55 protein-coding genes and 1 pseudogene (1 of these 56 running past the window's edge) are annotated in these 57,083 nt (G+C 43.7%); 17 read left to right on the forward strand and 39 right to left on the reverse strand.

Translation table 11 applies throughout. The features are described 5' to 3' along the window. Positions 1-321 (forward strand): annotated as a pseudogene (locus tag Q0L00_RS11020) (hypothetical protein); the annotation flags it as partial. A 60-nt stretch (positions 322-381) separates the two neighbouring features. On the opposite strand, the gene Q0L00_RS11025 reads toward Q0L00_RS11020, so the two are convergent. Next, positions 382-1,113 carry a response regulator gene (locus Q0L00_RS11025; protein ID WP_297336930.1) on the reverse strand — a complete coding sequence of 244 codons (732 nt, stop codon included), beginning with the start codon at positions 1,111-1,113 and terminating at the stop codon, positions 382-384. 367 nt (positions 1,114-1,480) lie between these two features. Then, positions 1,481-4,426 (reverse strand): FAD-binding and (Fe-S)-binding domain-containing protein, encoded by a 2,946-nt coding sequence (locus Q0L00_RS11030; RefSeq protein ID WP_297336931.1) that lies wholly within the window; start codon positions 4,424-4,426, stop codon positions 1,481-1,483. A gap of 126 nt (positions 4,427-4,552) precedes the next feature. Here Q0L00_RS11030 and Q0L00_RS11035 point away from each other — a divergent pair, with 126 nt between their 5' ends. Continuing rightward, entirely contained in the window at positions 4,553-4,810 is a 258-nt protein-coding gene (locus Q0L00_RS11035) for a DUF3784 domain-containing protein (RefSeq protein ID WP_297336932.1), read from the forward strand. A 348-nt stretch (positions 4,811-5,158) separates the two neighbouring features. Continuing rightward, positions 5,159-5,929, forward strand: a complete 771-nt coding sequence (locus Q0L00_RS11040) for a YdcF family protein (RefSeq protein WP_297336933.1) — start codon at positions 5,159-5,161, stop codon at positions 5,927-5,929. A gap of 55 nt (positions 5,930-5,984) precedes the next feature. Here the strand turns inward: Q0L00_RS11040 and Q0L00_RS11045 are convergent, their stop codons facing one another. The 5 genes from Q0L00_RS11045 to Q0L00_RS11065 form a co-directional block, all read right to left on the reverse strand. After that, entirely contained in the window at positions 5,985-7,286 is a 1,302-nt protein-coding gene (locus tag Q0L00_RS11045) for a type II toxin-antitoxin system HipA family toxin (protein WP_297336934.1), read from the reverse strand. Further along, entirely contained in the window at positions 7,280-7,618 is a 339-nt protein-coding gene (locus tag Q0L00_RS11050) for a helix-turn-helix transcriptional regulator (protein ID WP_297336935.1), read from the reverse strand. Before Q0L00_RS11050 ends, Q0L00_RS11045 begins: the two co-directional genes overlap by 7 nt. A 230-nt stretch (positions 7,619-7,848) precedes the next feature. Continuing rightward, the gene (locus Q0L00_RS11055) at positions 7,849-11,721 is read right to left on the reverse strand and encodes an AAA domain-containing protein (RefSeq protein WP_297336936.1); all 3,873 of its coding nucleotides are present in this window, start codon (positions 11,719-11,721) and stop codon (positions 7,849-7,851) included. After that, positions 11,722-12,534 carry an SDR family oxidoreductase gene (locus tag Q0L00_RS11060; protein WP_297336937.1) on the reverse strand — a complete coding sequence of 271 codons (813 nt, stop codon included), beginning with the start codon at positions 12,532-12,534 and terminating at the stop codon, positions 11,722-11,724. 110 nt (positions 12,535-12,644) lie between these two features. Beyond that, positions 12,645-13,802 (reverse strand): DUF4221 family protein, encoded by a 1,158-nt coding sequence (locus tag Q0L00_RS11065; protein ID WP_297336938.1) that lies wholly within the window; start codon positions 13,800-13,802, stop codon positions 12,645-12,647. Between the two features lie 79 nt (positions 13,803-13,881). On the opposite strand from Q0L00_RS11065, the gene rlmD reads away from it, so the two are divergent. Together rlmD and Q0L00_RS11075 are read left to right on the forward strand one after the other, a co-directional pair. Continuing rightward, entirely contained in the window at positions 13,882-15,288 is a 1,407-nt protein-coding gene (gene rlmD, locus Q0L00_RS11070) for a 23S rRNA (uracil(1939)-C(5))-methyltransferase RlmD (protein WP_297336939.1), read from the forward strand. Further along, positions 15,285-15,662: a hypothetical protein gene (locus tag Q0L00_RS11075; protein WP_297336940.1), complete on the forward strand. Its 378-nt coding sequence runs from the start codon at positions 15,285-15,287 to the stop codon at positions 15,660-15,662. The genes rlmD and Q0L00_RS11075 overlap by 4 nt, the downstream gene beginning before the upstream one ends. Before the next feature lie 1,236 nt (positions 15,663-16,898). On the opposite strand, the gene thiL is transcribed toward Q0L00_RS11075, so the two are convergent. Both thiL and mce read right to left on the reverse strand, forming a co-directional pair. Next, on the reverse strand, positions 16,899-17,927 hold the full coding sequence (gene thiL, locus Q0L00_RS11080; RefSeq protein WP_297336941.1) for a thiamine-phosphate kinase: 1,029 nt from the start codon (positions 17,925-17,927) through the stop codon (positions 16,899-16,901). Positions 17,928-18,100: 173 nt separating this feature from the next. Further along, complete coding sequence (gene mce / locus Q0L00_RS11085) at positions 18,101-18,502, reverse strand: methylmalonyl-CoA epimerase (protein WP_297336942.1); 402 nt, start codon at positions 18,500-18,502, stop codon at positions 18,101-18,103. 91 nt (positions 18,503-18,593) lie between these two features. Here mce and Q0L00_RS11090 point away from each other — a divergent pair, with 91 nt between their 5' ends. The 4 genes from Q0L00_RS11090 to Q0L00_RS11105 all read left to right on the forward strand — a co-directional run bounded on the left by Q0L00_RS11090 (position 18,594) and on the right by Q0L00_RS11105 (position 22,462). After that, positions 18,594-18,920, forward strand: a complete 327-nt coding sequence (locus tag Q0L00_RS11090) for an iron-sulfur cluster assembly accessory protein (protein WP_297336943.1) — start codon at positions 18,594-18,596, stop codon at positions 18,918-18,920. Positions 18,921-19,047: 127 nt separating this feature from the next. Then, positions 19,048-20,142 carry a glycine cleavage system aminomethyltransferase GcvT gene (gcvT, locus tag Q0L00_RS11095; RefSeq protein ID WP_297336944.1) on the forward strand — a complete coding sequence of 365 codons (1,095 nt, stop codon included), beginning with the start codon at positions 19,048-19,050 and terminating at the stop codon, positions 20,140-20,142. Next, positions 20,139-20,843: a 2-phosphosulfolactate phosphatase gene (locus Q0L00_RS11100; protein WP_297336945.1), complete on the forward strand. Its 705-nt coding sequence runs from the start codon at positions 20,139-20,141 to the stop codon at positions 20,841-20,843. The genes gcvT and Q0L00_RS11100 overlap by 4 nt, the downstream gene beginning before the upstream one ends. 77 nt (positions 20,844-20,920) lie before the next feature. Beyond that, positions 20,921-22,462, forward strand: coding sequence for a M81 family metallopeptidase (locus Q0L00_RS11105; protein WP_297337019.1), 1,542 nt, complete (start codon positions 20,921-20,923; stop codon positions 22,460-22,462). Between the two features lie 58 nt (positions 22,463-22,520). On the opposite strand, the gene Q0L00_RS11110 is transcribed toward Q0L00_RS11105, so the two are convergent. After that, positions 22,521-22,868 (reverse strand): nucleotide pyrophosphohydrolase, encoded by a 348-nt coding sequence (locus tag Q0L00_RS11110; protein ID WP_297336946.1) that lies wholly within the window; start codon positions 22,866-22,868, stop codon positions 22,521-22,523. 77 nt (positions 22,869-22,945) lie between these two features. Here Q0L00_RS11110 and Q0L00_RS11115 point away from each other — a divergent pair, with 77 nt between their 5' ends. Further along, on the forward strand, positions 22,946-23,986 hold the full coding sequence (locus tag Q0L00_RS11115; protein WP_297336947.1) for a zinc-dependent alcohol dehydrogenase family protein: 1,041 nt from the start codon (positions 22,946-22,948) through the stop codon (positions 23,984-23,986). Positions 23,987-24,011: 25 nt separating this feature from the next. On the opposite strand, the gene Q0L00_RS11120 is transcribed toward Q0L00_RS11115, so the two are convergent. The 7 genes from Q0L00_RS11120 to Q0L00_RS11150 all read right to left on the reverse strand — a co-directional run bounded on the left by Q0L00_RS11120 (position 24,012) and on the right by Q0L00_RS11150 (position 30,668). Further along, positions 24,012-26,096: a site-specific recombinase gene (locus Q0L00_RS11120; RefSeq protein ID WP_297336948.1), complete on the reverse strand. Its 2,085-nt coding sequence runs from the start codon at positions 26,094-26,096 to the stop codon at positions 24,012-24,014. 197 nt (positions 26,097-26,293) lie between these two features. Then, positions 26,294-27,790, reverse strand: a complete 1,497-nt coding sequence (locus Q0L00_RS11125) for an ATP-binding cassette domain-containing protein (RefSeq protein ID WP_297336949.1) — start codon at positions 27,788-27,790, stop codon at positions 26,294-26,296. 97 nt (positions 27,791-27,887) lie between these two features. After that, a complete protein-coding gene (gene dtd, locus Q0L00_RS11130; protein WP_297336950.1) occupies positions 27,888-28,340 on the reverse strand; it encodes a D-aminoacyl-tRNA deacylase in 453 nt (150 codons plus the stop codon). A gap of 3 nt (positions 28,341-28,343) precedes the next feature. Continuing rightward, positions 28,344-29,066, reverse strand: a complete 723-nt coding sequence (locus tag Q0L00_RS11135; RefSeq protein WP_297336951.1) for an oxidoreductase — start codon at positions 29,064-29,066, stop codon at positions 28,344-28,346. Continuing rightward, positions 29,063-29,677, reverse strand: coding sequence for a thioredoxin family protein (locus Q0L00_RS11140; protein ID WP_297336952.1), 615 nt, complete (start codon positions 29,675-29,677; stop codon positions 29,063-29,065). Before Q0L00_RS11140 ends, Q0L00_RS11135 begins: the two co-directional genes overlap by 4 nt. 45 nt (positions 29,678-29,722) lie before the next feature. After that, positions 29,723-30,136: a DUF1232 domain-containing protein gene (locus Q0L00_RS11145; RefSeq protein ID WP_297336953.1), complete on the reverse strand. Its 414-nt coding sequence runs from the start codon at positions 30,134-30,136 to the stop codon at positions 29,723-29,725. A 10-nt stretch (positions 30,137-30,146) separates the two neighbouring features. After that, positions 30,147-30,668, reverse strand: coding sequence for a hypothetical protein (locus Q0L00_RS11150; RefSeq protein ID WP_297336954.1), 522 nt, complete (start codon positions 30,666-30,668; stop codon positions 30,147-30,149). Positions 30,669-30,781: 113 nt separating this feature from the next. Here Q0L00_RS11150 and Q0L00_RS11155 point away from each other — a divergent pair, with 113 nt between their 5' ends. The 3 genes from Q0L00_RS11155 to Q0L00_RS11165 all read left to right on the forward strand — a co-directional run bounded on the left by Q0L00_RS11155 (position 30,782) and on the right by Q0L00_RS11165 (position 32,281). Next, positions 30,782-31,096 carry an iron-sulfur cluster assembly accessory protein gene (locus tag Q0L00_RS11155; protein WP_297336955.1) on the forward strand — a complete coding sequence of 105 codons (315 nt, stop codon included), beginning with the start codon at positions 30,782-30,784 and terminating at the stop codon, positions 31,094-31,096. A gap of 31 nt (positions 31,097-31,127) precedes the next feature. Further along, a complete protein-coding gene (locus tag Q0L00_RS11160) occupies positions 31,128-31,628 on the forward strand; it encodes a DUF6265 family protein (RefSeq protein ID WP_297336956.1) in 501 nt (166 codons plus the stop codon). Between the two features lie 119 nt (positions 31,629-31,747). Then, complete coding sequence (locus Q0L00_RS11165) at positions 31,748-32,281, forward strand: DUF4136 domain-containing protein (protein ID WP_297336957.1); 534 nt, start codon at positions 31,748-31,750, stop codon at positions 32,279-32,281. Between the two features lie 44 nt (positions 32,282-32,325). Here the strand turns inward: Q0L00_RS11165 and Q0L00_RS11170 are convergent, their stop codons facing one another. The 5 genes from Q0L00_RS11170 to Q0L00_RS11190 are packed head-to-tail and all read right to left on the reverse strand — an operon-like array spanning position 32,326 to position 35,912. Beyond that, positions 32,326-32,784, reverse strand: a complete 459-nt coding sequence (locus Q0L00_RS11170; protein WP_297336958.1) for a DUF4268 domain-containing protein — start codon at positions 32,782-32,784, stop codon at positions 32,326-32,328. 3 nt (positions 32,785-32,787) lie between these two features. Next, a complete protein-coding gene (locus Q0L00_RS11175) occupies positions 32,788-33,651 on the reverse strand; it encodes a ChaN family lipoprotein (RefSeq protein WP_297336959.1) in 864 nt (287 codons plus the stop codon). Next, positions 33,644-34,009 (reverse strand): dihydroneopterin aldolase, encoded by a 366-nt coding sequence (folB, locus tag Q0L00_RS11180; protein ID WP_297336960.1) that lies wholly within the window; start codon positions 34,007-34,009, stop codon positions 33,644-33,646. The genes Q0L00_RS11175 and folB overlap by 8 nt, the downstream gene beginning before the upstream one ends. Then, a complete protein-coding gene (locus Q0L00_RS11185; protein WP_297336961.1) occupies positions 34,009-34,995 on the reverse strand; it encodes a DivIVA domain-containing protein in 987 nt (328 codons plus the stop codon). The genes folB and Q0L00_RS11185 overlap by 1 nt, the downstream gene beginning before the upstream one ends. Next, positions 34,992-35,912: a WD40 repeat domain-containing protein gene (locus Q0L00_RS11190; RefSeq protein ID WP_297336962.1), complete on the reverse strand. Its 921-nt coding sequence runs from the start codon at positions 35,910-35,912 to the stop codon at positions 34,992-34,994. Before Q0L00_RS11190 ends, Q0L00_RS11185 begins: the two co-directional genes overlap by 4 nt. Before the next feature lie 35 nt (positions 35,913-35,947). Here Q0L00_RS11190 and Q0L00_RS11195 point away from each other — a divergent pair, with 35 nt between their 5' ends. Both Q0L00_RS11195 and Q0L00_RS11200 read left to right on the forward strand, forming a co-directional pair. Beyond that, complete coding sequence (locus tag Q0L00_RS11195) at positions 35,948-36,577, forward strand: 4'-phosphopantetheinyl transferase superfamily protein (protein ID WP_297336963.1); 630 nt, start codon at positions 35,948-35,950, stop codon at positions 36,575-36,577. A 4-nt stretch (positions 36,578-36,581) separates the two neighbouring features. After that, on the forward strand, positions 36,582-37,160 hold the full coding sequence (locus tag Q0L00_RS11200) for a redoxin domain-containing protein (protein WP_297336964.1): 579 nt from the start codon (positions 36,582-36,584) through the stop codon (positions 37,158-37,160). Here the strand turns inward: Q0L00_RS11200 and Q0L00_RS11205 are convergent. The 3 genes from Q0L00_RS11205 to Q0L00_RS11215 form a co-directional block, all read right to left on the reverse strand. Then, on the reverse strand, positions 37,157-37,999 hold the full coding sequence (locus Q0L00_RS11205; RefSeq protein WP_297336965.1) for a transglutaminase-like domain-containing protein: 843 nt from the start codon (positions 37,997-37,999) through the stop codon (positions 37,157-37,159). The two genes, Q0L00_RS11200 and Q0L00_RS11205, sit on opposite strands and share 4 nt — an antisense overlap. Positions 38,000-38,039: 40 nt before the next feature. After that, complete coding sequence (locus tag Q0L00_RS11210) at positions 38,040-39,662, reverse strand: acyl-CoA carboxylase subunit beta (RefSeq protein ID WP_297336966.1); 1,623 nt, start codon at positions 39,660-39,662, stop codon at positions 38,040-38,042. Positions 39,663-39,784: 122 nt separating this feature from the next. Then, positions 39,785-40,585 (reverse strand): N-acetylmuramoyl-L-alanine amidase, encoded by an 801-nt coding sequence (locus Q0L00_RS11215; RefSeq protein ID WP_297336967.1) that lies wholly within the window; start codon positions 40,583-40,585, stop codon positions 39,785-39,787. Here Q0L00_RS11215 and Q0L00_RS11220 point away from each other — a divergent pair. Then, positions 40,584-43,373 carry a putative LPS assembly protein LptD gene (locus Q0L00_RS11220; protein WP_297336968.1) on the forward strand — a complete coding sequence of 930 codons (2,790 nt, stop codon included), beginning with the start codon at positions 40,584-40,586 and terminating at the stop codon, positions 43,371-43,373. The genes Q0L00_RS11215 and Q0L00_RS11220 overlap by 2 nt on opposite strands. A gap of 24 nt (positions 43,374-43,397) precedes the next feature. Here Q0L00_RS11220 and Q0L00_RS11225 read toward each other — a convergent pair whose 3' ends face one another. From Q0L00_RS11225 to Q0L00_RS11285, 13 genes are all read right to left on the reverse strand, one after another. Further along, positions 43,398-43,748 carry a Spx/MgsR family RNA polymerase-binding regulatory protein gene (locus tag Q0L00_RS11225; RefSeq protein WP_297336969.1) on the reverse strand — a complete coding sequence of 117 codons (351 nt, stop codon included), beginning with the start codon at positions 43,746-43,748 and terminating at the stop codon, positions 43,398-43,400. 11 nt (positions 43,749-43,759) lie between these two features. After that, on the reverse strand, positions 43,760-45,055 hold the full coding sequence (gene hemL / locus Q0L00_RS11230) for a glutamate-1-semialdehyde 2,1-aminomutase (RefSeq protein WP_297336970.1): 1,296 nt from the start codon (positions 45,053-45,055) through the stop codon (positions 43,760-43,762). A gap of 3 nt (positions 45,056-45,058) precedes the next feature. After that, the gene (locus Q0L00_RS11235; protein WP_297336971.1) at positions 45,059-46,714 is read right to left on the reverse strand and encodes an ABC transporter substrate-binding protein; all 1,656 of its coding nucleotides are present in this window, start codon (positions 46,712-46,714) and stop codon (positions 45,059-45,061) included. A 128-nt stretch (positions 46,715-46,842) separates the two neighbouring features. After that, positions 46,843-48,372 (reverse strand): glutamine-hydrolyzing GMP synthase, encoded by a 1,530-nt coding sequence (gene guaA / locus Q0L00_RS11240; RefSeq protein ID WP_297336972.1) that lies wholly within the window; start codon positions 48,370-48,372, stop codon positions 46,843-46,845. Between the two features lie 171 nt (positions 48,373-48,543). Beyond that, positions 48,544-49,548, reverse strand: a complete 1,005-nt coding sequence (locus Q0L00_RS11245; protein ID WP_297336973.1) for a phosphotriesterase — start codon at positions 49,546-49,548, stop codon at positions 48,544-48,546. A 149-nt stretch (positions 49,549-49,697) separates the two neighbouring features. Next, positions 49,698-50,693, reverse strand: a complete 996-nt coding sequence (locus tag Q0L00_RS11250) for a ligase-associated DNA damage response exonuclease (RefSeq protein WP_297336974.1) — start codon at positions 50,691-50,693, stop codon at positions 49,698-49,700. 42 nt (positions 50,694-50,735) lie between these two features. Further along, complete coding sequence (locus Q0L00_RS11255; protein ID WP_297336975.1) at positions 50,736-51,875, reverse strand: hypothetical protein; 1,140 nt, start codon at positions 51,873-51,875, stop codon at positions 50,736-50,738. 75 nt (positions 51,876-51,950) lie between these two features. Further along, positions 51,951-52,580 carry a flavin reductase family protein gene (locus tag Q0L00_RS11260; protein ID WP_297336976.1) on the reverse strand — a complete coding sequence of 210 codons (630 nt, stop codon included), beginning with the start codon at positions 52,578-52,580 and terminating at the stop codon, positions 51,951-51,953. Then, positions 52,577-53,020, reverse strand: coding sequence for a hypothetical protein (locus Q0L00_RS11265; RefSeq protein ID WP_297336977.1), 444 nt, complete (start codon positions 53,018-53,020; stop codon positions 52,577-52,579). Before Q0L00_RS11265 ends, Q0L00_RS11260 begins: the two co-directional genes overlap by 4 nt. 15 nt (positions 53,021-53,035) lie before the next feature. Next, positions 53,036-53,299, reverse strand: a complete 264-nt coding sequence (locus tag Q0L00_RS11270; RefSeq protein WP_297336978.1) for a hypothetical protein — start codon at positions 53,297-53,299, stop codon at positions 53,036-53,038. Between the two features lie 70 nt (positions 53,300-53,369). After that, on the reverse strand, positions 53,370-54,050 hold the full coding sequence (locus tag Q0L00_RS11275; protein WP_297336979.1) for an SDR family oxidoreductase: 681 nt from the start codon (positions 54,048-54,050) through the stop codon (positions 53,370-53,372). Between the two features lie 116 nt (positions 54,051-54,166). Next, on the reverse strand, positions 54,167-54,871 hold the full coding sequence (gene folE, locus Q0L00_RS11280) for a GTP cyclohydrolase I FolE (protein WP_297336980.1): 705 nt from the start codon (positions 54,869-54,871) through the stop codon (positions 54,167-54,169). Continuing rightward, complete coding sequence (locus tag Q0L00_RS11285; RefSeq protein WP_297336981.1) at positions 54,831-55,241, reverse strand: 6-carboxytetrahydropterin synthase; 411 nt, start codon at positions 55,239-55,241, stop codon at positions 54,831-54,833. Before Q0L00_RS11285 ends, folE begins: the two co-directional genes overlap by 41 nt. 230 nt (positions 55,242-55,471) lie before the next feature. Here Q0L00_RS11285 and Q0L00_RS11290 point away from each other — a divergent pair, with 230 nt between their 5' ends. Further along, positions 55,472-56,167 carry a murein L,D-transpeptidase catalytic domain family protein gene (locus Q0L00_RS11290; RefSeq protein ID WP_297336982.1) on the forward strand — a complete coding sequence of 232 codons (696 nt, stop codon included), beginning with the start codon at positions 55,472-55,474 and terminating at the stop codon, positions 56,165-56,167. Here Q0L00_RS11290 and Q0L00_RS11295 read toward each other — a convergent pair whose 3' ends face one another. Further along, on the reverse strand, positions 56,168-57,083 hold the 3' portion of the coding sequence (locus tag Q0L00_RS11295; RefSeq protein WP_297336983.1) for a L,D-transpeptidase family protein. Its footprint extends 689 nt past the window's final position; only the last 916 of its 1,605 coding nucleotides appear in the window; the start codon falls outside the window, past its right edge; it ends in the stop codon at positions 56,168-56,170.

A 57,083-nucleotide genomic window follows, 5' to 3' on the forward strand; every position in this document is an offset into this window, starting at 1 on the left:
AGAATCAAGGAACTCAAGGATGATTTTGGGCTGGAAAGTTTTTGCTTACAGGATTTCTGGGCAACAGAAGCCTCGTTCAGATTCATCATGGTAGCTTATAACCTCATGAGTCTATTCCGTCATTTTGCGCTTAACCATCATAATCGGGCAACCTTAAAAACACTGAAATCCTATTGCTTTGCATTAGGGGCATGGAAGGTAAATCATGCCAATAAGCAGGTATTGAAAATCTCATTACCTGCCAAAAAGAGGCCTTGGATGAACGGGATATTTTCCCAAATTCAAAATCTCAGTCCTCCTTTCAATTATTCTAATGCATAATTCGGGTTAAAAAAGTAAAACAACGGTATAGAAAAGGGATTTTACCAAAAACTGCTCCATCTACAGCGTTTTGATATGGTTTATCAGCCAAGAATACTGGTTTCTGCTCAGGGGAATTCGCTTACCCGAAATATGGACTTCATTGGAATCGATGGCTTCGATGTAGGTCAGGTTGATCAGGTAAGATTTATGAATTCGGGCGAATTGCTTTTGGTCGAGTTTACTTTCTAACTCCTTTAAAATGGCTCGGATTACAAATTTTTTATCCTGTGTGTACACCTTTGTATAATTCCCATCTGATTCAAAGTACAGAATATCCTTAAAAAACACCTTAACCAACAAGCCATTATTCCTCACAAAAAGGCAATCCTGTAGGATGAACTCCTCGGTAGAATTCTCCTGAGTTTTACTTTGCTCAGATTGAAAATTAGACAGAGCCATTTGAAGAGTCGCATGGATTTCCTTTTCTGAAAAAGGCTTTACTAGGTAACCGTAGGGCCGAACCTCTTTGGCCCGTTCAAGCGTAGTGGTGTCCGCATGGGAAGTCAAAAAAACAAAGGGGATTTTGAAGTTCTCATTGATATCGGCTGCTAAGTTTATTCCATCCTTCCCTCCCTTGATACGAATATCCAAAAGCACCAAATCCACGGCCTCCGAACCCAACACCTGTAAGGCTTCCCTAGCTGACATGACTAGGTCCACGACCTCATAGCCCATGGATTCCAAAATATCCCGAAGATCCTCTGCAATGATTACCTCATCCTCAACGATTAAAATTTTATGCTTTTCCAACGCTATGCTTTAATGGAACGCAATGGCGTCCAAAATAGTAAAATGAAAGACCCTGACTTTTGTTCGAACCAATTCCTTTGGGTTTGCATCAAGACTTTAGCTCCCACAAGGGTAATATTACACTGTTTTCTCAGATTTTTGTAAAGTTTAATTGTTCAACTTTTCAGAAACTGGTTCTGGAAGGGTAAAAAAGGCTTTAAGAAAATTGACTGCGGTACACTTCGATTCTCCTAGCTGCGCTCTATTTTTACTTAATTCACTAGTAGCTAATATCAACTAAGTAATCGAATTGTTTATGGAGTTAGTACCGGAAACCGGCTCAATCCAATTTCCCATCCACGAGTCCCACTGCCAAGAAAGCCTGCTGTTAGTTCGATAAAGCCTCCCAAAGAATCTCCACCGGATGTTGAGCCTTACGACCCGTTCCATCTGCAATTTGATGACGACAGGAAGTTCCCGGGGCAGCAATGAGGGTATCTGATTCTGCCTTTCGCACTGCCGGAAAGAGCACCAACTCCCCTACCTGTTGGGAAACTTCATAATGCTCCTTTTCATAGCCAAAGCTTCCTGCCATTCCACAGCAGCCACTTGGAATCGTTTCCACCGAATAGTTTGCGGGAAGAGAAAGGATCTTTTGGGTCCAAGTCAAGGAAGAAAGCGCCTTTTGATGGCAATGTCCGTGCAGCTTGATTTTTTGGGATTTAGCAGTAAAGGAGTCCGGGCTGATATTGCCGGCAACCACTTCCTGTCCGAGAAACTCGTCAATGAGCTTGACATGAAACTTGAGTTTCTTGGCCGCAGGAACCAATTCAGAGCTTACCAGTCGTGGATATTCATCCCGGAAACTCAAAATCGCCGAAGGCTCAAGCCCGATCAATGGGGTATTCCCATCGATAAGCGGTGAAAAAACCCGCACGTTGGCTTCAGCATGTTTTTTCGCTTTCAGCAAAAGGCCTTTCGATAATGCCGATCGCCCGCTTTCTTCATGATTCAAGATTTTAATTTCGTAGCCAAGTCTTTTCAAAAGCGAAATCGCCTTGATGCCGATTGCCGTATCGTTGTGATTGGTAAATTCATCCACAAAAAAGTAAATGGTCTTCATGATCTTTCCTGCACCAGGAAGTGATGCATAATTCTTTTTATACCATTTTCGAAGGCTAATGGGACTTATTTCCGGTAAATTCCTGCTTGGAGCAACGTGGAGTATGGATTTCATCACCCCGCTGGTGAAGGAGTTTTTCAGGAAGAAATTGGCTAGGAAAGGCACTTGTGAACCCCATTTATTGAGTTCATTGATGTAGGCAAAAGCTTTGGATCGAAGCGGAATGCCATGCGTTTTTTGGTATTGGTGGAGAAACTCCGCCTTCATACTCGCCATGTCCACATTTGAAGGACATTCGGCTGTACAACCCTTACAGCTGAGGCAAAGATCCAAGGCCTCCTTGATCTCAGGATGGTCAAAGGCATTCTCCTTTTTATCCATGGTTAAAAATTCCCGAAGGGTATTTGCTCTGCCTCGAACGGTATCTTTTTCATTTCGGGTGGCCATAAAGCTAGGGCACATGGTCCCTCCTGAACCGGGAAGCTTACGGCAATCTCCCGAACCATTGCATTTTTCGGCCATGCGAAGGATTCCACCGACAGGCGAAAAATCGAGCATCGTGGAATGCTCGGGAGTTTTCATCTCAGGCTCGTATCTAAGGAATTGATTCATTGGCGCAGCATCCACGATTTTACCCGGATTGAAAATGTTTCTCGGATCCCAAGTGTACTTGATCCGGCGAAAAAGCTCGTAATTGGCTTCGCCTACCATCAGGGGAATAAAAGCGGCCCGAACCCGACCATCTCCATGTTCCCCAGACAAGGAACCCTGATACTTCTTCACCAATTCAGCAGAAGCCTTGGATATGTGGTAAAAATCGGCTACCCCTTGGCATGTCTTTAGATCCAAAACCGGTCGAAGGTGAATCTCACCCGCTCCGGCATGCGCATAATGGACCGGCTTCTGATTGAAAGCCAGCATCATCTCATCAAACTCAGCAATATAGTCCGCTAAGTCATCAATATCCACAGCCGTATCCTCAATACAGGCAACCGCTTTGGGATCTCCGGGAATATTGGCCAATAAACCCAAACCCGCTGCCCGAAGAGCCCAAGCTGAGGCTACTTTTTCCGGCTCGATGATGGGATAGGCATAGCCCAGTTTGGCTTTTTTCAAGTCTTCGACTAAGGCCTCACCTTTTCCCATTGCTTCCTGGAGCGTTTTTCCCCGAAACTCAATCATTAAAATCGCCTCGGGATCCCCTTCGACGAAATAGCGATTTTTGGAATACTCGATGCTTTCTTTAGTACAGTCCAGAATAATTTTATCCATGAGTTCCACCGCAGTGGCCGGATGCTTCATGGCCACCTGGGCAGACTTCATGCTTTCGTGAATGCTTTCAAAATGTGCAGCCACTACGATTTCCACAGGATCAGGAAGCGGATCGAGACTGATTTTGATTTCAGTAGTGAAGGCCAAAGTCCCTTCCGATCCGGCTAACAACTTACAGAAATTGAATTTTTCCTTTCCTTCGAAAAGCTCCGCTTTCAGCAATTCATCCACTGCATAGCCTGTATTTCGGCGATGGATGGATTTTTTGGGAAATTGGGCATGAATTTCTTCCCGAATCTCCGGATTATTGAGTTCATCGAAGATCTGTCGGTACAATTGCCCTTCCAGATCCTTTTGCCCACATTTTCGGTCAAAATCATCTTGAGAAATCGATCCAAACACGACTTTACTCCCATCACTGAGAAAGGTAGTTAAAGAAATCACTTTGTCACGAGTTACCCCATAGACAATGGAGGTGGTTCCCGAAGAATTATTACCCACCATACCCCCAATCATCGCCCGATTGGCTGTGGAAGTGATCGGACTAAAAAAAAGACCGTGCGGTTTTAAAAAGCGGTTCAGCTCATCCCGAACTACCCCCGGCTGCACCCGAACCCAGCGCTCCTCCTTGTTGAATTCGAGAATTTGAGTGAAATGCTTCGAGACATCGACCACGATCCCATTGCCTACGCATTGACCGGCCAGGGAAGTGCCTGCCGTCCGGGGAATAAGGGAAGTTCCGTGCTCAGTGGCAAATTGAATGAGTTGTTGAATATCTGACTCTGACTGGGGAAAAGCAACAGCTAGGGGCATCTCCCGATAAACCGAAGCGTCGGTGGCATACAGCGTCCGGGTGAGTCGGTCAAATTGCAAACTACCCTCCAATTGATGGGCTAATGTTTCCAAATGAGGGACTAGATTCGAATGGTTTGAAAGCATAGAGTAAAAATACAGATCCCCCAATAAAATAATAGCGGTAAAACCGAATTAGTAGAAAACTTGTTTTCAAAACGTTTTAACTATTTTAAAAGTAGACTTTGAAATCCAATTTTAAATCAGATGATCATGGGATCCATTCTATCCGGTGTGATTTTTTTGGCTGTCGGGCAATTCATTCGAGTTTATCCGGGGATTCTTGCCGGCTACAACAATCGCTCTGAAAAAGAGCGGGAAATCGCCGAGAAGAATAGATTACCCTTTTATGGCTTTTTGTTGTTTTCCGCCATGGGGGGAATTTCCTTGCATTCTTATGTCATATCTAGGTGGCTGGAATTTCCACACCTAAGCTCCAGCATTACCCTAATTGTTACTTTGTCGGGATGAATTAGCGCAATTGTTGGTGGACATTACCTGATAAGCAATAAACTCCGATAAGCTAAGTCTAAATTTTTCACTTCACGAGCAGTTTACAATACCTTCCCCTCCCTAAGGAGTTTTTTTCGTATTCATTTTGGATATTCTTCCAAACCTAAGGATTCATGTATGAGAAGGTAACCTAGGGTACCTCAAAATCATCAAACCTCCAATACCAATTTCCAGACCTCATTTGAATGAAAAAGACAGGAACGGGAATCTGCCGTTTACTTTTATTCCCATTTGGTTCCTGTACTTGGCAGTTCGAGTTTGAAAATTGCCCGTCCCCTCCTTTCTTTGCCTTAAATCCCAATCGAGATGTTCTTCTACCTTTCCCAGTTTCTGAGTTTTTTGGCTATGCCGCTGACGATCGTCCTGTTTTTGATCGTCTCTGGCGCAGTTTATATCCGTAAATCCTGGGGAAAAAAGCTACTTTGGGTAGGCATTGGACTCTTACTTTTTTTCACCAATCCCTTTCTTTCCAATCTCGCTTTAGTGGCTTGGGAACCTGAGTTCAAGTCTTTTGAAGAAATCGAAAATCACCAAATCGGCATTGTGCTGACCGGGGTAACCAATTTGAGTAAAACGGCAACCGACCGAACCTTTTTCAATAAAGGCGCCGATCGCATTACCCACGCCCTCCAACTCTATCGGCTAGGTAAAATTAAAAAAATCCTTATTACTGGCGGTCAGGGCCTCAATCCGGTCAATTCACAATCGGAAGCTGAATTATTGCAGCGGTTCTTGGTGATGACCGGTGTCCCGGAATCGGATATTCTCATTGAAGATCAAGCAAAAAATACGGCCCAAAATGCTCAGTTCACCAAAAACTTTTTGGAGAAAAATGGCATTTCCACCGACCAGGAGTTTGTGCTTATCACTTCAGCTTTTCATATGTATCGGGCCAAAGGTTGCTTTGACAAAGTGGGACTTAAAACCGTAACTTTTCCGACCGATTATTATTCCCATGACGTGAAATATGACTTTCCCGCTCTGTTTTTTCCTGATCCTTTTTCGTTGGAGTATTGGACCAAGTTGGTCAAGGAGTGGATCGGGATAGTCGTTTACACAGTGGTGGGCTATATGTGAGGAGCTTTTCGCCGTAGAGATTCTGAGGATTTGCCAGCCCCCTTGAAATCTTCCATTAGACCAAAAGCGTTTGCTGAATCGAATCGCGTAACTTCGGTTCTACCTGGACTTGATCGGCAAATTGATTCCATTTCTTAATTGCCGTCCTCACCTGTGTTATCTTTTCATCCGGCTTTTTGATATTCATCCTTCGGGCTACCTCCAAAAAATCATCCTCCCTTATTCTTTCCCGTTTTCCATTGACTTGAAGCGACTGACTACTTACCCAAAGGCTTCCGGGCCGGTATGCATGGCAAATATCATAAGCTGGAGAAAGGCTCCACTTTCCTCGCTGATCCATCAAAAAGGCAAAGTTTTTGGTATGGTCATCGCAATTTCGGGCCAGTACATTAAAGACCATTCGAAGGAACATTTGCTCGGCTTCCGGATAAGTCAACCGCAACATTCGCATGGTCTCAAAAACCTGCTCGTAGCTATAAGCCCCCACCTGATTAAAGTCAAAATGCCGAATACCGCAAAGACTCTGCATGTGGATTTTTTCTCCTGAATCGGTTCGGTCAAAGCGCTTGGTCATAAAATGTGCTCGGCCGTTTTCTTCAAAAAGTCTACAGGGATTCATTTGTATACCTGCCTCTAAGGCCATCAGGTAATAGGCCATCTCTACTTTTCCATAACCCGCACTCGAGCCAAACTGGGAATCATGGACCCCATCAAATTTGATGATCCAATACGAAAAACCCTTTGGCGCCTTCACTTGCCCACTCTTCACCTCCCCGGTTTTGGGATTGAAAGCGATCACCGCTTTGGCCCTTGCCCCACCAGCAGAGGTGCCGATTTTCAAAATATCCGCCAAAGCCTCCTCCTCTTGCTGAGAAATATCGGTTTGAAAATTTTCTTTGGCATTCAACACTTTTTGGGCGATTGTGACCAAACTATCCATTTCCAAAGCACTTGCCCGGGTGCTTTCATTTCGCAAAGCAGGTTTGATTTCCAATGCTCCCACTCCTCTTTTGCCAATGAAACAAAGTAATTCAACCGGATTCAAACTATCGGTCGGACGACCCTGTTGAACCAGCCAGGCATTGATGAGCTGATTTCCGTATTTATCAGGAAGCATGTCTGCCAATAGTCCCGGAAGTCCTTTAAACGTATCCATGCTGTCGTCTCGGGTACTGCGGGTCTCTGGAAAAGTATACAACCGATTCCCTTGAGATAAAGGCATCATTATGGGCGAAATATCCCATCCTGATCGTAGAAAACCACGATCAAATTCGAAGCTTGCGAGTCGTTTACTTTCATCCCAAAGCACCGCTCCGGCAAGTCGATCCCAAATCCAAATTTCTGCTGCTATTACCATTCTGATTGGCGATCATCTTCAGCAGTACTATCCGCATGCCTGACCCGCTGTCGCTGATTTTTCTTTTGGAGCTTGAGATATTCTAGCGGGCTGATCTGCTGCCGGCTTTCAAAAATCTCCAAAATCTGCAACTCACCCAAGACCCGTAAAACCTGAATCAACGTGATCAGATTTACGTTCTCACCCCGCTCTAGCAAACTCAGTGTAGATCGGCTGATCCCTGCCTCGGTAGCCAACTCATCCTGAGTCTTATTCATGCTTATCCGCTTCTTTTTGATGAAGTCTCCCATCATCTGCAGAATGGCCAAGTCTGAAAGTTGTTCGATATTCATGACTGATTAATCATACGTTATATTCAAAAATACTATTTTATGAATGATTTTTCAAACTTTACAGTATAAATAGGATAAATATTTTTTATTTTTACGAATGATTTCTAATTCATAATTAAACAATTATGAATATATTAAATTAAAAATCATACTTTATCAGAAATTTTGATAGTATAGACTTGATAAAAGTAACCTCCTTTCTTGAAAGCCTATTCATCCTCGGTTTTCACTTAGGAAGTTAGTATTCCTATTCTACTCCATTTCCACTCCCACTCCCACCCTTTTTCCTCCAATAAAATCGGATGATAGGCCATAGCTGCTTTGGCTGAGGGCGCATCAAAAAACCGTTGATCATCGGTTAAAATTGCTTTTTGATTGCCTTTAGCATCGGTAAAAAGTAAATCCATCACTGCAGAAGGGATTTCTTTGGAATAAGATGGATCGGATTTGATTAGGTATTTTTTCAAACTCCAATCCGATTCGAATCCTGCCACTTTCCACTCCGGAGCTGGAATATCACGGGCATGGCTTTGCACTTTGACCCAAGTCAAAAACTCCCTCAATAAGGCTAAACCCGGATTATGAAGTTGACCGGGACGAAAATCTTCTGGTTCGATAGAAGAAATGACATGCAGCATTTTTCTAGCCCGGGTTATCGCCACATTCAATCGGTTCTCGGCTCCTGATTTTCCCAAAAGCCCAAAATTGGTTACCAGCTTCCCTTCCCGGTTTGAAGCATAGCCCAAAGATAAAATTACCTGATCAAACTCATCCCCCTGAACATTCTCGATATTTCGTACTTTGAGCGTGGAATCCTGAAAACCCGCTTTCCAAAGCGTCTCTCGAATCAGCTCCATCTGAAAATAATTACCTGTCACAATTCCGATGGAATCGGTTGGAGCCTCTTTTCGGATCATCCTGACCCGATTCAGCACCGCCTCTGATTCCAGTCGATTGATTTGATTTTCCCAGATCCCGGCTACTTTTTCCCAGCAAAAGGGAGTCTTCCCAGCCTGAACAAGAGTATAATCGGGTAAGGTCTCCAAGCGACCTCCATAAAATTGGGTGTTCGAAAAATAAATCAATCCCGGGTCGGCCGAGCGGTAATGCCCTTTAAGCTGCAAATTTTCAAAAAAATGCCCCGCCAACTCGAGCAGAGACTCCGCTTCATGTTCCATTCCTTCTTCCCCACTTTCCCACTTCACCTGATAAAAATCAGAGGGCCGAAGTTGCTTCGAATCTCCTGCCACCACCACTTGCTTCCCTCTCAGCATCGCCGGCAATCCACGCTCGACCAGACACTGAGAGGCTTCATCAAAAATCACCAAATCAAATCCCTGATTTCTTGGAAATAGTGCAGAAACCGTCTCTGGGCTCCCTAGCCAGCAGGGAAGTACCCGAAAAATCTCTTCGGGAAATTCTTGGATCAATTTTCGGATAGGCCATTTTTGGCGTCTCTTACTCACCTGATGAAGCAGATTTCGATAGGTTAGTCGATTACCCAATCGGTTAAACTCCAGCTGCTCGGACACTTGTTCTCTGAGTCGAAGCAAGGCTAGATGCCGCGCATTCTTTCGCTTTTCAAGAATTGCTTTCCTGAGCTCCTCCATTTCATGGGTTAACCTTAGGGAACCCAGTTCTGTCAGTAAGGGATATCGCCGCTCGATTTCTCCGATCCAAGCCAGTCGCCAAGCCTTCCAAAAAATTGACTTAACTTCATCTTCGGCAGCATCAGGAAAGCCTTCGCTGAGTTTCTTTCCCAGTTCCTTGAATGCCCAACGTTCCAAAAATTGATCAAAACCCTGCAACTCTGAAAAAACGGCGGGCCAATTCGAAGGGTTATCTGGGAAAACACGGTCCAATCCCTTTTCCATCAAATCCAAAAATTGTGCTTCTGTCAACCAAAGTCGATAAGATAATACCTTGCCCCCCAACTGTTCAGCATAGGTTTGAATTGCGGCCAATGAAGATTGAAATTCTGAAAAGGCCAGGTTTTTCCAATCGGTTACCTGTTGAATTTCAGCCACCTCATCCCAGTTTTTTTTCAAGGCAAACAGCCGGTGAACTACTCGCAGCTCATCGGTAACTTGTCCGGTGGATTGGAATAAAAAAGAAGGGGGCAAATCCTTTTCCAGTTCCTGAATTTGGAGTCTTTCTTGGCATTCCTGCTGAAGTTCAAGTAAATTTTTAGTCTCAAAAGCCAATTGGTTTTGGGATAATACCCGGAAGGTGAGCGGAAACTTTGAGGAAGAAAATTTTGCTTGAAGCTTTCCGAAAAAGGTTTGTGAAAGTGGAATCAACTTAGCCAGTTCTTCCTCCAGCTTTTCAACATCTTTCTCCAAATCAAACTTCCATCCCGTGGAAAGTTCATTCGCCTGAACTAGGAATTGATGGATTTTATCCATGGATTTTTGCTCCTTCGGGTCAAAAAGGTAGCGAAACTCTTTTTCGGGATTGGAAAGCTGAGCCAAGCTGAATTGAAGTTGCTTGATTTTCTTCCAAAACTCCTGATCCGACCAGATTGCCTGCAAGACTACCTTCCCTTTGGCTCCTAAAAGAGCCTTGGGAAGATGAATTCGATGGTCTTCTAACTGAAGGAGTGCCGAAGAAATCTGGCTGAAATCCGAAGGCTGAACCACTGAAAATGAGATGCGCTTTTCCCAAAAGCCCCCTTGGAACTGACGTTGGTAGGCGGAGAAAATTCGAAAATCCTGCTCAAATTGTTTGGCCTGTTCCTCATTTAGTTGAAGCAATTTGGGATCAGAAAAAGACCGTCCAGTTAAATCCGCCTGGAGATAAAGTGCCTTAATGGGGATTCCTGCAGGTTGATCGTCAAAAAGAGCGGTACGCACCTCTTCAAATTTTCCGCTCAGTCTGGATATGGTCTTGGAAAGTAGGCTGAGCTCACGTTCCAGCTGAATGGCATCCATTCCACGATTTTGAACTTGATACGCTTCAACAGCTTGAATCTGATTTTGGATTTTCTCAAAAAGTAATTTTTGGTCTGCCTTAAAATCATGAACTAATCCCAAAAACTGACCAAAACCTGCCTTTTCCAATCGTTCAAAAACCACGTCCAAGGCAGCGCGCTTATGGGAAACTACAAGTACTTTTTTGCCGCGGGCGATGTAATCAGAGACTAAATTGGCAATCAATTGAGACTTACCTGTACCCGGAGGACCTTCAATTACCAGACTTTTCCCTTGACGAACTTTAATCAAAGCACTTTCCTGAGCGGCATCCAGCGGAAAAACAGGAAATAAATTTTCCTCCCGAATCGGTGCTTCGTTTTGGGCTGAACGAAAGTACTTTTCAAATAGCTCTTCTAGGGAGGATTCGGCATGCTCCTGCATCAAACCCTCATAATCTGAAAAAAGGAAACTCCCCTTTTGAGCGAATTGACCTAACAGGGCATAAGGTTTTAACCTGACTTTTCCTTCAGAAAACCGCTCCTGATCGATTGAAATCTGAGAATGAGGAAAAGGAAGAATTTGATCTTCCAGAAGATTGGATTGGACCTGAATGGCGAAATATTCAGGGATTAGTTGAGCTAGGGCGGTCCGAAATTCAAGCGCATTTTTGGGAAGATTTTCCAGGAGTTCATCGGAAAAGGATTCAGGCAATTGCGCTCTGGTTGCCTGTCTCCAAGCCAAAAGAAAGGCTGGATTCCATTGCCAATTCCCCTCAGAACTCAACTCCCAAAAGCCATTTTCTTTTATTAGCTGAACCGGTTTTAATAGTAAAGGACTACGAATAACCTGCCCGTTGATCAGTTTTCCTTCTGCAAAAAGCCAGGCTAAATACAGGCTTTGTTCACCGGTTTCCTCCTGGGTCAACTGATCCCGAAACGCCATTCGGGAAAGTGTTTTGGAAACCTGATTGGCGGCTGCAGCGCGAGGGTCAAGATCGGGAGCAAGCTTAACTTTCTTTTGAGGTTCAATGGATTTTCGAAGGATCTCAAAGGCAGGCTCCCCAATCAAAAAATCAAAATCCCGAAGGTCCAGCATTCCATATCCCTCCAACTTCGGCAAATACAGAGACCTATTTCTGGAAGTCAGGTCGGTCAGCCGATTAAGATAGGTTTGGAATACGGATTCGGGCATTTACGTAAAGGGAGAGTCTTTTTCTTTGGCCATCTGATTATACACAATTCCATCGAGAATTCCGGGAATCCATTTATTGAGAAATACAGCCAATTTTCCTTGCCCGGTAAGCACAATAGCTCGTTTTCGTCGAATCGTTGCCTTCAAAATATGCTCAGCCACTTCTTGGGAAGTCATCATTTTCTGTTCATTTCGAGGAGATTCACCCTGAGAAGAACCATCGGCCGTTAGTGCCGTATTCCGAATATTGGAAGCGGTGAACCCGGGAGCTACAACCAAAACATGGACTCCTTTTTTCATGACCTCGGTACGTAAGGCTTCAAAAAACCCATTCATGGCATATTTACTTGCAGTGTAGGCCGTCCGGGCAGGCGTACCTCGGTAGCCATTGATCGAAGAGATCCCGATAATGGAGCCCTTAGAGGCTAAAATTGCTGGAAGACAAAATTTGGTCGCATAGACTGTTCCCCAAAAATTGGTATCCATCACCTTACGAAAGACCTCCAAATCCAAGTCCTCAAAAAGGGCCCGCATGGAAATCCCTGCATTGTTGATTAAAATATCTATTCGACCATAGTGGGATAGCGTTTCTTTGGCCATTCTTTCATTATCGCTTTCCGAACCTGCATCTGCTAAAATGGGGAGTATTGCTATGTTTTTTGATTGCAGTTTGCCAGTCGTTTGTTCCAATTTCTGCGGATTTCTGCCTGTGATCGCAATTTTGGCTCCCTGTCTACCAAATACTTCTGCACAGGCCTCTCCGATTCCTGAAGTGGCTCCGGTAATGAGGACGACTTTATCTTTGAATTTCATGCTAGAAAATTAGAAGGTAAAGATAGGAATTAGCCTTGAAAACCCATTTTCATACGAGATGATATACACTTCTTCGATCAGGTGAAGAAGAAAGGAGAAACGAAGGTGCATTAGTTTCGAATCGTGATTTTTTTGAAAATCAACCTGTCCTCCAACGAATCAAAGGAAACAAAAAACCCATCTTTTAAAACCATCAAATCATAAGGGTTGAGTTTCGAATTCAAGGGTATTTCAATTTCTTCCAATCTGGTATTATTTTCTGAAATTCGTAGTAAGGTTTTCTGATTGGGGCCACCGGATTGATTATCCAGCATCTTGGAAATTGATTCTTCGGTGTATTTTTTATAGAAAACTCTCCAAATTTCCTTTCTGATTGGATCATAGTTGACTGAAAAATAAAAATCTGTACCCAATTGAAAAGCCTTTCCCCTATCGGTTTGCCGCTCCGTAAAATCAATAAAATTAAGGTCTTCCCTTAACCTGCTTCCCATCCATTGGAAGGGTTTCATTTTCTTGGTTTGGATATCCAAAAGGAAAATAGAATCAGAAAGCGGAAAACTTACCAGGTATTGCCCGAGTGCCTTGTAGGGTGAAATACTGGGAATAATCTGTTCGGGTCCTCCAAAAAATTCACCACTTTTATAGGAATTAGGGAATCCTAACAAGCTTGAACATTCCCCTGAAATTAAATCAAGTTCAACTAAGAGGTTTTCTTTTTGATAGCCCGTTAAAAATGGATCAACATCAGGGATAACCGGGATATAAAGGGCGTTTCCCACTTTAAAAATCCGTGATTTTGAACTACTCCAAGGTAATACGGAATTCTCATCAGGCCTATTGCCTGAGCTATGCTTTATTCTGTAAGATTGAAGTACTCTTCCTGAAGAATCAGCCAAGGAAACCCGATATTGGTACCTGTCAATCAAAAAAATAGAATCGTAAGAATGGAAATAAAATTCAGTCACATTTCCCACCCCATGTGGTCCTTCATTCTCAAATTCAAGCGTTAAATCAAGCGTAGAATCATTCAATGAGTTAATGAAGAGGTAATTGGGATTGGAGGAAAAGTAATTCATTCTAATGAGATGTGCTTCGCCTGATGCGTCTTCCCAGAGTTGTGTCAAAAGCGCAAAATTGGTTGATTTGGCATGGATTGGAATTTGTCTCTCCTCATTAAATTCTAAAAATGATTCTGTCCTATCCACTCGGTTGGTCCTTGTCTCTCCACAAGCACACAAAGCTAAAAGTACAAAAACCAGCCCCTTCATCTTTTTATAATTAGTAAGAGGCCTAAGTTACTGTTTATACCGATTATTCAAATCCCCTTTTTTCCCTAATTTTGCGCCCATGTCGAGAAAAATGAAAAATAAGGTCATTACCGATCTAGTGATCGAGCGCATCGCTTCAGAGGGCAAATGTGTCGGACATCATGAGGGCAAGGTGGTTTTTGTCAATCAAGTGGCCCCAGGTGATGTGGTGGATGTTCGGATTACCCGGGGAAAAAGCTCTTTTATGGAAGGAGAGGCCGTTCATTTTCATGAATACTCCAAAGACCGAGTCGAACCGTTTTGTTCTCATTTCGGGACTTGCGGGGGGTGCAAATGGCAGCACATCAATTATGAGTTGCAAAAAAACTACAAACGGCAACAAGTCGTGGATCAATTTGAGCGAATAGCCAAAGTTCCCATTCCTGAGGTGCTTCCCATTTTAGGTTCCGAAAAGACCCAATATTACCGCAATAAACTTGACTTTACTTTTTCCAATAAAAAATGGTTGACCCTGGATCAAATTCGATCCGGAGAAGACTTTGACCGGAATGCACTGGGATTTCATATCCCAAAGATGTTTGACAAAATCATTGACATCGAGCACTGTTATCTCCAAGGCGGAATCTCCAATGATCTTAGAAATCAACTCCGAGCCTTTGCCTTAGCCAATTCGTTGAGCTTCTATGACATCCGGGAGCAAGTGGGCTTATTGAGAAACCTGATCATCCGAACCACCTCCACTGCCCAAACCATGGTGATTGTCCAATTCGGAGAAAATGATTCGCAAGGAATCGAATTGGTCATGAAATTTTTGAACGCTAAATTCCCCGAAATCACTTCCTTACTTTATGTCATTAACACCAAAGGAAACGAGACCTTCCATGATTTGGAATTGGTGACTTTTGCTGGAAAAGATTACATCGAAGAAGAAATGGAAGGCTTAACCTTCCGGATCGGTCCCAAATCTTTTTACCAAACCAATTCGGAACAAGCCTACGAATTGTACAAAGTAGCCCGTGATTTTGCACAGCTGAAGGGCGATGAAGTGGTTTATGACCTTTACACCGGCACCGGAACGATTGCCAACTTTGTGGCCAAAAAAGCCAAGCAGGTGATCGGAGTTGAATACGTGGAAGCGGCCATTGAGGACGCCAAACTCAATTCCCAAATCAACGGAATCGAAAACACTCGTTTTTATGCCGGGGATATGAAAGATGTCCTCAAGGAGGAGTTTATCCAGCAACATGCAGCTCCGGACGTGATTATCACCGATCCGCCCAGAGCCGGGATGCACGAAGACGTGGTGAATATGCTGGTTCGACTTGCCGCACCAACGATCGTTTATGTATCCTGCAATCCTGCCACGCAGGCCAGAGACATTGCCCTGTTGGGAGAAAAGTACCAAGTGGAACGAATTCAGCCCGTGGATATGTTTCCCCAGACCTATCACGTAGAAAATGTTGTACGCTTAACACTCAAATCATGATTTCAGATTTCAACGATCCCGAACTCAGCGGAAAATACTTAGGTACCATCACGAGTGATTTTGTGAAAATAGCTGAGGTGCTCAAAGAAGCCTCTTATCAGGTGCGCTCCCGTGGTTTTTCGGATTATCCGATTTTTCCGATCTCGAAAGAAATGCAACCTATCGGGAAAATTTTCTTGGGAAAGGCGGAGAAAAATCTCGACTGGAACTACTTCATTACCTACGTGGACGAGTTTGTACAGCGAAAATTGATTGCCGAAGAGTCTTTGCCTGAGTTTGAGAAAGCCTACAAAGATCCGGATGAGTTTTGTTGCTTATTCGTCATTGATGGCGCCTTTACCAGCTTTGTCTATGTCCCTTATCCGGAGGAGTAAAATCAACCTTTAACTAGTTCATTCCCCGGAGTATCTAGAATCGCTAGGAACGCTATTTTTCGTCCCATTTTTTCCTTGGAATGTATCCATCCGAGCCACCCACCTGGTTTGATCGGATGGATAGATGAAATAAATGTTTCCAAGTTGGATTTGGAGAGTGGATGGATAGGTTTTTTAGAGTAGAGCATTAAAGAAATCCAAAGCGGCGTAAGGGCTAATAATTCTCTTTAAGCAGTTTTTTTGTGGCAGTACATTGAAAGGTATTTTGTTAGGCGTTGCCACTAAAAATCCCAAGGTTTTTAATCCCTCAGCTAGTAGTCCTAAGCATAGAGAAAGTGAAAAGGGTAAGCCCTTCAATGAATGGACTTTAAGTGACTTTATAAAATTAGGGAAGTGTAATTTTTGTAAAACACTTCTAGTTTGAGCGGCTAGTTATACAAAAAGACGGATTTCGTAATTCTTCAAATATCGGCTCTGGATCAGATTTTTTAAAATATCGGCTCTAGCTCAGATAATGTTGTTTACTTGCTCTTTTCATAGGTTTGTTTTTGTGGCAAACCTACAGCTGGTAGGGGAACTATGAAAGATATACTTGGTGGGGTGGATACCTTCTTCCAGAGGTAAAATGTACCTCGGTGAATCCCCAATTCACGGTAGTGTTCATTCACATCCCTACCGGACTCATACTCCTTGACAGCCTAGATGATCTGGTTTTCGGTAAATCTTGACTTTTTCATACAGTCTAAAGTTAGTGACTTTGTCCTCTTTTAAACTGTCCTATTTTTGGGGAAGCTTACACATCCTATACAGTCCCTACTGATTCCTACTCTAAGTTTATTGTTCTTGTACTTCGGTTCGCCCGACGAATAAAAAGTAGAATTGAAAAACGGATCGAACTTCCCACTATCAAGCTGAGTGAAGCCTCCCTTGGTACTCAGTAAGGAAGAGGTCCGTAGTTGGTCTAAAGCCCCTAGCTACTTAAGTATCGAATTCGGATCGGATTGTTCTATGGGTGTAGACTTCCCTGGTATTTCAAGAACCTAAAAAATCGAGGGCTTGGATTTTGTTAAACGTCCATCGTTAAGAAAATCAATTCTCTTGTGAACATTTTTAGCGAGGAACCAGCTTGTAGGGGAGATTCATGTCAAGGATGCAAAAGGCAAAAAAGACAAGTATCTCCCGCAAGCAGACCTATCCATTCGGGGAATTAAGCCTAAAATCTGGCTTTTCAATCCGTTAAAAATGCTTCCAACCTTGGGCTTTGAGCTGAACGGCGGTTCCACTTTTAGTGACCAGAAATTTACCTTCTTCCGGTTTTGAAATATGACCGATAAAGTGGATGTCGGGATGTTTCTCCAATTTTTTGAAATCTTTTTGATCAATTGTAAACAGCAATTCGTAATCCTCCCCCCCGTTCAGCACGCAGGTGATCGGGTCTAAATTCAGCTCCACAGCCGTATCAAAAGTTTGCTTATCAATGGGGAGCTTATCCTCATAAATGGTTGCTCCCACCTGGGAGGCTTTGCAGATATGAAAAATTTCCGAGGCCAGGCCGTCTGAGATATCCATCATGGAGGTTGGTTTGACTCCCAATTCGCGAAGTTCATGAATAATATCCATTCGTGCATCCGGCTTGAGTTGTCTTCCGGTGACAATTCCATATTTTTCCAGATCCGGCTTCATGTCGGGGTTGGCTAGGTAGACTTGCTTTTCTCGCTCTAAAATTTGCAAGCCGACCAAAGCACCTCCCAAATCACCGGTTGCACAAAGAATGTCATTTTCTTTGGCCCCGTTTCGATAGACAATTTGGTCTTTTTTGGCCTCGCCTATGGCTGTAATCGAAATAACTAACCCGCCTCTTGAAGCCGTCGTATCCCCTCCAACCAAGTCCACTCCGTAATGCTCACAAGCCGCATGAATTCCTGAATAAAGGGCATCCACTGCCTCCACTGAAAAACGATTGGACAGGGCAAGGGAAACAGTGATTTGTTTGGGAATCGCATTCATGGCTGCGATGTCAGAAATATTCACCGCTACTGCCTTAAAACCTACATGAGGAAGGGGTGCGTAGGATAAATCAAAGTGGACTCCTTCGAGTAGCAAATCAGTAGTCACCACTTTTACCCCCTCCCCTGCATCAATCACAGCGGCATCATCCCCTATCCCTTTGATGGTGGATGGGTTTTTGATCAGCACTTTTTCATTCAAATGATCAATGAGTCCAAACTCACCGATTTCGCTTATTTCTGTTCTTTTTTCTGACATGCTTAAACTTATTTGTTTCAATTCCCTGGTTTTGCCTTTTCTTTTAATGAAACTCTTGATTCAAACCTCCCTTGCACGCACTCCCCATTTTTAGGGTCATTTTGCGTCAATGGGTGGCCGAAGGTTTTTCAACTCTCCGCTTTTTGACTTTCACCCTTAGTTCTATTCAGCGATTACTTTTTTTCTTGGCAAAGCTCCACCAACACCCCATGGGTAGTTCGGGGATGCAAAAATACAACTAATTTATTGTCGGCTCCCTCCTTGGGCGTTTCATTTAGTATTTCAAAGCCTTCAGCCTTCAATCGTGCCACTTCAGCCTGTATATCCTCCACATCAAAAGCAATATGATGCACTCCGGGAGACTTTTTCTCCAAATATTTGGCGATGGCACTTTCAGGACGCGTGGCCTGTAACAATTCCACCTTGGTTTCACCGACTTGAAAAAATGAAGTTTCCACTGCCTCTCCTTCGACCCGTTCGGTTTTGAAATGTTTCTTTCCCAAAAGTTTGGCAAAAAGCGCATTGGATTCGTGTAAATCCTGAACCGCTATTCCGATATGTTCGATTTTCCTCATGGTTATAATTCGTATATTTGTCCGTGAATCTTTTTGGATGGCTGTTTGTTTCCCATCTGAAATCATTAAGAAGACGTAAAGATAAAAATATATGATCATCGTTTCTGAGAAAGCCAAAGAGCGAATTTTGGAGCTGAAAAAAGAAGAAGGCCGGGCTGAACATGAAAACATCCGCGTATCTGTCAAAGGAGGGGGATGCTCCGGATTGATGTATGATTTGGGTTTTGATGGAGATACGGTAGAAACCGACCATGTGTTTGAGGACAAAGGAATCAAAATCATCGTAGATCGAAAAAGTTTATTGTACCTGGCAGGAACTACGTTGGAGTTTTCCGATGGACTCAATGGTAAAGGATTTCAATTTGTCAATCCCAATGCCAGCCGAACCTGCGGGTGTGGAGAAAGTTTCTCAATATAAGGGGTCCTTCTTCGCTTGATACCATAAAGGCAATCCACTTGGGGTTGCCTTTTCTTTTTGTGTAAAACTCTGTTTCAAAATTAGCTCCATTCCTTACCTTTGCCTTTCGAAAAAACCGAACCCAAACATGGAAACCCCTATCAAAAATATCCCTCTAAATGATCTTCATGTCGCGCTAGGCGGCAAAATGGTGCCTTTTGCAGGTTACCATATGCCGGTACGCTATAGCTCAGATAATGAGGAGCACCTTTGTGTCAGAAATGGAGTCGGTGTTTTTGATGTTTCCCACATGGGTGAGTTTTTTGTGGAAGGCCCTCAGGCTCTAGCCTTAATTCAAAAAGTAACCTCCAATGACGCCTCAAAACTGGTCATTGGACAGGCGCAATATTCTTGCTTTCCCAATGAAAAGGGCGGAATTGTAGACGACTTGATCGTGTACAAATTCGAAGAAGAAAAATACCTGCTGGTCGTCAATGCCTCCAATATTGAAAAGGACTGGGCCTGGATCAATGCGCACAATACCATGGGTGCCCAACTGACCAATGCCTCGGATGAGTACTGTCTTTTTGCCGTGCAAGGTCCCAAAGCCATTGAGGCGGTTCAATCCCTCACTCCCGTCAATCTCTCGGAAATCAAATTCTATCACTTCACGCTCGGAGAATTCGCAGGAGTCCAGGAGGTCATTATCTCAGGAACCGGTTATACCGGTGCCGGAGGCTTTGAAATTTATGTGAAAAATGCAGATGCGGAAAAAGTATGGAAAGCAATTTTTGAAGCCGGAAAAGCTTTTGACATCAAGCCGATCGGTTTGGGAGCCAGAGATACCCTTCGAATGGAAATGGGGTATTGCCTTTATGGCAATGACATCACGGACGAAACCTCTCCTATTGAAGCTGGTTTAGGCTGGATCACCAAATTCACCAAAGATTTTATCAATTCCGAAGCCCTGAAAAAGCAAAAGGAAGAAGGGGTCTCCAGAAAATTAGTCGGATTTATCATGCAGGAAAGAGGGATTCCGAGAGGCCATTATCCAATCGTGGACGCTGAAGGCAATCCCATCGGAGAAGTCACCTCAGGAACTCAATCTCCGTCTATGGGGGTGGGCATTGGCCTAGGTTATGTCAAAACGGCTTTTAGTAAACCGGGAACGGAAATCTTTATCCAAGTCAGAAACAAAAACCTAAAAGCCCAAGTCGAAAAATTGCCGCTTTTCAACCGATGAATACCCTAGAAGTATGTTTCAGTCCGGAGTTGATTCATTTGCATGAGTTGCAAGGGAAAATTGTGGTGGTCGTAGATATTTTTCGAGCTACCTCCACGATGATCGCCGCCTTAGCCAATGGCATTGAAGAGATCAGTACCTTTGCTGATCTGGATGCTTGCAAAGAAATGAAGGCTCAGGGGTATTTGATTGCTGGGGAACGAAATGGGCAAACCCTGGAGGGCTTTGATCTGGGTAATTCTCCGGTGGCTTTTTTAAAATCTGATTTTTCCGGCCAAAAACTGGCCATGACCACGACAAATGGAACCTTGGCTATTTCCCAATCCAATTCGGCAGATGAAATTTTGATTGGGGCTTTCCCCAACTTATCGGCCACCATTACCTATCTCCAAAAGCAGAAAAAAGATGTGCTCATACACTGTGCAGGATGGAAAGGGAGATTCAATCTGGAAGACTCACTCTATGCGGGTGCTTTGATCAAATCCTTGGAATCAAGCCATCAGGCTGATGAAGATGGGGCTTTGGCCATGAAATCCCTTTTTGAAAAAGAAGGACACCAGATGAAGGCTTATTTGAGCCAAGCTTCCCACGCCAAGCGGCTACAAAACCACGGAATTGAGCAGGATATTGATTTTTGCCTGACCTTGGATTTGTATGAGCTGGTGGGAAAAGTGGAAAATGGAAAAGTAAGCGCATGCTAGGGTAAACTCCTCTGCTTTTGGTTGAGAATTTTCCAAAAAATGCTGGTAATTTACCCCTTCAATCCAACCCGTCCATGATGAAGAATCTGCTAGGCATTGCCCTGATCCTACTTTTGATTTCCTGTCACCAGGAAAAAAAGCTTCCTAAAATAGCCATAGCTGGCTTGGCAATCGAGTCCAGTACCTTTTCTCCTGCCCGATCTACAGCTGAATCCTTCAAAGCCAGAACCGGCCCGGCGGTATTTGATTACTACCCTTTTTTAGCTGACAGTAGCCAAAACAGAGCAAGAGCCCACTGGTTCCCTACGTTACGCGGACATGCAATTCCGGGCGGAATGGTTACCCGGGATGCCTATGATTCCTTGGTGAAAATCACGCTGGAAATGCTGAAAGAAAATCTACCCTACGATGGGTTGTTTTTTGACATTCACGGAGCAATGAGCGTGGAAGGACTCGATGATCCTGAAGGCGACTTTATCCGAAAAGTACGAGCCATTATCGGTACAGAAACCCTGATTTCCACCTCCATGGATTTACACGGGAACGTTTCTAGAACCTTGGCAGAGCATACCGACCTGATTACTTGCTACCGCATGGCTCCCCATGAGGATGCCATGGAATCCAAGCAACGTGCAGTCGAAAATCTCTTGGATCGTTTGGAATCTGGAAAAGGAAAACCAGCCTACAAAGCCTGGATTCCAGTTCCCATTTTACTCCCCGGAGAAAAAACCAGTACGCGAATCGAACCCGGAAAATCACTTTATGCCCAAGTGGATCCCCAGACCCAAAAGGAAGGCGTCATTGACGCGGCTATCTGGATTGGATATGCCTGGGCCGATGAACCCCGAAATCATGCCGTGGTCATGGTCACCGGTGATGATGAAAATCAGGTGAAAGAAAGTGCCGAATACTTGGCAAAAAGCTTTTGGGAGGTACGAAATGAGTTCGAATTTGTTGCTCCGGTGGCCTATTTGGATGAAAGTCTGGAAATGGCTTTGACCAGTGATCAGAAGCCATTCGTGATTTCAGATATGGGAGACAACCCTACTGCCGGCGGTGCAGGGGATGTCACTTGGACTTTAAATGAACTGCTAAAACGTCCCGAATTTCAATCCGAATCGGGTCCAGAGTTGATTTATGCCTCTATTCCTGGGCCTGAATTAATTCAGAAAGCCAAAAATGCTCCAATCGGAGAAGAAATTTCGGGAAAGGTCGGAGCTATGGTCGATGACCGGTTCGCACCCCCCATTGAACTGAAAGGCAAACTCCTGGCTTTAAAGGAAGGAGATACCGATGCAAAAACAGAGGCCGTGGTCCAAGTGGGCTCGCTCAAAGTAATCGTCACCGAACAGCGAAAACCCTATCACCAGGAACATGATTTTACTGATTTGGGATTAAACCCAAGAGAAACGGATATCCTGGTAGTCAAAATTGGGTACTTGGTCCCTGAATTATATGAATTGCGAGGAGACTGGATTATGGCCTTAACTCCCGGGGGTGTAGATCAGGATTTAGAGCGGTTGGGCTACCAACGGATTCAGCGCCCGATGTTTCCACTCGATCCGGATATGGCCGACCCTGATTTGTCAGTTAGATGGATTAAGGCTTCTAACGATTGATAAGCTGAAGCGATTTGAATCAACAGGCTGTCTTGGGATAAACCGTAAGACAGCCTTTTTATTTCAGCTTTTCGTTTTCTTTATGCCGGTCAGCATCCCTAATCGTTTTCTTTTTCAGATTTTTGTGGAAAGCAGTAGTCAAATCCACCCCGGTCTGATTAGCCAAGCAAATCAAAACCCACAGAATATCTGCCATTTCATCTCCCAGTTCCTTTCCTTTATCCGACTCTTTAAAAGACTGCTCTCCATAGGTTCGGGACATCAGCCGGGCCAATTCCCCTACTTCCTCCATAAGGATGGTCATATTGGTGAGCTCGTTAAAATAGCGAACCCCCACTGTTTTGATCCAATGATCCACTTGATTTTGAGCTTCCGAAATAGTCAGCTCTTTATTTTCACCATTCATCCTGATTCTGTTAAATACCCGATAAATTAACTAAGAAAAAGTCGAAGGGATTGGGTAATTTTCTAAAAAAAGAAGAGATGAAGGCATTGATGTACGAGCAATTTCAGGCTAGGCCAACCATCCAAACCCTAAATGATCCCAAACTGAGTGAGGATGGAGTCATCATCGAAGTAAAGGCTACCGGCCTTTGCCGCTCAGACTGGCATGGATGGATGGGCCATGATCAGGATATTGAGCTGCCTCATGTCCCGGGTCATGAATTTTCAGGGCTGATCGTTGAGGTAGGAAAACTGGTGAAAAAATGGAAACCCGGCGACCGGGTGACTGTTCCCTTTGTGTGTGCTTGTGGCGTCTGTCCTACTTGCCATTCAGGGAATCAGCAGGTCTGCAATGATCAATTTCAGCCGGGTTTTACCCATTGGGGATCGTTTGCTGAATTCGTCAAAATCGATCGAGCCGATACGAATTTGGTGGCATTGCCGGAAGAAATAAGCTTCGATACGGCTGCGAGTTTGGGTTGTCGCTTCGCAACTTCTTTCCGGGCAATTGTCGATCAGGGAAAAGTAAGTGCTGGCCAATGGGTAGCTGTATTTGGCTGTGGTGGAGTGGGCCTCTCGGCCATTATGATTGCCAAAGCAGTTGGGGCAAGAGTGATCGGTATTGACATTTCGGCGAATCAGCTCAACTTAGCCAAAGCCCTAGGAGCTGACTTCTTGATCAATTCAAAAGAAACCACAGAGGTGGCAGCAAGCATTTTAGAACTCACCAAAGGAGGAGTTCAGGTTTCCATAGATGCTTTGGGAAATAGCCGGGTGGCTTATCAATCCGTAAGTAGCCTTCAAAAAAGAGGAAAACATATTCAAGTAGGATTACTGTTGGATACCGAAAAAGACACCTTGCTTCCCATGAATTTGGTCATTGCCAAGGAACTGGAAATTGTAGGAAGTCATGGCATGCAGGCTTGGAGATATCCGGAAATGATCCGCATGATCCTAACAGACAAATTACATCCAGAGAAATTAATTGGGAAAACGATTAGCTTAGAACAAGCCGTTGATGCCCTACCTGCCATGAACCGCTTCGAAAGTGAAGGAATCACCCTAATTAATCAATTTTAAACCTAAATAAACCCCTTCACATACCTTAATCTTTTGTAGGTCTTACTTTTTCATTTTCATCCGATGAATGGGGTGGACTTTTTTCTTCGTTTTCCAAAAACTCATTTTCTGGCTTTTTCTTGAGCTTAGAGGGCCTGGGCGGAAAGAAGAACTCAGATGGACGGTACAAAAACCACACAAAAATTGTCCGAATCAATTTCCGGGTTTCTTTGAAATTCACGCCCCGAGACTTAATGGCAACAAAAATTGCCAAGGAGAAACTCACCAGAAAATTCATCAACCCAATAAAAAATATTCCCAGAATGGACATGAAAACCTGATAGTCATTTAAGCGATCTCCGATGGAAGCCACCGCAAGTCCAAAATTCCCCGAGGAAAAGGTGATGTGCCGAATATCCAAAGGCAGCCCCAAAATGTATCCAATCGTCCCGGTGGAACCCAAAAATATCCCTAAGAAGAAATTTCCCATCAAGCTTCCCAGATTCTGATCAATGTAATTTCCAAATCTGACCATCCGGGTTTTTCCAAAAATCTTTACCAGAAACTTGTGCTGTTGGATGCGCTGAGGAATCTTATTGTAGACACTTTTATTGTCGTAATAGCCTGAAATCAATCCGGATAAAAACAAGAAAACACCGGCGATTCCAGCATGGAAAATAGCGTAACTGTCAAAAGGATGCAGTTCATTGATTAAAGTCATCGCCTTATCCGGACCTGCTACATCCTCCCCGGTGTACCAATAGTAGCCGTAGGCAATCATAAAGGCCACCGGAAAGGCAACCACCACGTTCCCTACGAAGGCAATAAATTGACTTCTGGAAAGTCTGAGAATCACCTCGGCCAGATTTTCAATGGCTTTGTCCTTGGGTTTGGTAACCTCATCGAGTGCCGCGGCTAATTTTGAGGCGGTCATGGCCGGTTGTTTGGTAGCCAAGGTCGAATGGGAAACATGGATACCGATGAAGCCCAGGGAGTAATTCATACTGTACAAGAAGGCCTCTCCAAAGGGCGATGCTTTCATGTAATAGATGAACACCTTGAAAATGCTTAAAAATCCAACAATCAAGCCCCCTCCCATGGCTTTAAAAAGCATTTTAAACCAATCGGATGCCGTATTGGCTATGTAGTGCTCTCCTGTTCTTCCCGCATGCTCGGTGACCTGAAATGCCAGTAATCGGACATTGGTATCAAAATGATCCTGAAGCGAATTTTTCTTATTCTCTGAGTAAACTAAGGCTTTTAATAATTCGATCTCGGACTCAAATTCAGCTGCATCATCGACCTGTACGGCCAACTTCATCAGGGTACGAAGCCGATTGATATTTTGATTGATTCGGTTGAGCAAATAAGTCAAACTAATATCTGCCCCAAATCGCCGTTTATTTTTCCGAATCAAATTGACATAGTCAGCACATTGACTCAGCATCACCAAGATCTGCTTATAATCCGCATTTTTGCTGGTCCGATCAAAATGGACATCGGTCTGATAAGCGTCCAGGTAATCGAAAATCTCTTTATTTTGGACTACAAACGGGGAATCAAACTCCTCCAACTCGGGCAACTTAGCCAAAATCTCAGGCTCCAGCCCCATGGCAGCCACACGCTGCGAAACCACCAAAATGCTGTTTAGCAGGTGGGTGGTCAATCGGGAATCCAATTCAAGCTGCTCCAACTCAACCAGATCAAACTCACGAAAAAGCGTAGCCCAGCCTTCACGGGCTATGCTCCTGACCCATTTGTAATCCCAACTTTGATGAAAAATTTCATTAAAAGTCTCAGTATGGTCGGTTTCTCCATAAAGTCGGGGCAAAAACCAGGAGTTGATCCGGTCAAAGGCCTCGGTAAAAAATCCCTTTCCCGTCTGAATACCTGAATCGGTAACCAGCTGAACAAATTGACGTGAGGCGATAAATTTGCGAAGGTAAGCCTTGAATCTATCCTTTTGGTCGGGATAATTACGAATCTCCAGAATTAGGTTGGCAAGATTCTCCTCGGCCAATTCCGGTTTTCCTTTTGGAGGACGGATCCTGTCAATCAACCAAACCAGTCCCAGCGATGAGCCCAAATTCTCCAATTTATTTACTTTCTCCACCAGTTTTGGAAAAGTCATGCGGTTTAGGTTTGAGGTTTGAAAAGAGTTCAAATTTAAGTTTTCTTTTTTATTGGATTGAAATAAAAAATTCATGGGTTTAAACCCTTCCTTTAGAATTTCATGTTTTTCGAAATATAAGCCCAGCTATTGGGAAGCCTTCCAATGCATGATCAACTAAAAATCTCAGAAAATGATTTTAGAAATCCGCTCGTTTTTCAATTTTCCACCCAGGCTTCCCCCTCATGGAGCCGTAAGGTATAATCCATTCCATCGGGAATATCCTCAGCCAAATGACTTACAAAAATCAGTGCAGGAGAGTAATAGTTACAGATTTGAGTCAGGGTATCTTTAACTAACTGTCGTTGAATCGCATCCATTCCTTGAGAAGCTTCATCCAGAATCAACAGTGATGGCTGCTTAATCAAAGCCCTGGCCAATAAAGCCCAGCGCTGTTTCTCCAAAGAAAGCCTAGAAAAAAGCCGCTCGGAATCTTCCGATAAACCAAAAAACTTCATCCAGCCTTCAGCCACGCTTTCTTGGTGTTCTGTCGTTTTTTTAAACAGTCCCATCGTATCAAAATAACCTGATAAGATCACCTTTCGACAAGTTTGATTGGAAGGAAAAAAACGGGTCAACTCCGGGGCCATAAAACCAATAGGTCGCTTGACCTCCCAGATACTTTCTCCGGTTCCACGTCTTCTTCCAAACAGGTAAATTTCCTGAGAATAGGCTTGCGGATGCTCTCCGATCACAAGGGAGATCAAGGTTGATTTTCCCGAACCATTGGGACCTTGAAGTACCCATTTCTCGCCGGCTCTCACCTGCCAATCCACCTGTTTGAGGATTTGTTTTTCCCCATAGCGGATCGTTACATTTCTCAGCTCAATTAGTGGTTCATGGCTGCGCTCCTGAGCAGAAAATAAATGATCCAATTGTTGCCAATCCCATGATTTTACAACTCTTTTGCGGGAATGCATTCGAAAATCCTCCCGCAGCCAAACCTGATCTATCCCGGTAGAGGATAGCTTAGCCACATGGGAAATTCCTTCAGGAATCTGATCCGAATCGGTACAGATCAACACCTGCACTCCCGCATCGGTAATTCGCTTTACTAAGGTACCAAATTCAAGCCTGGTTTGAACATCCAATCCGGTCATCGGATGGTCCATCACAAAGAGTTTGGGTTGAGCGAGCAATCCTTGGGCAATAGCCATTCTCCTACATTCTCCATTGGATAATTTGATAAGTGATTTATCGGCAAGCTGGGTTAGGCCGAGTAGATCTAACACCGAATCCAAGGTCCAGTATCCTTGCTTCTTACGCGCTGTTTTTTCTAAATATTCCAATACAGTATCCGATTCCTCAGCCGCTGTCGAGTTGAATCGCTGCTGAAAATAAAAATTTTGTTGATTGGATTTATTCCTAAAAATATAATCTTGAGAGACGTATGCAATCAAATCCCTAAAACTGGCTAGGTGTTTCTTTTCGGCCATTTCAGCGAGGTAAGTTGTTGCAAACTCCCTGGAAATCTTCCCTTTTACCAGAATTGAGTTGCCACGGATGGTCTCCAGAAATGCGGTTTGTAGCCAACCCGAATCGGCAATAATTGCCCAATGTTGACCCTGTTTCCAAGCAAAAGAAAGCGAGTCGAAGGCATGGATTCCTTTGAATACGACCTGGCAGCAATCTATATCAATCAGTTTTGTACCCATGCCTAAAGTTAGGTAATTCGGTTTTATTGTCCTTTGATTCCTGAAGGAGGCAACACAATCGAAATAGGAATGGAAGCTGACCTACTTGAAGGCCGGATCAAACCCTGTTTTTAGAATCCACCACAATCGTCACCGGCCCGTCATTGACTAGGGAAACTTTCATATCCGCTCCAAACTCCCCTGTTCCGATACCTTTGCCTAACTCTTTTTGTAAGGTCTCAATCATCGCTTGATACAGTGGAATCGCCTTGTCGGGTTTGGCCGCCTTGATGTAAGAGGGCCGATTTCCTTTTTTGGTACTGGCATGTAAAGTAAATTGAGAAATGAGCAAAATTTCCCCATCAATGTCGAGCAGGCATTTGTTCATCACCCCGGCTTGGTCTGGAAAAATCCGCATATTGACGATCTTTTTACTCAGCCAATCAATGTCTTCTTGAGAATCGGCATCTTCGATTCCTACTAAAACTAATAATCCTACTCCTATTTCGGATTTAATCGTTTCCTTGATTTTAACCGAAGATTCCATTACCCGTTGAATAACTACAATCATTTTTTATTTCTTGCTTAATTCTTGAAGGTCACCAGAAGAGTAAATTTTTAGGTGTTGATTTTGAGGAGTTAGGGATAGATAAACCATGGATTTTGCCACTTGGTAATCATAAATGGGCCGGTAATTTTTTAGCAGTTTTAGCCAGATTAACGGTCTCATCAGGATACTGGCCACCTGCTCACCCAAGCGGAACTCAGAACGATTTCCCAAAAGAATTGAGGGTCTGACAATACTAAGTTGGTCAAATTCCAATTCCATGAGATCCTCTTCTGTTTTTCCTTTCACCTGATTATAAAAAATGGAGGATTTAGAATCAGCCCCCATGGAAGAAACAACTAGAAATTTTCTGCCTCCCATTTTTTTCACCCACTTGGCATAGGCCAACACCAAATCATGATCCACTGCATAAAAAGCTTCCTTGGATCCTGCAGTTTTGATGGTTGTTCCCAAGCTACAAAAACCGATGAGTTGAGCCTTTTTAGAGGCTAGAGCTCCTACCAGATCATGATACTCCCCTCCCAATGACTGGGAGTTGATTTGATGCTCCCAATCCCAAAACTCCAATTCTGATAGATCCCCTTCCAGCTGAATTAGTTTGCCATGCTTTAAGGCCAGTTTCCTCCTACCCACGCTCAGAACATAATCGTATTGCTTATTTTTTAAAATTTGATGCAAAAGCTGCATCCCGATCAATCCGGATGTCCCGGCGATAAAAGCTATTTTCATAAATCAAATGCTTGGTAAAAGCAATGGGAAAGTTCTTTTCCCAAGGTAAGATTTTTATCTCGGGCATACCAAAGATGGACTTCTTCAACAAATTCCTTGCTGGTTTTTCCTTTTGGATCAGTTTTAAATTCGCGCTGCTTTTCCATCAGGTAGCTTGGCTTTGGCCCCCAAACAAAATACTCCTGCTGCAATCCCGGGCTCAAGGCAATCAGCTTAGGAATGGATCGAGCCCCATGGGTCAAGTATTGATTCATGATTTCGGGGTTTTCATCCCGTAAAATGAGACGAAGTTGAATGGTGGGATTCAGCTCGGCCAGTTTGGAAATATACGGGATGGTTTGGGCGGCATCTCCACACCAAGCTTCGGTAATAATTACCCACAACTGAGGGGGTAATTTCTTCACCAATTCGGTCATCTGTTGGTCGATCCGAATCGTTTTATCCCAGCGCTTCATTCGTTGAATTGCCATTCGGGTATATTCCAAATAGGATGCTGACTGATTTTCGCCGGTTGTTCTTCCTTCGGCAAAAAGTGAATCTATCAAATTCTTGTATTCCGAATAGGTCATGGCTTGGGCCACCACATCCGGACTGATTCGATTTAACTGCACAAGTTCCTCCAAATTTTTGTTGATTTTGGAAGTTAACAGCCCCTATTAAATCTGAGTTCGCTCCCAGTCCAAAAACTGTTCGATTTCGTCTTTGACCTTTGCATATACTGCCAAAATCACCGACAAATCATCGGCAAAACCGAAAAAGCCCAAAAAATCAGGAATGATATCGATGGGTGAGAGAAAATAAACCAATGCTAAGACCAATAATCCCAAAGTCGATGAAGCTAATTTATAGTGCCCTGCAAAATGAGCTTTCAGCATCCGAATAAATACGGCGATTGGCTCGATTAATTTCTGAACCCGAGGATGTTGGGTCAATCCGGCCAGTTTATTTTTGACTCCAGCGATGAGCTCTTTTATTTTCCCCTCTTTCTGAGAAAGGGAATCTACCTGTTGCCCAAACAGGGCCTTGGCTCGATCGAGAACTTCGCTTGCTTTTGAGGTGAGACTGCTCATGGGATTGGGATTAGAAATAAATGGAAATTTCTGATTTGACCTGACGAAGGGCATAGGCAATTGCATCATTCTTTCGCTCCAGGGACTGGGCAAAAATAGACTTGGCTAAATCCATTCCCGACGCCTCCTTATCCAAATTTTGTCGACTCAAATTGATAATAGTGGTAACTTCTTCAATAGCTCTTTTGACCGCTTCCCAGGTTTCTTCGGTAAAATAAACTTGCTGGGAAAAATTATGACTAAACTCTTCCCGTACTTCATGAAGTAACAAAGCATGAAGCTCCGAGGCGGTCATCCCGCCGGTATTGGTTCTCCGAACCAAATTATTGGGAGTGATTCGCTCCAACAGCAAACTCAGCCGCTCTGCTGCCTGAAGACGGATCGGTAAAACTACCTGTGTATTTTGGGTCTTTAAGTCCACGAGCATTTTTTCCCGCTCTTTGGAAATAAAGGAAACAATCACCAGGTACATTCCATACAAAACCACTCCGGCAGGGAGCAAAATCTTAAGCAAATCAATTACGTATTCCATCTTTGGGTTAATTAAGCTCGAATATCCAAAATTTATCCCGTCCTAAAAACGGAAGTCTGTGTAAATTTGATTCCCTTTAGGAACCAATTTTCTGCCAAAAACATTCGAATAGCATGCTCGTACCGATTACCATTACCGAAAAAGCAGAGGCCGAGATCAAAAATATCATGGCAAACAAAAAAATACCCTCTGACTATCACCTTCGGGTGGGGGTCAAAGGCGGTGGTTGCGGCGGAATGTCGTATGCGCTCGGTTTTGATATAGCCCGGGAAGAAGACCAACAGTTTGACCTCAACGGGATCCCGGTTTTGATCGAAAAGAAACATTATATGTTTTTGATGGGCATGCAAATTGACTTTTTTGAAGGGGATGAAGCCCGAGGGTTTACCTTTGTCAATCCAGATATTCCCAAGCGACACGATCAGTGATTTTTTGTAGATTCGGTGAAAATTCGATCCGATGAGACCTGTACTCCTATTCCTTGTTCTTTTCATGACAGCTTATACCTGTCTCGGCCAAGAACTAAATACCAGTGAATCTCAGCCAACACCCGGAAAAGGGAACATCGAAGACCTCCATTGGCTGGTTGGCTACTGGTCCGGTCAGGGATTGGGTGGGGAGTGCGAAGAAGTCTGGATGCCCGCCAGGGATGGACATATGATCGGGACTTTTCGATTTTGGAATGAAGGAAAACTGATCTTTTCAGAATACATGCACCTCTTGCAAGAAGGTGAAAGCATCACCATGAAAATCAAACACTTCAACCCCGACCTGAGGGGCTGGGAAGAAAAAGAAAATTGGACAACTTTCTCCCTGATTGAGCTGGGTAACAAAAAAGCCTGGTTTGACGGATTGACCCTAGAGCGGAAAGGGGATAAATTAGTCATTTGGGTAGATTTAAAAGAAAAAGGCGAACCCAAACTTGAAAAGTTTACCTACCGCAAAAAAGTACTAAAATAAGAGTGTAGGTTATAAGTCCCTATCCCAAATCCAAACCATTAAAAATAAATGGATTTCAAAAACCAAGAAAGTAAAAAGAGCGTATAAAAAATGCATTCTTTATCCTTATCCGATTAATCATGAAAAACCTGCTTTTCGTTGGCCTTGCTCTTTTTGTCTTTGCTTCTTGTAAAGTATCCGATTCGGTTACGGCTGATAACCAAAAAACCTTCACGGATCGCTTAGATTACGATCGGATCAGTAAACCCATTGATCTTTCCAATAAGAGAACGTTTCAAATCATCAGCCAAACGGCGACATCTAAGGATATCAGGCAGTTGAATACGATTTTTGAGCAAAAATTACTGGAAAATGGATTCCGCGAAGTTGCCGAAAATCCCGAACTTTTGGTTCAAAGTGTAATTGCCTCCATCAATTTTGAAAAGGAAGAACTGGGCTATAGCAGCGGAGTGGGTTTAACGGGTGATACACCTTATTCTCCCGCTTATCAGGTACCGGGAAAATATGGGAAAGTGATTTTCCTCATCCAAGATTCGCAAAGCCATGAAGTGCTCTGGATGGGAACGGGAACCGGGATATTAACAGCCAATGGAGTGCTGAATACCCAAGTCCTCAAAAGCACCCTGGATGAACTGGTTGCTGGCTTGAAGTAAGCGCTATCGTAAACGATAGCTCAGAAAGTTGGGGGTAGTCTTCCTTAAAAATTTTCAAATCCCGGTTTCACCTTATCCCAAAATTTATCCAAGGCAATCATCCGAGGTTTTAGAAATGAAATAATTTTTGGCCAGTCTCTTTCCTCCATGACATTTAGGCCCTCTTTTCTTATTTCAATTTTTGAAACGAATTGTCCAAATTCATTTTCCTGATGCAGTTTCCAAGCCCAATCCTCTTTGACTTCGGTTTCCAGCATTCGCTTAAACTGTACAAATTGATCAAAAAAAAGCTCTTGTAATTCAGTATCCGAATGGGTAATTTCTATCCCAATCGAGGCAAAATCCCGCTCGGCCTTCATACGAAAATAAATGTCTTTTACCCCTGTTTTGTAATTGGGCCAGTTAGTCCGCTTTCCTTGAGCATTGGGAACAGGCTTCATGTATTGACCAAATCGGATCCAAAATTCCTTTCGGATTCGGGAGGTCTCGGTTTTGGAATACATCAATCAATAGGATTTGTGGGCGTCTTTGGGGAGCACCAAAATAAATTCACCACCAGAGGTATGGGATTCTTCCAATCGATCAAGTTGCTCTTGCTCTACGGTGTGGATATTGATTATTTTTTTGTCAGGAAACTCCTTTTTCAAATACCAAAGTATCCCCTCTCCTTCTTTGCTGTGATAAGCGCCATTGACATGGAATACCTTTCGATCCATGCGTAAATAGTCAAACAGCGACTCAGCCATGGTCGCATCCTTTAGCGCTTGGGCCTGAATCATATACTCAGAATTGCCTGGCGCTCCGTGCATCATTCCTTTCATCGCTGCATAGCCAGGGAGATTCAGGTCTACCTCGAGAGGAAGCTTGGCAAAATAGGCGGAGGCGGATTCGCTAAGGGAATCCAACGCCGACAAACCCGAGCGACTGACCAGAGAAGCATACCGGCGAGGCACATTCCCTGCCACGAAGGGAATCTGATGCTCTTTGGCAAAAAGCATGAGCGGCTTATAGTCAGTGGCGTAATTATTCCATAGCTTGGCCTCAGTTTCAAAATTCTTATCGGTAATTTTTCCTGACATCCACTCGTCAATAATGAGTTGATCGTCCCGCTCAAAAAACTCGGAGGCAAAAACCAGATCCGGATGGTGCTCAACAAGCGATTTAAGGACCTGAAGCTGGAGCCAATGAGCTAAACTAGTATGGTGTAATTCCCCAAAAAATACCACATCGGCTTTTTCAGCTTGAGAAATCAATTTTTCAAAACTGATTTTCTTTCCCGATCCATCAAAAAACTGATACGGGATTCCTTGGCTGAAGCTCGAAAAAACAAGGAAGATACTACCTATCACACTACCTATGAATTTACGCATAATCTTCTGGGTATTGAATCTGAACAGCGGAATACTTCACCAATCCTCCAAGAGCAGGTCCATGTTTTTTTAGGGTCAACCGAACCTGCTTGGTCTGGGGGTAAGCCTCCAAAATATCACTCACGATCATATGCCCTAAATGCTCCAACAGCTTGACTTTAACATCCATTCGCGCTTTAATCAATTGATAGAGTTTGGAATAATCCACCGTTGCACTGAGTTCATCCTGGAGCATGGCTGCTTTGAAATCAGTCTCGAGCTCCAAATCCAATGTAAAGCGATTCCCTAAAATTGACTCCTCCGGATAGGCTCCATGATAGGCATGAAACTCTATTCCTTCCAGTGCTACCTTCCCCATTAGTCAAATTGGTCAAAGAATGATCCGGATTGTTTTTTAGGGTCCTCTTTATCCTCCGATTTTGGGAAGGATTCTGCTGATGGAGAACTCTTTTCTTCAATTGGATAGCTTGGTTTTTCTTCAGCTTCTTCTTCAGGGGTTTCCACCGATTCATTGGAGCTGATTTCTGGTTCTGAAGTCCCTGTTTCCTCCTGAATTTGCGCAGTAGACTCTTCTACTGTGGAATGGATATCCGGAGACCCGTCATGCTGTTCGATTTCCAGCTCCTCTTCGATCACTTCCATCTCGGCAAGTGGATCGGCAGGATCCACTGCCGAGGTCAGTTCGGCTTGTTGATGAATCTGGGCTGTAAGCTGATCTAAATTGGCAAAAGTAAAGGCCTGAGATCGACTCAGCTCCTCAATTGCCCGCTGATGGGCTTTAGCATCCATTCTTGAATAATGCGCTTCAGACAGTTCAATTTGATTGATCGTGTCTTGAGAAATTCGTTTCAGGCTTTTCACCAAAGCTTCTCGCTGTTCAGCCAATCCTTCATAAGACCGGACCAAACCCTGCATACTTTCCCGTAGGGCTAGAATGGTTTCTTTGGCTTTCAATTCTGCCGCAGAGATAATGGTAGCCGCTTGCTCCTCGGCCTTATTGCGAGCCTCCTCCATCATTTGATTGACGTGAGCGGTGGCATGGGACGCGGTTTGATTGGCTTCGGCAATAATCTGATCGGCAGCTTCGTTGGCTTCCTCGATTATGCTGGCCCCGGTATCCTCTGCCGTTTTGAGTGTCCGAAAAAGAGAATCCTCCACGTCTTTGAGACGTTTTGCCTCACCTTCAACGTGTTGAAGTTTACTTTTAAGCTCCAGGTTTTCCTGATGAAGCTGCTCTACTACTTGGCTGACTTCATCCAGAAAAGTAGTAACTTCTTTTTTTTCGTATCCCCGAAAGGCAGTTTCAAAGGATTGCTGACGAATAGCTGCAGGTGTGATTTTCATGGATTTTCGGATTCTATAGTCCAAATGGATATGGTTCGGTCATCGGAGATGGCTATAACTTGCTGTGAATAGCTACTCCAGATGACTTTATTAATTGAAGTACCGTGTCCGGCATTTCGTGCTTTATCGATTACTTTTAAGAGTTTACGCTCCTGTACATCCCATACTTTAATGGATTTGTCCATGGAACAAGTCACTAAATATTTACCATCCTCACGAAAAGAAAGGTAATTAATGGCAAACATGTGCGCAATGATATTGGCTGACTGCTCGTAGGTTTGGACGTCCCAAAACTTCAACTGGGCGTCCCGAGCCCCACTGATCAGCGTCTTTTCATCGGGAGTATAACCCAATGCAAAAACCGAATTTTGATGCCCATTCAAATTGGTCACAGGTTGGTATTGCTGAGCCACATCGAGAATTTTGATCGTGAAATCGGAAAGTCCCAAAGCCAGGTGTTTTCGTTCTCTGGCAAAATCCATCACCCGGATACTTTTGGAGCTCAATTTGATGTGTTTTTTGACCGCCCTAGATTCAATATCAACCAAAACCAGTACCCCATCACCTGTGCCAACCAGAATTTCATCACCGATCACTTTAATGTCAAATATTGCCTGATCGGTTAATTTCAATGACCAAATCTCCTTGTTTTCCTCAAGATCAATCACATGGATCCCCTCAAAATTATGGCCTATGATCAACCAATTTCGCTGGGCATCCATTCCCAAGCCATACACCGAATGGGTTAGCTTAGCGATTAGTTTACCATCTTTTGGATTATCCAGGTCCCATTCTACGACCATTCCATCTCCTGAACCTGTGTAAAAAAATCTCGGATCTCCTCCTTCTACCAAGGCATAAATACAGTCATTATGACCGGTGAGTGTGTGTGATTTATTTACCAGAATTTTTCCCATATATTGGCTTCTTCAAAAGAATTCGCTTTTGACCTATGCAAACAAAAATAGAAAAAATAGATTCTTCATCAGCCTTGGCCATCAAGATAATTGAAGATCAGCCGGAGGATAGGTTAGATTTCTTAAGTTTTAGGGAGAAACTATCCTTTTATAATATCTCTCATGCCAAAAAAAGGAAAGAATGGGCCACCTCCCGAATAGCCATAAAAGATGCGCTGGATTCTTTTCAAATTCCCTATCCGGGTTTTTTCAAAGACGAGCATGGTAAATCCCAGTCTATGAATGGCAGGGGCTTTGTATCTTTAACCCATACCTTCGGTATGGCAGCGGCTATTTTCCATAGGGATAGTCCAGTGGGCATTGATATGGATTTAATTCGGGAAAAAATACTATCCATTGGATTTCGATTTCTGGATTCTTCGGAATTAGATTTTCTGGAGAAGGATCCTTTACACTATACTTTGGCTTGGTCAGCTAAAGAGTCAATTTTTAAATGCCAAGGAAAAAGAGGCGTTTCCTTCCGGGAAAATATCCTCTTGGAACCCTTTGAAAAAGACAGTAAAGTCATCTGGGGAAAAATCCATGGAACCGATCACGATGATCATCATTTCCAAGTACGAACCCGTATCATTGACCAAACGGTACTCACCTATACGATCTGGTAAGCCAATGAAAACTTCTGTATGGACACTTCTTCTATTCCTTTTGATTCCCGCTTGGGTATGGGGCCAGGAAACGGCCGCTATCCAACGTTTGGATGCGGTGACAGGAAAACAAATTTCGATAGCAAGCCTATTGAAGCAAAAAGCACTGGTTTTGGTTTTCCATAGTTTGGACTGCCCTTTTTCCAACATGTATGAAGGACGAATCAAAAACTTAAAGAGTACTTTTCAAAACCAAGGAATCGACTTTGTCCTAATCACGCCTGATTCAGGAAATGACTTTTCTGCGCAGCAAACCCTTAAGAATTACGTGGACAATTCAGGAGTCAACATGAATTACCTCATCGACGAGGAACTTCTGCTGGTCAAAAAATGGGGGATCACCAAAGTCCCTGAAGTAATTGTATTGGCCAAAGGAGAAAAGGATTTACAAATCGTCTACCGGGGAGCAATCGATAATAATCCCCAAGCGGAAGCTGCCGTATCGGAAAAGTACCTCGAACGAGCACTCAATCAGTTTTTGAGAGGGGAAAAACCCAGTCCTGCTCAAATCCGGGCCACCGGGTGTAATGTCAAGACCTTTTAAGCCTCCAACAGGTCAATCAGTGATTTGATTTCATCCACCTTCTCCAGTTCCCCCAGTTTCTCAAAGGAATGCCCCAGGTTCCTAAGGGACCGAAGAATAATCTGCATCGAATCGGTGGGTTCAAAAAAGGAATCTTGAGGAGGAATTTTTAGGTGTTCCAAATAATTAACCACATCCTGTCGCCTGAATATCAAACCCTTATTGAAGGCATTGATGTAAAAAGTAATATCGTCAGACTGGTAGGTCAGGACAAATAAATTGGGCAGATTGACTCCATAAACTGGCAATCCCAACTTTTGAGCTACCAATAGGTAAATAGCACACAGCGTAATTGGATTCCCTTTTTTGGTATCCAATACAGCAGAAAGCATGCTATTGGCCGGGGAATGAAAATTTTTGGTATTCGCCGAAAATCGCAGTGTATTAAACAACACACTATTAATAATTTTGATCTGGTCGTAGGGGCCAAGGTCATTTTTGAAGGCGGTCCACACTTCAAAGTAAATTTGGTGCATTTCGGCATTGAGCTTTTCAAACTCCAAATCTGGATACTGATACGTATTAATCAGCCACAGCCCGGTAAGTAAATCCCGGTCTTCACTTTGCTTCCAGTTTTCCAGCCTGGTCCGCAACAGGGTGAATTGCAATTCATGCACCAAAATTTCGATCTCTTTTTGGATTTCTGGATTGAAACTAGTTTCCCATTTTTCCTCCAAAAAAGGAATAATATCAGTGCCCAAGGAAAAAATCTTATCTCGGACATGATTTCTCACCTCGGCATCCGTATCGTCCAAAAGGGAAACCAAAGCATTCAATTCATTGGCATTGAGTTCGCTCATCGATTCTCAAAAAGGTCTATCTGAATTTAATCAATTTTTTTCACGTTTGAATCACGCCTACATTGAAGCGTTCGGTAATCGGTGCATGATTTGCGGCTGCTATTCCCATGCTGATGACTTTTCGCGTTTCCCGGGGATCTATCACCCCATCCACCCACATTCGAGCTGCAGCATAGTAGGGACTCAATTCCTCATTGTATTTATCGGTGATCTCCTCGAGTAATTTCTTTTCCTCCTCAGAAGAAATTTCCTTTCCGGACTTTTTTAATGAAGATACTTTGATCTGAAGTAAGGTCTTGGCTGCAGAGGCACCCGACATCACAGCCATTTGAGCGGTGGGCCAGGAGTAGATTAATCTGGGATCGTAGGCTTTGCCACACATGGCGTAATTGCCTGCCCCGTACGAATTTCCGATAATAAGGGTGAATTTGGGAACGACCGAATTGGCCATCGCATTGACCATTTTTGCGCCATCCTTAATAATTCCACCGTGTTCTGCTTTGCTTCCCACCATGAATCCACTGACATCCTGCACAAAAACCAATGGGATCTTTCGCTGGTTGCAGTTCATGATAAATCTGGCCGCTTTATCGGCAGAATCCGAATAGATAACTCCTCCCATTTGCATTTCTCCTTGGGCATTTTTGACAATTTTACGCTGATTGGCTACAATTCCTACTGACCAACCCTCAATTCTTGCCGTGGCACAAATCAATGTTTTCCCATAGCCTTGTTTGTATTCGTCCAGTTCGCCTCCATCGACAATACCTCGAAGGATTTCATGCATATCGTAAGGTTTGACTCGCTCCAAGGGAAATTTTTGCAAAAGTTCTTCACCGGAGTAGGCGGGTGCTTTCGCTTCCAATCGATTAAACCCTGCCTCTTCGCTGCTTCCGATTTTTTCAAAAATTCGCTTAATCGCATCCAAGCAATCCTGGTCGGAATCGTATTTATTGTCGGTCACTCCGGAAATCTCAGAATGGGTGCTAGCCCCTCCCAACGTTTCATTGTCTACGGATTCCCCAATTGCTGCTTTCACCAAATAGGAACCTGCCAAAAAGATCGATCCGGTTTTATCCACGATCATCGCCTCATCGGACATGATGGGAAGGTAGGCTCCGCCGGCCACACAGCTGCCCATGATGGCCGCAACTTGCACGATACCCATGGAAGACATTTTTGCATTGTTGCGGAACTGCCTTCCAAAATGCTCTTTGTCGGGGAAGATTTCATTTTGCATGGGAAGAAAAACGCCAGCGCTATCCACCAGGTAAATAATCGGCAATTTATTTTCCAGGGCCACTTCCTGAGCCCGGAGATTCTTTTTGGCAGTCATGGGAAACCAAGCTCCTGCTTTAACTGTGGCGTCATTGGCGACAATAACGACCATTCTTCCACTCACGTAACCGATACCAGTCACCACCCCGGCTGAAGGACACCCTCCTTCTTGCTGATACATTCCATCTGCGGCAAAGGCCCCGATTTCTAAAAATTCGCTCTCCTTATCCAGCAAATAGGCTATGCGTTCTCTTGCAGTTAATTTTCCCTTCTCGTGCTCTTTTTCGATTCGCTTCAGACCGCCCCCCAACTTGACTTGCTGGTATTTTTGCTTTAGGGTCGTTAACAGGTCATCAAAGGGAGTGGAAGTAGCTTGTTGGCTCATGATTAAAATTTGGGTTTATTTCTTTTCAAACTCCAATCTACAAAAGGAAGTTTGGTTTTGACTAAAAAGAAAGCCCTATCCTGAGTCAGAAGAGGGCTAATGAATTGGTTTTCAAAATAAAATCATTTGGATTCGATTTGGTTTTTATAATCCCGGATGGATCGGAAAATTGCCGAAGCCATGTACTCTTGTCCGGTTTTACTCATTAAGAAACGCTCCTCATTGGAATTGGAGAGGAATCCCAACTCAACCAAAACCGAAGGCATGGACGGGGTCCACAGCACGTAAAACGGACCCTGCTTTACCCCACGACTCTTACGTCCTACTCGATCTTTGAATTGGGTTTCGATTTGATCGGCCAAGGTCACCGAATTTTCAAAGAATGCTTTGGACATTAAATTAAACATCATATAGGATTCTGGAGAAGCCGGATCAAATCCTTCGTAATTCTCCTCATAATTTTCCTCCAATAGAATCACCGAGTTTTCCCGCTTGACAATGTCAAAGTTGGCCTCAAAATGTTTGGTCCCCATCACAAAAGTCTCCGTACCGTAAGCGGATCGATTGGGTGCAGAATTGCTGTGAATGGAGACAAACAAATCGGCTTTGTTGTTATTGGCGATTTGAGGGCGCTCTTTGAGTGTGGGAAAGCTATCGTCTTTTCGCGTGTAAACCACCTCCACATCGGGCAGATTTTCTTCGATATATTTTCCCACCAGCAACGTAACGGCCAGATTAATGTCTTTTTCTCTAGACTTAGACCCCAGATTACCAGGGTCTTTACCACCGTGACCAGCATCTAATACGATTTTTTTCATCCGAAAAGCCGGCATCATCGTTTCATTAGGAATAAATCCACCAAAGACAAATGGGATTAATAAAATCAGACTAATAATAAATTTTTTGTTTTTGGACCGTTCCATGAGGGCAATAAAATTAACTTTACGCGAAATTTTACTCAAATTAACTAAAGCGCAAGCAGCAGTGCAGGGATTTAGACTCCTTTTATTTTGTTTTTTCACCATTCTGGTTTTGCCGGAGCTGGCAATTGCTCAGCGAAGTGGTGGAATTTTGGAAAAACCCCTCCGGGCTCCCGACACCTTGGGACTACCTCGCCTTGAAATCCCGGATACCCTTGCCATTCCTGCCGATACACTTGCATTGAGTGATTCGACAAAAATTGTGCCCAGCAGCAGCATTACTTCAGAAATCACCTATCATGCCGAGGATAGTATTGTGGCTGATTTTCTGACCAACAAACTTTACCTCTATAAAGAGGCCTGGTTTGAATACGGGCAGATGCGCCTCGATGCGGACGTGATTGTAATCGATTGGGAAAAATCCGAACTCTACGCCAGCGGAGTGACTGACAGTCTGGGAAATATCAGCGGAAATCCTTTTTTCAAAGACGGAAATCAAGTTTATGAAATCCGGAAGGAAATGCGCTACAATTTCAAAACCCAAAAAGCCATCATCAAAGATGTGGTCACCGAGCAGCAGGATGGGATTTTACGAGGGGAAACCATCAAAAAAACAGGAGATGGCAGTGTTTACTTAGATCATGGCTATTACACCACCTGTAAGTTGACCGAACCGCATTGGCACATTTCTTCCAATAAACTCAAATCAATCGAAGGGAAGCAAATCGTATCGGGGCCCTTCAATTTGTATTTTAACGGTATTCCCACGCCTTTGGGACTTCCTTTTGGGATTATCCCCAACACGCCGGAAGAAAAAGCTTCGGGGATCATTTTCCCCAGCTATGGGGAAGAACAAGTTCGAGGTCTCTTCTTACGGGATTTCGGGTATTATTTTGCCTTCAATGATTTCATCCACGCCCGGGTCACCGGAGATATTTATTCCAAAGGAAGCTATGGAGCCAAATCTCAAGCAGTTTACAAAAAGCGATACCGCTACAGTGGGGGCTTCAATTTGGATTACCAAATCATCAAATCTGCCGAAACGGATGAAAATCCCCTGGACACCCGAACCTTCCGCATCACCTGGAATCATACCCCTGAAAGTCGGGGAACCAGTCGCTTTTCTGCTTCGGTGAATGCAGGTAGCACCAGCTACTTCAACAATGTGGTCAACCCGACCAATTTTCAAAACAACATTCAATCTGACCTTCAGTCCACGGTCAACTTTACCAAGCAGTTTCCCGGAACTCCATTCTCGCTTTCTTCCAGTATGCAGCACTCTCAGTCGGTGAGTACCGGAGAAGTAAAATTGAGACTTCCTACGCTGAATTTCAGCATGAATCGGCAAAATCCATTTCGGAACGTGAAATTTGAGCCGCTAAAAACACTCAATATCGCCTGGACTTTCGATTTCCAAAATTCCATTTCAAACCGCATCCAGACGGCCACTCCCATTGATGCGGAACTTGGAGGCAACACTGCCCCGGAATTAATTCCATTCACGCCAGAAAATTTCAGTCTACTCCTGCAAAATGCCAATAACGGAGCTCAGCACCGAATTCCGGTACAGTCCACCTTTAATGTTTTCAAATATTTCACCGCCGCAGCCTCGGCCAATATCACCGAGCTTTGGTATTTACAAAAGTTGAATTACTTCTACAATCCTGCCTCCGAGCGAGTGGATCAAATCGTAGAAAATGGCTTTAATCGGGTGACGTTTTATACCAGCTCCTTCAATCTCAACACCAATGTGTATGGATTTTTCAATTTCAAAAAAGGAAAAATTCAAACCATAAGGCAGCATCTTCAGCCCACATTTGGGTTTAGCTATAATCCCGATTTTACCGAGGAATCCTTTGGCTATTTTCAGCGGGTGCAGACCAATGCCGAAGGGGATACCCGGCTCTACAACCGTCATCAGGGCTTTATTTATGGGGGTGCCCCAGGAGGCGAAAGTCGCTCATTGACTATGTCATTGAGGAGTGTATTGGAGGCAAAAATTAAAAATGACGAAGATAGCACCGGAGAAGAAAGCTTTAAAAAAATTCCCTTGTTGGAAAACTTAAGCTTAAATACCGCCTATAATTTTGCCGCAGATTCGTTTCAGCTTTCCAACTTTAATATTAGCGCACGAACAAGCTTTTTTGACCGAAAGCTTTCTGTAAACGTATCGAGTACGCTGGATCCTTACGCTACCCGAACCTTTAGCACCGGTGATGGAAATGAAGTTACCCGAAGGATCAATGAATATGCCTGGCAAAACGGTCAGGGAATCGGGGCGATTCGGAGTGCCCGTCTTAATCTGAATGCCTCCATCAATCCCAGCAGTGACACCCAAAACCCCAATGAAGTCCGAGACGAGCTGACCAACCAGTTTCTCCAGCAAGGAGGCCAGATGAATGAATTTGTGGAAAGTCAAATCAACCAAATCGTCAATGATCCCAGCCAATACATTGATTGGAATATTCCCTGGAATCTGACGGTAGGCTATAATCTTTCCTATAACAAACAATCCTCTGGAACCACCAATATTTCCCAAGCCATGAACCTGTCGGGTGATGTTTCGCTATCGGAAAAGTGGAAAATAAACTTCAGTACGGGTTTGGATATCCAGGCAAAAAATATCACCCAATCTCTCATCGGAATTGCCCGGGATTTGCATTGCTGGCAAATGAATGTCAACTGGGTTCCTTTTGGGCGGTTTACCTCCTATAATATCGATATTCGGGTGAAATCAAGTATCCTTCAGGACCTCAAAGTATCCAGAAGAAGGTCATTCTTTGATCGCTAGATTTAAGAATGACCCTCAGATTTTTTAAAGCTGTTTTTCGATGGATTCGGGATCAAATCCCAAGGTAATCTCCCCATTGGGAAAGGTGATCACAGGACGTTTGATCATGCTGGAGTGTTCGATCAAAATGGGAATGGCAGTGGCTTCTTTTTCCAAATCAGCCCGTTGATCTTCATCCATCTTCCGATAAGTCATTCCTTTTTTATTGACTAGACTGGCCAACTCGGTTTTTTTCAAAAACCCGTACAACAATTCCGGTGTGGGTTTTTGCTTTTTATAATCCACAAAATCATACCCTACTCCTTTTGAGTCTAAGAACTCAAAAGTTTTCTTCATGGTATTGCAGTTTTTGATTCCGTATACAGTGATTGACATAAAATAGGTAGTTAAATCGAATGAATTTCTTTCATGCTTTCCCGATGAGCTTGGAGGATTTGAGAAATCAAGTCATCTCGAAGTGCCGTGGATAAAAACAAGCTCTCAAATTGAGAAGGAGCCAAATAAACTCCTCTTTTAAGCATGGCTTGGAAATAGTTGCCAAAGAGTTGGGTGTCCGACTTTTTGGCCGATTCAAAATCAACCACCGGGTCTTGACTAAAAAACAAAGAGTACATGCTTCCCAAGTGATTCACCGTATAATTATAGCCTAATTCCAGGTTGATTTTCATGATTCCCTCGGCGATTTTTCGACCTATGGTCAACAGTTCACCATAGACCTGGCGATGATCATTGAGGTAATTGAGCATGGCCAAGCCTGCAGACATGGCAATAGGATTTCCTGACAAGGTGCCCGCTTGATAAACCGGTCCTGCCGGAGAAACATGCTCCATGATTTCTTTTTTACCGCCATATGCGCCTACAGGCATTCCTCCACCTATAATTTTACCTAGGGTAGTCATATCCGGTGTCACTCCAAAAAGCTCCTGAGCTCCACCAGGGGCAAGGCGAAAACCGGTCATCACCTCGTCAAAAATCAACACGATGCCTTCTCGGGTACAAATTTCACGCAGGCCTTGTAAATAACCAGGAAAGGGGATGGTCAAGCCCATATTTCCTGGAACAGGTTCCAAAATCAACGCAGCGATTTCTCCTTTATTGGCTGCCACTAGCTCTTCGATTGCTGCTAAGGAATTGTAAGGTGCCAAAAGCGTGTCTTGAGCCGTTCCTTTGGTCACACCCGGGGAATCGGGATTTCCCATCGTGATAGCACCCGAACCCGCAGAGATCAAAAATGAATCTCCATGTCCATGGTAGTGTCCTTCCATTTTGATGAATTTGTCTCTTCCGGTAAACCCACGGGCTACTCGAATGGCAGACATGGTTGCCTCTGTTCCTGAATTGACCATTCTGACCTTTTCCACCGAAGGAACCATCTGTACGATCAGCTCAGCAATTTCGATTTCCTTGGCCGTGGGTGCTCCAAATGAAGTTCCATTATCCATCGCTTCAATCACTGCCTGACGGATCAAGGGATGATTGTGCCCCAAAATCATGGGGCCCCAGCTATTGATCAACTCGATGTAGGCATTGTCATCTTCATCAAAAATGAAGGCTCCATCCGCTCGTTTAATAAAGAGGGGATCCCCTCCTACCGCACGAAAAGCACGTACAGGGGAATTGACTCCTCCGGGTATAAAATTCTGGGCATGAGCAAAAAGCCGCTTGCTTTCTGAAATTTTCATGAATTAATTAATAGGTTTTAATTCTCCTGCCTCCATTCCGAAAACAGGTACAAATTGATTGGAATTACTGTCTTTGAAATCAAATCCCCAAGTCAACTTTCCGGGTAAAAACTCACCTGCTGCAAACCGATCACGGAGGGTTCCAGAGGTAGAAGAAGAAAAGTTCGCTCCCACCCAATGGATCAACTCCGAGCCCAGAATGGCATTGATTGAGGGAAAAATCAAATAACGATCGTAAAAATCCTGCCGGAAATCTTCCATTTCTTGGGAGTCAAACCGGGGCGTATTATTGGAGATAAAAAAGAAATTGGGAAACTCAAGCATTTCATAATTGGCGAAATTAAAACCCAACCAAGAATCCATTACCAAAATCGGCACATTAGCTGTTACCGATTCAATGTAGGAAAGTGTGGGCTGGGCAATGGAGGGATCATCGGTCAGCACGATTACCTGATTTGCCCGTACATCTGCACTGTCCCGACTTGGGAGCACCCGCAAATCTGTTAAAAACTTTGCCGCATTCCCTGGATTCAGCTCCATTTTAGCTACTAAATCAAACCCTTCTTGGGCAAGTTTGGCGGTTAGTAATTCACTCATCTGCACGTCTCGAGTACTCCCCGAATAGCCAATGGCGATCCTTTTCCCCCAATTTCTACCTTTCAGATTGCTCACCACTCCATCCACCAAATCGGAAACAGAAGGCCGAAACAGAAAACTAAAGGCACGATCTTCAAACCGGTCTGCTAAATTGGACAGAGGATGGATGAATGGAATTTGAGCATTTTCTGCAAATGCACTGACCAAATCCGCTTCCTCGGGATAAATGGGGCCGATAATTAAATCCGCTTGGGCAACAGCAGGGTCCTCCAAAATATTTCGAAGGTGAGCAAGATCTCGCTTGGAGTCAAAACTGATTAAATTGACTTTTACTCCTTCTTTTCGCAACTGACTGACTCCAAGCCGAATTCCTTGAAACAACTCATAGGTGAAGGAACTCGGATCCACCCTTTCCAACCTGGAATTATTCCCGTCGGTAAAGGGTAAAATCACCACCAAATCAAGAATCTGGTCTTTAATTTTCGCTTCGGTTCCGGTGATCCCCATCCCTTTCAATTCATAATACAAGGAGCGCTCATCGGAGGAAAGCACATTTTTTTCCGTCAGGATGGTACTCAAGGCGGCCCGATAAGCTGGGATTTCTTGAAACTCCCGGATATTACGAGTTAAAAAATCAGGACTACGTTGAACCAAATAATCATAGACCATATTTTGAACGGATTCATTGAGATCGGTTTTTTGAAGCTCCAAGACTAATCGAAGTGCTTCTGCGGCTTGTTGATTCTGAAAATAGGCTTTGGCTAGCAAAAATTTAGATTCATTTTGATGGGTCCAAGTTTGGGAAACCAGGGGTTGAAGCCAGCCGATGGCCTCCTCGGTCCGGCTGAGTTCCAAGGCAGCCGTAGCGGCATAAAATTTTGCATAGTTGGCCAAGTTTCCATATTCATCCGAATTCATCAATGGCTCAAAGGCAGAAATCGCCTCCGCATAACTTCTGGAATTAAGCAGCACTTTGCCTCGCTCATACCCCTGAGGTAAATTTTGGGCAGAAAGCTGAATAGAAACTAAAAAAAAGGCGAATAAAAAGACAAGTTTTTGCATGAATAAGGGGATATCGCTACAGAGTAGGCAAATTTAAACCATTATTTTCAAACCCAAAGTTCGGGCCGAAATACGTAGACTAAAGAAAAACCCGAAGAAGGATCTCCGGGTTCAAAATTCTGATTAGATTATTCCCACTCAATAGTTGCGGGTGGCTTGGAAGAAATGTCATAAACGACTCGGTTCACTCCTTTGACCCGATTGATGATTTCATTGGACATTTTCCCCAGAAATTCATAAGGTAAATGAATCCAGTCTGCGGTCATTCCGTCCACTGAACCTACCGCCCGGAGTGCAACCACTCGTTCGTAGGTACGCTCATCCCCCATGACACCTACCGACTGAATGGGTAGCAAAATGGCGCCAGCCTGCCAGACCTGATCGTAAAGCCCGTGGTTTTTCAATCCCTGAATAAAAATATGATCCACTTCCTGCAACGTGGCTACTTTTTCTGGAGTGATGTCCCCCAAAATACGAATTGCCAACCCGGGACCTGGAAAAGGATGCCTACCGACGATCGTTTCGGGAATCTCCAGGGCTCTGCCCACTTCTCTTACTTCATCCTTAAACAAGGTATTGAGCGGCTCTACCACAGCCAATTTCATAAAATCCGGTAGCCCTCCCACATTGTGATGAGACTTGATTGTGGCCGAGGGACCCTTGACAGAGACCGATTCAATCACATCAGGATAAATGGTTCCTTGTCCCAGCCATTTAACCCCCTCAATTTTATGGGCTTCATCATCAAAGACTTCAATAAATGCTCTCCCAATCGCTTTTCTTTTGGCTTCAGGATCGGAAATCCCTGCCAAAGCATCGTAAAATCGCTGCTTGGCATCCACTCCGATGACATTCAATCCCATATCCTTGTAGGAATGCAGCACCTCTTCAAATTCATTTTTGCGAAGTAACCCATTATCCACAAATACACAGGTTAGCTGATCCCCAATTGCACGATGAATCAGCGTGGCCGCTACCGAGGAATCTACACCACCAGAAAGTCCCATAACGACCTTATCCGAACCGATTTTTTCCTTCAGGTCTGCCACGGTGGCATCAATAAACACATCCGAAGTCCAATCTTGCGAACAGCCACAGATACTGACTACAAAGTTTCTCAAAAGATTCTTTCCTTCCGTAGAATGGGTAACCTCGGGATGAAACTGAATTCCGTATGTTTTCTCACCTTCAATCTTAAAAGCTGCCACTTCCACCGAGGATGTACTTGCAATCACCTCAAATCCTTCCGGTAGTTTTTTTATGGTATCCCCATGGGACATCCAAACGGTAGACCCATGGGTCATCTCTTTCAACAAATCATGATGCAGATCAATGTGATCAAGATTGGCTCGTCCGTACTCTCTGATGGTGGAAGGCAAGACCTCACCTCCATATTTATGGGCTAATAGTTGTGATCCGTAGCAGACACCCAAAATCGGTAGCTTCCCTCGAAGACTATCCAAATCTAGATCTGGTGCCCCTTCATCACGCACGCTACAGGGTGAGCCTGATAGAATGATACCTTTGATATCATCGGTGATTTCCGGAAGATTATTAAAGGGGTGGATTTCACAATATACATTCAGTTCTCTCACTCTTCGGGCGATGAGTTGAGTGTACTGAGAACCAAAATCGAGGATCAAAATTTGTTCTGCCATGCGCAAAGGTAAGCAGGACGAATGGTTTGGTAAAGGTTGGCAAAGAAAATTTGGTGGAGTTTCCATCTTTTGAGGAAGAATGAAAGGAAACTCCCTGAATTTCAATTGTTAAAATCCACAGGGATTTTACACCTCTTATAAAATTAGATTCCTTCGCTGAGGAATATGAAGTTACAAACGTCCTTGAAATGCCTGTTTGGGATTTTCCTGTAGCAGCTGATTCCAATCTTCCTGCTCAAATCCCTTTTCGTTGAGAAGGGGAATCAACTCTTCAAAAATAGTGGTAAAGGGCTGAAATTCGCCACCTCCAATTTGGGAAGGATCATACCAGCCCGCATCATGGGAAATCAAAACTTGGTCTAAAAACCCATTTTCTTTTGCATAAATCAAGCGATCCACATACGGGCTAAGCCTCCATCCAATTCCATCCAAGGAAATCCACACCCCCAATTCCGCAGCTTTTTTATAGTTTTCAAAATCCTCTTCGGCTTGGGCATGGACCCAGACAAAAGCAGAAGGGTCTACTCCCATTTCCTGAAGAATTGCCAGCTCTTGTGCCGCAGTGTTCCACGTTCCAGTATGGGAGGCAATCGTCAAGCCAGTTCTTTGATGAGTCAGCCCCGCAGCTTTAACCAGTTTTTGATCCATGGAGGAAAGGGGGTCGGTTTCATTGACCGAAATTTTGATAAAAGCCGGTTTGATGCCGGTTTCCCCTATCCCCTTTTCAAATTCAGCTACCCATCGCTCAGCAAGTTGCGCTGCCGATTCGCTGTAGGCGTGGGCCGGCAAATATTTTCCCTCCACGGCTCCATAATACCCCGTATTGGTGAGCAGTTGAATTCCGGATTTTTCGCTGAGTTGCTCAAGCAGAATAGGATCCTTTCCCAGAAAAGAAGGAGTACAGTCCAACATGGTTTTTACCCCAAATTTCTTTACTTCCATTAAATAGGGAAGTACTTTCTGGATTACCGAATCCCGATCCCAGCGATCCATACTTACAGCGTCCGCACCGATAAAATCCACCAGCAAATGTTCATGAATCAGTGTCAAACCCAAGGAATCCAATGGAATTTCTCCCCTTACCGAGTTAAAATAAGGTGTTTTGATCGGTTCATCCTTGGATTGGCAGGCTGCAATAAGGAATAAAATCAGGAGGAATTTTAGGCTCGAATTCATCTGTTAAGGGTTCTTTTTCGGCGCGCAGCAGGAATCTCATTCAAAGGAATCATCATCCCTGCCAGGTGAGGTTTTAAGTCAAGCCCGATTTGCTATTCTCAAATCAGGTGAGCAGAATGAAGATACTAGAAATACTTCAAAAACGCGACTTAATCCACCTCTTCTCCACCAAAAAGTGTCTGAAGCTCTACCGCATCAATACCTTTTTCTTCTTGTAAAAACCGTCCAAAAGAAGCTGTACTCCCATGGGTTAAGTACACTTTCTCTGCCCCTGTGGACGCGATGGCCTGAATTAACCCCTCCCAATCCGCATGATCAGAAAGTACAAATCCCCGATCGGCAGCCCGTCTCCTCCGGGTTCCACGCACTGCCATCCAACCGGAACAAATTCCAGTTCGATAGGGTGAAAATCGGCGCATCCAGGGCGTTCCAAAAGCCGAAGGCGGAGCAATAATCAAAGCCCCCGTAAATTCACTTTTGGGCGTATCCTGACTTACCTTAGGGACTTGAGGTAGGTCCACCCCATTGGTAAGCAGAGCTTGATTGGTATTCCAAACGGCACCATGGACGAAAATCTTCCCGATGCTGGGATCCAGGTGTTTTAAGATTCGTTGAGCCTTGCCCAAGGAATAAGCGAAAAGTACTGAATTGCGTCCATCTAAGGCATTGGTTTTCCACCACGAATTGACCTGATTAAAAATCTCCTGCTGAGGCTCCCACTTGTAGATTGGCAATCCAAAAGTACATTCAGACACAAATTCATGGCACTTCACAGGCTCAAAAGGAACCGATAGGCCATCATCTTCTACTTTATAATCCCCACTGACTACGGCGATTTTTCCTTTGTACTCTAACCTGATTTGAGCCGATCCGGGAATATGTCCCGCAGGATGAAGGGAAATTTTCACTCCGTTTAGGATGAATTCCTGACCATAGTCCCGGGTTTCTAAGCTGATTGCTGCACCCAAACGAAGTTTCATTACTTCAGCTGAATCGTGATGGGCCAAATAATGCTTCATTCCCCAGCGGGAATGATCCGAATGCGCATGGGTAATTATTGCCCGATCCACAGGTCGCCAAGGGTCGATAAAGACCCCCGCAGGTGGACAAAAAAGTCCGAAATCGGTGAGCTCAAGTAGTTTCATATGGTTAGGTTTTTGAACATCACTTCCCTGAGCAAAAAATGGTTACCGGAGTTCATAAAAATAAAAGGTCTGCACTTCTTGTTCCACCGCATTGGCATCTTCACCGGGTTTGGCATTGACCGAATACAGTAAGTCTTTTTTCACCTTTAGCGCAATGGGCCACTCTCCTTCCCAGATTTTAGCTTGATCTTTAAAAATCTGATACACAGGTACTTTATATTTTTTCTCCAAAGCTTGGTATTTTTCGTCGCCCACCACGCGCCGATCAAGTGCATCTACTTCCTCATCGGGAGCACCTTTGAGGTACCAGGTGAGCAGGTAACCATTGGAAAAGATAAAATTTTGGTAGCGAGAACCTTTCAGGTCCTCAAAAAATATCCCGAAATTTTCCAGTTCGAGAGCAGGCTCAGTGGGTTGGAAATCTTCACCCGGATTTAAGTTCACAGAATCCAATAGCTCAAGTTCAGGAAAACGATACGTGTATAGAATGGGGGTAAGCATGAATTGTAAATAAATTCGATCATTTTCAATTTTAGCAATAGGATCAAAACCCATGTATTGACCGGGTTGTTGAATGTAATTTACAGAGCGGGGCACTTGGGAAGAAAACACCACTTCCCCCTCGAGATTACTTACTTTCAAAAAATCATAATCCTCCATTTTTACTTGATCGTCCACCCGTATCTGATCAAGATCTGATTCTAAATAGCCGAATTTGAATTGATGATTTTCGCCCACTACAAAACTTGGGGTATCCCCTAGCATTCTGCTTAGTGTTTGAATAGTGGCTGGTTTGGAATCCATCAGATTAAACGCTAAGTCGTACAAAAAACTTCCCTGATAGGTATCGACCAAAATTCGATTTTCTTCCACAAACCTACAGGCGGAAAAATAACCGGATTTATAACTATTGGGTCCATCCTCCGAGCGATTAACGGCGATGATTACTTTTCCTAAAGGATCGGTTAAAATCAATTCATTGCTTTTATAATCAAAGAACAGAAAATACTTTCCGTCCTTGCTGTAATCTAAAAGTGTGGGAACTACCAAGCGATCAATTTGCATGCTGTCCACCAAAGTCAATTCGGGAATCTGGCCCACTCCTTCCCCATCAATTTGGTTAGAAGTCTCGCATGAAATCAACCAAAAACCAAAAATTGCCAAAAGGAAGGCATTTTTCATATCGCAGAAAGTTTTTTGTTCAGAAAGGCATTCTGGAGCAAATTACAAAAATTAGTTAACCTTTTTACGTAATTTTTATATCTCTTCAACTCGCCGGTCCGCTTTGGCGTAGCTTAATCTTGCCAGCTTTTTACCGACATAATATTCATCGAGTCCAGAAACCGTGACTGTTTCCAAGGCAGTTAAATCCAGCGATCCATCCCCTCTCAGACCTTTTTCCTCCACAAATATATGATCGATACTCCCAATAACCAGTACCGTTTGATTAACTTTCAGGGTTTGGGTTTCCACCAAACTACATCCTAATTTCACTGGACTACCTTTTACAAAAGGAGCTGAAAAATCCTCAACATATTCGGGTTGAAGACCTGTCCCCTCAAACTCACTTCCCTCCCATCGCCCCGAAGTCCAATGGGCTTCTTTATAAAAAGAAGGAGTCACCTGATTTAAGGTAAAAAAGCCAGTTTCTAGGATATTCTCCAAAGTGTCTCGCTTGACGGTATGGGGACGAAATAAAATTCCGATCAAAGGTGGGGAAGCCCCTATGTGAAATACCTGTGAGAAAGGCGCTAGATTCGTTTTTCCGCCTGAATCTTGAGTTCCTATTAAATTGAGACTCTTGTAGCCAGAAAGACAGTTAATCAGATTTCTTCTGAAAAACGAATCCGATTCCAAGATGGAATCTTTGGAAAAGTACTTGATCATAGGTTAATGGCCTCTTCGATTGAATCGCAGTATTTGATATCTAGCTGATCAATGATGTTATCCGGATAGGTTTGAAGGATCTGAGCTTTGGCAATTTGAACCATCTTTTCAAACCACTTTTCATCGGGCAGAATTTTACGATGGGTTTTAATTCCATATTCCAGCATTTCACGCTTCCAATAAATAAAATACCATTCCATGGTCGGTTGGTGAAAGGCGCGAAGGGAGCGCTTGTCAAAAATAAATTTTTCGAAATCTCCGGCTTTTACAATTTCTCCGATGCGATGAAAAGCCTCTTTGAAATCATCGATTGGAATGTAGTCTGCTAACAGCTCACAGATCACAATTTTTTTCTCAGGACTAATGAGTGCCCTGGCATATTTTTCTTCAAAGGCAAGTTCAAAATCTCGCGTTTCGGAGGGGTAGAAAGTGTCGTTCATGGCAAGATGATGGAATTAATATATGGATTTTTTACGCTGATTTTCAGAACGATGAACTTCTTCTTTGAATTGTTCAAGACGAACTTCAAGGTTTGAAGCATATTCGAGTGTGGTGCGCATCATGTCCTGCTGCGACCTGATTTGCTCCTTAAGTCTGGCAAGTTCTTGATTGACATCAGCGAGTTTATTTTCATAGTCTTTCTTCAGCCTCTCTTTTTCCAGTTGGGCTTTCCTCAACTCTTCCTTAAAAAGCAGGAATGATTCAGGTGGTGTCTTCATATTCACAACGCTATCTTCTCGGGACCGTACCCTATGTAATTACAATAATTAGTTAAAATTGTTTTGACTTTTATTTCAAATTGGACATTCCTCCATCCAAATGAATGATTTGACCTGTCATCCAGGAGGAGGATTCGGACAGCAAAAATAGGGTGGCATGGGCAATATCTTCTGGACTTCCGATTCTACCCAGCGGATGTCGTTTATGGCTGGCTTCTTTTTTGTCCTCGGTAGAAAGAAGCGAAGCGGCCAAGGGGGTGTCTGTTAGGGATGGGGCAATTGCATTTACTCGGATTTTGGCCGGGGCCCATTCTGCAGCAAGGGATCGGGTAAGTCCTTCAACTGCACCTTTAGCAGCTGCTATGCCCGAGTGGAAACCCATCCCAGTTTGCACTGCTACCGTACTATACAACACAACCGAAGGTGAACTGGATTTCTTCAAGCCTTTCATGCTTTGTTGAAGAACACGAACCGCCCCAAAGAAATTAATTTCTAACTCATGCTGAAAATCCGACATGGAAATTCGATGAAAGGGTTTCAAATTAATTGTACCCGGAAGATAGACCAAGCCATCTATGGTTTCCGGTAGGTTGGGCATCTGCTCAAAATCAGCGGTAATGTCCAACTCAGTAGTTCCTTGACCACTTTTTGAATACAGAAATAAATTGGCTTGTTGCGCTTCCAAAAGCGAAACTACCGCTTTTCCAATGCCTGAATTTCCTCCAATGATTACAATATTTTTTCCTTTCATGTGTTTGTTTTCCATATTAAATAAAGCATCTAAGGCTATATTTTGTTTGCGGTAAAAACGAAAAAACCGGACGAGGAGTCCGGTTCTAATAAGTTGGTTTAGCCTGGATTGACTCCTTATTTCTTTAGACTGACATAGTTTAGAAACTCATTCCGCGATTGCTCGTCCACTTCAAACTTTCCGGAAAAAAATGAAGTGACTGTGGAGCTATTGGTGTCATTTACTCCTCTCGAACTCACACACATGTGATAGGCATCCATGATCACAGCGACATCGTCGGTTCCCAATACTTCCTTGAGCTCATTTCCGATCTGCATGGTCAAACGCTCTTGCACTTGTGGGCGCTTGGCGTAATACTGTACGATTCGGTTAATCTTGGATAATCCGATGACATTTCCATTGGAGATGTAGGCCACGTGGGCCTTGCCGTAGATCGGTACAAAATGATGCTCGCAGTGGGAGTGAAAAGTAATGTCCTTTTCAACCAACATTTCACTGTATTTGTATTTGTTTTCAAAAAGCTTCGCAGCCGGTTTGTTTTTGGGGTTCAAGCCCGCAAAAACTTCTTTGACGTACATTTTTGCAACACGATGAGGAGTACCCTTCAAGCTGTCATCTGTCAGATCCAGCCCGAGAATATTCATGATCTCGCGAAAATGTTTTTCAATTAGCTCGACCTTGAGATCATCATCCATCTCAAAAGCATCTTCTCTGAGCGGAGTCTCAAGGGAGGTTCCAACATGCTCTTCTCCGAACTCTTCGAAGGAAGCGCGGGCCAAATCAATTCCCATCGTATTCAACATAGTTTCTTTCTGTTTCATAAAGTCGAATTATTAATTCGAATTTCCGATCAATTTTTTCCCTCAAAATATTCCAAATAACCACTGCAATATTTTCAGCGGAAGGGTTGAGATCTTTGAATTCATCGGTATCCAAGTTTAAATTTTTGTGGTCAAATTTAGTTAAGACGTGCTCTTTGATCAGATCGCTGAGCACCTTCATATCGTATACATAGCCGGTTTTGGGATCGATTTCTCCACGCAACTGCACGATTAAATCATAATTGTGCCCATGATAGTTGGCATTATTACATTTTCCAAATATTGCTTGGTTTTCTTCAGCTGACCAAGATGGATTGTGCAGGCGGTGTGCTGCGTTGAAATGTTCTTTGCGAAATACGGATACGTTCATCAGGAATTGGAACAGCAGTTTTTCAAATTTTGTTTAATTTTAATTAAATTTCTTTAAACAAATTTTTCAATCTCCTGCTATTCAATTATTTATTTACTTAAATTTTTCTGCAAAAATAATCATTCTGCACCGTTGCCCAAGCTGATTATTTTTTCATGAGTTGAACGAATTATAGGCCTTTGATAGTTCACTTCATGGCACTAGAAATTATCATCCACTAAACGCTGCCTATGCCGACTATCCATCTTATCTCGGTGATACTCATGCTTTGGTTTGAGAATACTTCGATTTTACCAAGCTCAACTAGCTGGGAAACCCGGACTGAAATTCCTGCTAAAAAAGAGGTTTCCCTCTATGATCGACTGAAAGCCAATTATTGGCAAGTCCCCAATTCTACCATCCTTGACTTGGCGATGGAAGGGTATCAAAAACTTCATCAAAAACTGGAAAATCCCAATTTAGTCATCATCGATTTTAGCCTTCCCTCCACGGCCAAGCGACTCTGGGTCATTGATCCCAAAAACGGGAAAGTTCTATTTCATTCGGTCGTTTCCCATGGCCGAAACTCAGGCCAACTCATGGCTACTCAGTTTTCCAATCGCCCAGAATCGTATCAAAGTAGCCTAGGATTCTTCAAAACTGCGGAAACCTACCAGGGGAAGCATGGCTATTCGTTACGCTTGGATGGTTTAGAAAAAGGAGTTAATGATCAGGCAAGAAATCGTGCCATTGTGATCCATGGGGCTGATTATGCCACCGAAGAGTTTGCCGAAGCCACGGGTCGGCTGGGGCGCAGTTTGGGCTGTCCAGCCTTACCCTCCGCCCTCTCAGCTACGGCAATTGATTTAATGAAAGATGGTGCCTTGCTTTTTATTTATGGCAATGATCCCGACTACTTATCCAATCCTCCCCTACTTCAACCTTAGTTACTTATTTAGGAGCCGAAGAACTTCCCGATCCAAGCCGTACACATCTTGAATGAATTTGGGCTGCCCCTTTTCATCCATCCAAAACGTAAAGTAAAGCACCCATACCGGTATTTTCTCATTCAAATCAACCTGAGTCTCCTGATCCCGGGTCATGGCTTCTCGTATTTTTTGAATGGTCCAGTTGGGATTATCTTTCAAAAGAATCTCAGCAAATTCCTGGGGCTTTTTCATTCGAATACAGCCATGACTGAATGCTCTGGAAGCTTTGAAAAATAATTGTTTGGCAGGGGTATCATGCAAGTATACTTGGTAGGGATTGGGAAACATAAATTTTACCAAACCCAACGAATTATGCGGTCCCGGCTTTTGCCGAATCAGGTAAGGAAATGGGCGCAGGTCCCAATGAACAGAACTTGGGTGAATTACTTTTCCAGCATGGGAAGTCACTTCCATTTTATTTCGTGCCAAATAATCCGGATTACGCCTGATAGCTGGAATGAGTTCGTTTTGAATGATAGATAAAGGGACATTCCAATAAGGACTAAACACCAAATGATCCAGCTCTGCTGAGAAAATAGGCGTTTGATTTTTTACCGTACCCACAATGATTTCAGAGGTGAAAAGCGTATCGGCATCATCTAAATAACTCATTTGAAAATCAGCCACATTGACCACAATTCGTTTCCCTTCCCAAAATTCCTGAGGCATCCAGCGCATTCGCTCCAGGTTGACCGAGATTTGATCCATCTTGGATGTTGGAGAAGCATTTAAGACAGCCAGGGTGTTTTTCCCGATCACCCCATCGGGTTCTAACCGGTTTTCTTTTTGAAGCTTCTTAATCGCCAGCCAAGTGATCGAGTCAAATTCGGTGGGATCAGATCCGGAATCGTTCCCACTAGAATAACCCAACTGA

The organism is Algoriphagus sp. (genome assembly GCF_024305035.1).
Lineage (GTDB): Bacteria > Bacteroidota > Bacteroidia > Cytophagales > Cyclobacteriaceae > Algoriphagus.

What these genes read in the sequence shown, in the direction of transcription:
- Q0L00_RS11170 (WP_297336958.1), bottom strand. Translation starts at nt 32,784, where the DNA reads ATGTATTCCAAAACCGAGACCTCCCGAATCCGAAAGGAATTTTGGATC.
- thiL (WP_297336941.1), bottom strand. Translation starts at nt 17,927, where the DNA reads ATGTCAGAAAAAAGAACAGAAATAAGCGAAATCGGTGAGTTTGGACTC.
- Q0L00_RS11035 (WP_297336932.1), top strand. Translation starts at nt 4,553, where the DNA reads ATGGGATCCATTCTATCCGGTGTGATTTTTTTGGCTGTCGGGCAATTC.
- Q0L00_RS11115 (WP_297336947.1), top strand. Translation starts at nt 22,946, where the DNA reads ATGAAGGCATTGATGTACGAGCAATTTCAGGCTAGGCCAACCATCCAA.
- Q0L00_RS11065 (WP_297336938.1), bottom strand. Translation starts at nt 13,802, where the DNA reads ATGAAGGGGCTGGTTTTTGTACTTTTAGCTTTGTGTGCTTGTGGAGAG.
- Q0L00_RS11245 (WP_297336973.1), bottom strand. Translation starts at nt 49,548, where the DNA reads ATGAATTCGAGCCTAAAATTCCTCCTGATTTTATTCCTTATTGCAGCC.
- folE (WP_297336980.1), bottom strand. Translation starts at nt 54,871, where the DNA reads ATGAAACAGAAAGAAACTATGTTGAATACGATGGGAATTGATTTGGCC.
- Q0L00_RS11060 (WP_297336937.1), bottom strand. Translation starts at nt 12,534, where the DNA reads ATGAAATTCAAAGATAAAGTCGTCCTCATTACCGGAGCCACTTCAGGA.
- Q0L00_RS11285 (WP_297336981.1), bottom strand. Translation starts at nt 55,241, where the DNA reads ATGAACGTATCCGTATTTCGCAAAGAACATTTCAACGCAGCACACCGC.
- mce (WP_297336942.1), bottom strand. Translation starts at nt 18,502, where the DNA reads ATGAGGAAAATCGAACATATCGGAATAGCGGTTCAGGATTTACACGAA.
- Q0L00_RS11120 (WP_297336948.1), bottom strand. Translation starts at nt 26,096, where the DNA reads ATGACTTTTCCAAAACTGGTGGAGAAAGTAAATAAATTGGAGAATTTG.
- Q0L00_RS11135 (WP_297336951.1), bottom strand. Translation starts at nt 29,066, where the DNA reads ATGAAAATAGCTTTTATCGCCGGGACATCCGGATTGATCGGGATGCAG.
- Q0L00_RS11075 (WP_297336940.1), top strand. Translation starts at nt 15,285, where the DNA reads ATGATTTCAGATTTCAACGATCCCGAACTCAGCGGAAAATACTTAGGT.
- Q0L00_RS11290 (WP_297336982.1), top strand. Translation starts at nt 55,472, where the DNA reads ATGCCGACTATCCATCTTATCTCGGTGATACTCATGCTTTGGTTTGAG.
- dtd (WP_297336950.1), bottom strand. Translation starts at nt 28,340, where the DNA reads ATGATTGTAGTTATTCAACGGGTAATGGAATCTTCGGTTAAAATCAAG.
- guaA (WP_297336972.1), bottom strand. Translation starts at nt 48,372, where the DNA reads ATGGCAGAACAAATTTTGATCCTCGATTTTGGTTCTCAGTACACTCAA.
- folB (WP_297336960.1), bottom strand. Translation starts at nt 34,009, where the DNA reads ATGGGGAAGGTAGCACTGGAAGGAATAGAGTTTCATGCCTATCATGGA.
- Q0L00_RS11160 (WP_297336956.1), top strand. Translation starts at nt 31,128, where the DNA reads ATGAGACCTGTACTCCTATTCCTTGTTCTTTTCATGACAGCTTATACC.
- Q0L00_RS11090 (WP_297336943.1), top strand. Translation starts at nt 18,594, where the DNA reads ATGATCATCGTTTCTGAGAAAGCCAAAGAGCGAATTTTGGAGCTGAAA.
- Q0L00_RS11040 (WP_297336933.1), top strand. Translation starts at nt 5,159, where the DNA reads ATGTTCTTCTACCTTTCCCAGTTTCTGAGTTTTTTGGCTATGCCGCTG.
- Q0L00_RS11265 (WP_297336977.1), bottom strand. Translation starts at nt 53,020, where the DNA reads ATGAACGACACTTTCTACCCCTCCGAAACGCGAGATTTTGAACTTGCC.
- Q0L00_RS11055 (WP_297336936.1), bottom strand. Translation starts at nt 11,721, where the DNA reads ATGCCCGAATCCGTATTCCAAACCTATCTTAATCGGCTGACCGACCTG.
- Q0L00_RS11175 (WP_297336959.1), bottom strand. Translation starts at nt 33,651, where the DNA reads ATGCGTAAATTCATAGGTAGTGTGATAGGTAGTATCTTCCTTGTTTTT.
- Q0L00_RS11210 (WP_297336966.1), bottom strand. Translation starts at nt 39,662, where the DNA reads ATGAGCCAACAAGCTACTTCCACTCCCTTTGATGACCTGTTAACGACC.
- Q0L00_RS11185 (WP_297336961.1), bottom strand. Translation starts at nt 34,995, where the DNA reads ATGAAAATCACACCTGCAGCTATTCGTCAGCAATCCTTTGAAACTGCC.
- Q0L00_RS11255 (WP_297336975.1), bottom strand. Translation starts at nt 51,875, where the DNA reads ATGAAAAATGCCTTCCTTTTGGCAATTTTTGGTTTTTGGTTGATTTCA.
- Q0L00_RS11235 (WP_297336971.1), bottom strand. Translation starts at nt 46,714, where the DNA reads ATGCAAAAACTTGTCTTTTTATTCGCCTTTTTTTTAGTTTCTATTCAG.
- rlmD (WP_297336939.1), top strand. Translation starts at nt 13,882, where the DNA reads ATGTCGAGAAAAATGAAAAATAAGGTCATTACCGATCTAGTGATCGAG.
- Q0L00_RS11155 (WP_297336955.1), top strand. Translation starts at nt 30,782, where the DNA reads ATGCTCGTACCGATTACCATTACCGAAAAAGCAGAGGCCGAGATCAAA.
- Q0L00_RS11145 (WP_297336953.1), bottom strand. Translation starts at nt 30,136, where the DNA reads ATGAGCAGTCTCACCTCAAAAGCAAGCGAAGTTCTCGATCGAGCCAAG.
- gcvT (WP_297336944.1), top strand. Translation starts at nt 19,048, where the DNA reads ATGGAAACCCCTATCAAAAATATCCCTCTAAATGATCTTCATGTCGCG.
- Q0L00_RS11045 (WP_297336934.1), bottom strand. Translation starts at nt 7,286, where the DNA reads ATGGTAATAGCAGCAGAAATTTGGATTTGGGATCGACTTGCCGGAGCG.
- Q0L00_RS11195 (WP_297336963.1), top strand. Translation starts at nt 35,948, where the DNA reads ATGCAAACAAAAATAGAAAAAATAGATTCTTCATCAGCCTTGGCCATC.
- Q0L00_RS11275 (WP_297336979.1), bottom strand. Translation starts at nt 54,050, where the DNA reads ATGAAAGGAAAAAATATTGTAATCATTGGAGGAAATTCAGGCATTGGA.
- Q0L00_RS11260 (WP_297336976.1), bottom strand. Translation starts at nt 52,580, where the DNA reads ATGATCAAGTACTTTTCCAAAGATTCCATCTTGGAATCGGATTCGTTT.
- Q0L00_RS11105 (WP_297337019.1), top strand. Translation starts at nt 20,921, where the DNA reads ATGAAGAATCTGCTAGGCATTGCCCTGATCCTACTTTTGATTTCCTGT.
- Q0L00_RS11270 (WP_297336978.1), bottom strand. Translation starts at nt 53,299, where the DNA reads ATGAAGACACCACCTGAATCATTCCTGCTTTTTAAGGAAGAGTTGAGG.
- Q0L00_RS11220 (WP_297336968.1), top strand. Translation starts at nt 40,584, where the DNA reads ATGAGGGCAATAAAATTAACTTTACGCGAAATTTTACTCAAATTAACT.
- Q0L00_RS11100 (WP_297336945.1), top strand. Translation starts at nt 20,139, where the DNA reads ATGAATACCCTAGAAGTATGTTTCAGTCCGGAGTTGATTCATTTGCAT.
- Q0L00_RS11125 (WP_297336949.1), bottom strand. Translation starts at nt 27,790, where the DNA reads ATGGGTACAAAACTGATTGATATAGATTGCTGCCAGGTCGTATTCAAA.
- Q0L00_RS11190 (WP_297336962.1), bottom strand. Translation starts at nt 35,912, where the DNA reads ATGGGAAAAATTCTGGTAAATAAATCACACACACTCACCGGTCATAAT.
- Q0L00_RS11030 (WP_297336931.1), bottom strand. Translation starts at nt 4,426, where the DNA reads ATGCTTTCAAACCATTCGAATCTAGTCCCTCATTTGGAAACATTAGCC.
- Q0L00_RS11215 (WP_297336967.1), bottom strand. Translation starts at nt 40,585, where the DNA reads ATGGAACGGTCCAAAAACAAAAAATTTATTATTAGTCTGATTTTATTA.
- Q0L00_RS11110 (WP_297336946.1), bottom strand. Translation starts at nt 22,868, where the DNA reads ATGAATGGTGAAAATAAAGAGCTGACTATTTCGGAAGCTCAAAATCAA.
- Q0L00_RS11205 (WP_297336965.1), bottom strand. Translation starts at nt 37,999, where the DNA reads ATGAGCGAACTCAATGCCAATGAATTGAATGCTTTGGTTTCCCTTTTG.
- Q0L00_RS11050 (WP_297336935.1), bottom strand. Translation starts at nt 7,618, where the DNA reads ATGAATATCGAACAACTTTCAGACTTGGCCATTCTGCAGATGATGGGA.
- hemL (WP_297336970.1), bottom strand. Translation starts at nt 45,055, where the DNA reads ATGAAAATTTCAGAAAGCAAGCGGCTTTTTGCTCATGCCCAGAATTTT.
- Q0L00_RS11165 (WP_297336957.1), top strand. Translation starts at nt 31,748, where the DNA reads ATGAAAAACCTGCTTTTCGTTGGCCTTGCTCTTTTTGTCTTTGCTTCT.
- Q0L00_RS11225 (WP_297336969.1), bottom strand. Translation starts at nt 43,748, where the DNA reads ATGTCAATCACTGTATACGGAATCAAAAACTGCAATACCATGAAGAAA.
- Q0L00_RS11250 (WP_297336974.1), bottom strand. Translation starts at nt 50,693, where the DNA reads ATGAAACTACTTGAGCTCACCGATTTCGGACTTTTTTGTCCACCTGCG.
- Q0L00_RS11150 (WP_297336954.1), bottom strand. Translation starts at nt 30,668, where the DNA reads ATGGAATACGTAATTGATTTGCTTAAGATTTTGCTCCCTGCCGGAGTG.
- Q0L00_RS11200 (WP_297336964.1), top strand. Translation starts at nt 36,582, where the DNA reads ATGAAAACTTCTGTATGGACACTTCTTCTATTCCTTTTGATTCCCGCT.